Source organism: Mycobacterium dioxanotrophicus, assembly GCF_002157835.1.
GTDB classification, from domain to species: domain Bacteria; phylum Actinomycetota; class Actinomycetes; order Mycobacteriales; family Mycobacteriaceae; genus Mycobacterium; species Mycobacterium dioxanotrophicus.
Genome location: NZ_CP020809.1, coordinates 967,860 through 1,025,200, shown reverse-complemented (window position 1 = coordinate 1,025,200; position 57,341 = coordinate 967,860). Strand labels below are relative to the sequence as shown.

The window sequence follows — 57,341 nt, the reverse complement described above, 5'->3', positions numbered from 1 at the left end:
GGATGCACCCGACGTTGAGGCACACCCCACCCCAATACTTGGGTTCGATGATGGCGGTGTTCAGCCCCAGTTGAGCGGCACGAATAGCCGCGACGTATCCACCGGGACCAGCTCCGAGAACGACGACGTCAAAGTGGGTCACGCCCCCACCCTAGTAGGCGGACCCTGGTTTCCATCGACCGATCCACGGTCCGGTGCGAAGACGATCATTCAGCCGCCCGGCAGTGTATGAGTATGCGTACTCAACGCGCTGACGAGATCCGCATCATGGCTGACCAGCACGACGCTCGCGCCGCCGTCGGCGACGTCGCTCAACAGTTCGGCGACGTGATCGGTGGCGATGGGGTCGAGCATCGCCGTCGGTTCGTCACACAGCACGATCGTGGGCTGTTGCGCGACGATCCGGCCCAGGCACGCCCGCTGTAGTTGGCCGTCGCTGACCTGCCCGGGATGCCGCTGCAGCAGCGACTCGTCAAGCCCGACGCGGCGCGCGATGGCATCGACCGACACCGGCGTGCCACCGATGAGCGCCGGTTCGGCGATGATCCGGCCGAGCGTCCAGCGTGGATTGCAGACCAGCCGTGGGTGCTGGGCGAGCAGCGCGAGCGACGCCGGAGGCGGCTGCGCAGCTCCGTGGTAGCGGACCTGACCGGCGTCCGGCCGGTGCAGCCCGGCCAACACCCGCAGCAAGGTCGTCTTGCCGCAGCCTGACGGGCCGGTAACCCCGACGATCTCGCCACCGCGTGCGGTCAGCCCGACAGCGTCGAGGACAAGCCGGCCGTCGAATGACACACAGATGCTGTCGGCCTCCAGCTGAGAGACGCTCACGACGTCACCGCCCCGAAGAACCTGCGCACGTAGGCGTCCGGGTCGGCGAGCATATCCGTGGTGGCGGCCCGCCGCAGGATGCTGCCCGCGCTCATCAGCGCGATGTCGTCGCACACGGCGGCACGCAGCAACGACGGGAGATCGTGGGTGATGACGAGCACAGCCGCGCCGTCGGAAGCGGCCTCGGCCAGCAACTGCCACACCACAGCGGCGTTGGCGGGGTCGAGCGCCGAGGTCGGTTCGTCAGCGATGAGCAATGCCGGGCGGCCGGCCAGCGCCGCGGCGATCGCGGCGCGCTGTGCCATGCCTCCGGACAGTTCGTGGGGATAGCGGTGGACGACGTCGGCCGGCAACCGGACTGCCGCGCACAGTTGCGCCGGGGCGCGGTCGGCGTCCAGACGTTGGCACACCTCGGCCAGCTGGGATCCGATCGTGCGGACCGGAGTGAAGGAGGTCGCCGCGGACTGCGGCACCACCCCGATGTGATGTCCGCGTAACGGACGCCAGCCGCGCTCGCCCGCCGCGACCAGGTCCTCGCCCCTGACCAGGATGCGTCCGGCGACCTGTGCCGCCGGCGGCAGAAGGCCGCACAATGCGGCGGCGACCATCGACTTCCCACAACCCGATTCGCCGATCAGTGCCGTGACGCGGCCCGCCTGCACATCCAGGCTGACGGAATCGAGCACCCGCACCACCGGCGCGTTGCGACCGCTGCGGGTGGCGATGTCGACGGTGAGGTCGCACAGCTGTGCCGTCGGGGATGCCATCACCACACCTGCCCGGCCGGCGGCGCGTTGCGCCGTCGCACGGCCGCGCCCGCCACGGCGAAAGCCAGCGCGGTCGCGACGAGCGCCGCGGCAGGCACCGCCAGCGTCCACCAGGCGCCCATCAGCACGTCGCCGCGCGCCTGCCCGAGCAGGGTGCCCAGGCTGGCTCGATCCGGCGAGAGGCCGATCCCGAGGAAAGACAGCGTCGACTCGTGCCACACGGCGTGCGGCAGCAGCATCACCATGGCCACGAGTGCTTGCCCCGTCACGGCCGGCACCAGGTGATTGCGGGCGACGAACCAGCGCGACGCGCCGGCCAGTTTCGCGGCCTGCACCCATCCGGCGTCAGCGACCGACAGCAATTCGGCGCGCACCACACGTGCGACGGCCGGCCAGTGGGTCAGCGCGATCGACGCGATGATGGCCAGCGGAGCACCGCGCCACATCGCTGCGATGACGATCCCGACGACGAGATGCGGCAGCGCGTTGAAACCGTCGACCACCCGCATCACGATCGCGTCGACCCAGCCGCCGGCCAGTGCCGATCCGACGCCTATCACGAGACCGAGCACCGTCGCGGCAAGCGCACACACCGCGGCGATCACCAGCGAGATCCGCAACCCTTCTGCGGTACGCACCAGCAGGTCATAACCCGAATGGTCGGTGCCTGCCGGGTTTTCGATCGCGGGCGGCCGCAGTGCCGCACCGAAATCGGCGACCTGTTCACCGGCGAGCGCCGGAATCGCCACGGCCGCCACCACGATCAGGCCGATCACCAGCCACGGCCAGCCGACCCGCGCCTGCCCACCCTGCCTCACTGTCATGCCTTCATCTCGATCCGCGGATCGATCGCCACGGCTGCCGCATCGGAGAGTGCCGACCCGGCCAACACCGCGAAGGCCGATCCGACCGTCAACGCCGCGAGTAATGAAAAGTCCAGCGCTGCGGCGGATTCCACGAGTGTGGCCGCCATTCCCGGCCAGCTGAACACGGTCTCCACGATCGCTGCGCCGGCAATCAGCTCGGGCAGTCGGGTTCCCAGCAGCGCCAGCGTCGGCAGTACCGACACCGGGGCGATGTGGCCGCGCAGCAGGGCCCAGCCGTCGACACCACGCGCTCGCGCCGCGCGCACCGCATCGGATTCGCATGCCTGCGCGACCGCCGTCCGCATGGTCAACATCAGCCACGGGATCTGCGACACCGTCAGCGCGATCAGCGGCAGCACGGCGTGCCGGACCAGGCCGCCGGCGGTGTAATCGTCCCCGGGAGCGCTCGCCCCCGACGCAGGCAACAAGCGCAACCCGACTGCCACCACCGCCACCAATGTCAGCGATACGACGAACGGCGGCATCGCGGCGACCGTCACCGCCACCCCGGTGCACAGCCGGTCCAGCGCACCACCTCTGCGCATTCCGGTGATGCCGCCCACCAGGATCGCCACGGCCGCAGCGGTCACCAACGCCGCGCCGGACAAGGCCAGCGTGAACGGTATCCGTTCGGCCAGCACCGTCGTCACGGACTGCGATTTCGTCGAAGACCAGCCCAGGTCACCGCGGACCGCGCCGAAAAACCAGTTCCACCAGGCCTGCCACCAGGATTGATCGATGTCGTATGCGGCGCGTACCGCCGCGCGTTGAGACTGGGTGGCGGCCTGGTAGTTGTCACCCAGATAGGCCACCAGTGGATCGAACGGTGACAGGGACGCGATGCCGAACATCACCACCGAGACCGCGACGGTCACCGGCACGGCGACGGCGGTACGGATGCCGAGAAGACGTGCGGCAGCACACATTCGGCGATCACGGTCGACGTCCGGGCGGGTCAGCGCGCCCATGCCGCGACATTCCACCACGGGCCCCACGACACACCGTGGGAATGCGGTTCGAGGATCGGCGCCACCTGCTGCCAGCCGTGGTCCCGATATCCGTACGTGTGATCGAGGAATGCGAGGTAGACGTAGGACGGCTCGGCGACGTAGACGGCTTGAATCTGGCGGTACAGCGCGTCTTTCTTTGCGCCTGGGCCGGTTTCGCGCGCCTGTTCGAGCAGGCCGTCCAGTCCTGGCGCGGTGAAGTTGCCTGGGTTGGCGTATGGCGACGAGTCGGGCACCCGGGTGTGCAGCGTGTCGTACACCTGTGAGTCGATGCTGTAGGGCGTCTCTCCACCACCGAGCAGTACCGCCGAGTCACCGAATCGCGTGTCGATCTCGTCCCAACTGGTGCCACGGGTGCGCACGTCGACCCCCAACGGCTTCATCGCCGCCGCGAACGCCACCGCGAGGTCGCGACGCAACGTGTCCTGGGCGTTGTAGAGCAGGTCGAATGACGCTTGTACGCCGGCTTTTTCGCGCCATCCGTCGGCCCCGATCCGCCAGCCTGCGTCGTCCAGCATCTGTGCCGCACCGTGCAAGTCGAACGCGAACCGCGCGTCGGGATTGAAGGCATCGCCGTAGACCGCGGCGATCGGCGTGATCGCCGCACGACCGTGTCCGGCCACCACGTCGCGGATCACCGCTTCGCGGTCCACGGCGAGGTTCATCGCCAGCCGCGCACGCGGGTCGGCGGTGAACGGATTCCCGGACGGGAACGCCACGCCCCGCCAATCCGCGGACTGCACCGCCACGGTGCGCACGGTGTCGCGGCCGATGGAATCGATCAGCTTGGGCGGCAAGTTCACTCCGTCGACCTCGCCGGCGATGATGCGCTGCGCGCGCACGTTGTCGTCGGGAGTGTAGGTATAGATCAGGCGGCGGACCTGCGCGGGCGGACCCCAGTAGTCGTCACGCGCAACCATGACGGCCTGATCCGGCCGCAGACTTTCCAGCCGGTACGGGCCGGTCCCGACCGGCGCGGTGTTCACCGCCCAGTCGGCCGCCGGGGCCGCCTCGACCTTTTCCGACGGCAGGATGCCCAGCAGGAGAAAAGGAGTCGGGTCGGCGGCCATGCTGGTCTCGACGATGACGGCGTGCGGGCCGTCGGCGGTCATCGCGGTGATGGGTTCGACGTGGGTCGAGATCTCCGACGCCACTTCGGGATTCTTCACCGCGGTGTAGGTCGCCACCACATCGGCAGCGTCGAAGCCTGTGCCGTCGGAGAACGTCACGCCCTCGCGCAACGGCACCCGCCACCGCTTCGGCCCCACCGGATCCGGCGCTGCGGTGGCGAGCCACGGGACAAGGGTGGGCACCGCCGAGTCCGACGCACCCTGAGGGCGGTACAGGCCTTCGTAGATCGGCGATACGCCGAGCTCGCCGTAGCCGGATACGGGGTTGTAGCCGCCGAGTTCCTGACCGTCTGCCAGCACGACCTGATTACGTTCTGCCGAACCGGAATTGGACGCGCAACCAGCCAGCGTCGTCGCCACTATCGCGCCGAATACGACGAGGAGACGCAGCTGCGACGAGCGCGTGAACCAAAACAACATGTGTCCATCTGAACACATGAACTGGTTTCTTGCGGCGAAGTCGCGAGATCAGCTATCCCCTCGGCAGAACGCGGCTCCTACCTCTGAGGCACCGGGCAGGCGTCTGACGCCTCGGCGACGATGTGGCTGCCCGTGTCCGGCGGCCGCTTCCCCGCCGCGTACTCGGCCCCCGTCAGGGGTGGGCACGCAGCGAGTTCGTCGAGCTCGGCGTCGGTGAACGCTCGTCCGCGCGACAGGAAACGCTTGCCCTCGGGCGCCTCCAAGCTGAACCCGCCGCCACGGCCGGGCACCACATCGATCACCAGTTGGGTGTGTTTCCACGCGTCGAACTGCGGCCCGGAGATCCACACCGGCACACCGAAGATTCCCTTGCTCCTCGCGTCCGCGGCCTCCCCCACGTCGAGGACACCCAACAGGATGTCGCGGTCCCCGACGATGAAATCGCCGTCGGGGTAACACATCGGCGACGACCCGTCACAGCATCCGCCGGACTGGTGAAACATCAACGCCCCGTGCCGCTCCTGCAGTGTCACCAGCAGATCGGCGGCGGCCTGGGTGATGAGAGCTCTGCTCGTCATGTTCAGAAGAATCCCTGTGCCTTGTTGCTGTAGGACACCAGCAGATTCTTGGTCTGCTGATAGTGGTCCAGCATCATCTTGTGGTTCTCGCGGCCGATACCGGACTGCTTGTACCCGCCGAATGCGGCGTGCGCCGGGTAGGCGTGATAGCAGTTGGTCCACACCCGGCCCGCCTTGATGTCGCGGCCGGCGCGGTAGGCGGTGTTGCCGTCCCGCGACCACACGCCCGCGCCCAACCCGTAGAGGGTGTTGTTGGCGATCGCGATGGCGTCGTCGTAGTCCTTGAACGACGTCACCGCGACGACCGGGCCGAAGATCTCCTCCTGGAAGATCCGCATGTTGTTGGTGCCCTCGAACACCGTCGGCTGGATGTAGAACCCACCCGCCAGGTCACCACCGAGGTCGGCGCGTTCCCCGCCGGTGACCACCCGGGCCCCTTCGGATTTCCCGATCTCGATGTAGGACAGGATCTTCTCGAACTGGTCGTTGGAGGCCTGCGACCCGATCATGGTCTCGGTGTCCAACGGATCGCCCTGGCGGACCGCCTTGGTGCGGATGGCGGCCAGCTCCAGGAACTCGTCGTAGATGTCGGCCTGAATCAGGCTGCGCGACGGGCAGGTACACACCTCACCCTGGTTCAGGGCGAACATAGTGAAGCCTTCCAGGGCCTTGTCCTGGAAGTCGTCGCCGGCCGCCATCACGTCGTTGAAGAAGATATTCGGCGACTTGCCGCCGAGTTCCAGGGTGACCGGGATGAGGTTCTGCGACGCGTACTGCATGATCAGCCGGCCGGTCGTGGTCTCACCGGTGAAGGCAATCTTCGCGATCCGGTTGGACGAGGCCAGCGGCTTGCCGGCTTCCGCGCCGAACCCGTTGACGATGTTCACCACACCCGGCGGCAGCAGATCGCCGATGAGCGAGAAGAGATACAGCACCGACGCCGGGGTCTGTTCGGCCGGTTTGAGGACGACGGCGTTGCCCGCGGCCAGCGCGGGGGCCAGCTTCCAGGTGGCCATCAGGATCGGGAAGTTCCACGGGATGATCTGGCCGACCACGCCCAGCGGCTCGTGGAAGTGGTAGGCGACGGTGTCCTCGTCGATCTGGCTCAACGAGCCTTCCTGTGCCCGGATGGCGCCGGCGAAGTAGCGGAAGTGATCGACTGCCAACGGGATGTCGGCGTTGAGCGTCTCGCGGATCGGCTTGCCGTTGTCCCACGACTCGGCCAGCGCGATGGACTCGAGGTTGGCCTCGATGCGGTCGGCGATCTTGTTCAGGATGTTGGCGCGTTCTGCGGGGGCGGTCTTACCCCACGCCGGCGCGGCCGCGTGAGCGGCGTCCAACGCCTTTTCGACGTCGGCCTCGGTGGAGCGCGGGATCTCGCAGAACACCTGCCCGGTGACCGGGGTCGGGTTCTCGAAGTAGGCGCCACCGACCGGGGCAACCCACTCCCCGCCGATGTAATTGCCGTACCGAGATTCGAAGGACATCAGGGCGTCGGCGGCCCCCGGGCGCGAAAACACTGTCATGATGGACTCCTCGTGAGCGGTGTAACACAGCTCACACTACGCGCGCGGGCACAATGTTGAGGTGGCAGATGACCCGTACTTGTGGCTCGAGGACATCACCGGCGACGACGCCCTGGATTGGGTCCGCAAGCACAACGATGCGACCGTGGCGGCGCTGGGCGGCGACCGGTTCGACGAACTGCGCGACCAGGTCCTCGAGGTGCTCGACACCGACGCGCGCATTCCGTATGTGGGCCGCCGGGGCGAGTACCTCTACAACTTCTGGCGCGACGAGGCCAACCCGCGGGGGATCTGGCGCCGCACCACGCTGGAGAGCTACCGCACCGATGAGCCCGACTGGGAAGTGATCATCGATCTCGACGAGCTCGCGCGAGCCGAGGACGAGAACTGGGTGTGGGCCGGCCCCGAAGTCATCGAGCCCGAGCACACGCTGGCATTGATCAGCCTGTCCCGAGGCGGCGCGGACGCCACGGTGGTGCGTGAATTCGACATGCGCACCAAGGAATTCGTCGCGGGCGGCTTCGAGTTGCCCGAGGCCAAGTCCTCGGTGACCTGGGAAGACGAGAACACCGTGCTGGTGTGCACCGACTTCGGCGACGGGTCGATGACCGAATCCGGTTACCCGCGCATCGCCAAACGCTGGCGCCGCGGCGAACCGCTGGAAAACGCCGAGACCGTATTCGAGGCCGAACCGACCGATATCCGCGTGATCGCCAGCGTGGACCGGACACCCGGGTTCGAGCACACCCGCGTCGGCCGCTACACCGACTTCTACAACAAGCTGCGCTACGAGGTCCGCGACGGCGAGCTGACCCTCATCGACGTTCCCACCGACGCCACGACATCGACTCACCGCGAGTGGATGCTCATCTCACTGCGCGACGACTGGCAGGTCGGCGACGTCACCTACCCGGCGGGCAGCTTGCTGGCCACCCAGTTCGAGGACTTCCTTTCCGGCACAGGCGAACTGGCCACCATCTACGAACCCGATGAGCACAGTTGCCTGTCCGAGGCCAGCTGGACCAAGGACAAACTCGTGTTGGTCACGCGCCGTGACGTCGCCAGCCACATCGAGATCGTCACGCCCGGAACGTGGGACCGCGTCGACGCGCCCGGCATCCCGGTGGGCGACGAGACCGTCGTGGTCGACACCGACCCGCTGGGCGACGAGATCTTCTACGATTCAAGCGGTTTCACCACACCGTCGCGGCTGCTGCACGGAACCGCAGGTGGTTCGCTACAGAAACTCAAGTCCGCACCGGCGTTCTTCGACGCCGACGGCATCGACACCGCACAGTATTTCGCGACCTCGGCCGATGGCACGGCGATCCCCTATTACGTGGTCGGTCAGCGATCGACACCGAGCCCGACGTACCTCTACGGCTACGGCGGCTTCCAGAACTCGTTGACCCCCGGCTATTCCGGTGGCGTCGGCCGGGCCTGGCTGGCCCGCGGCGGCACGTTCGTCTCCGCCAACATCCGCGGCGGCGGCGAGTACGGGCCGCGCTGGCACACCCAGGCGATGCGGGAGAACCGCCACCTCGTCTATGAGGACTTCGCCGCCGTGGCAGCCGATCTGGTGCGGCGCGGCATCACCACCGTCGAACAGCTCGGCGCGGCGGGCGGCAGCAACGGCGGCCTGCTGATGGGCGTCATGCTGACGCAGTATCCGGAGTTGTTCGGCGCCCTGGTGTGCAGCGTGCCGTTGCTCGACATGAAGCGTTACCACCTGCTGCTGGCCGGGGCGTCCTGGGTGGCTGAATACGGCGATCCCGACGACCCGGCCGACTGGGAATTCATCTCGAAATACTCTCCATACCAGAATATTTCGGATGATCGCCGCTACCCGCCGATCCTCATCACCACCTCGACGCGCGACGACCGGGTGCATCCCGGGCATGCCCGCAAGATGACCGCGGCCCTGGAGGCCGCGGGGCACGACGTGACGTATTACGAGAACATCGAGGGTGGCCACGGCGGCGCCGCGGACAACAAGCAGGCCGCGTTCAAGGCGGCGCTGACCTACGAGTTCCTGTGGCGGAAGCTGGGCGGCTGAGGTGGAAACGTTCCGGCGCTACCTCGTCATCCAAGGGATGACGTTCGTCTGCGGCATCGTCGGACCGATCTTTCTCGTCATCTTCTTCGCCTCCCAGCCGGACCCCACCCTCAAATGGATGTACTGGGCGGGCCTGTTCATCACGACGGCCGACGTCCTCATCGCGTTGGCCATCACCGAGTCGAGCACCAGAGACTCTTGACTTGAGCGCCGAAGCTGACTCGACTGCTGGGATGGCCCACGAGTTCGAAACCCTCCTGTACCGGACAGCCGCACCCGTCGCGACCATCACGCTGAACCGGCCCGAGCAGCTCAACACCATCGTCCCTCCCATGCCCGACGAGATCGAGAAGGCCATCGGACTGGCCGAACGCGACCCGGACATCAAGGTGATCGTGCTGCGCGGCGCGGGCCGGGCGTTCTCCGGCGGCTACGACTTCGGTGGCGGTTTCCAGCACTGGGGCGCGGCGATGAACACCGACGGCCGGTGGGATCCCGGCAAGGATTTCGCGATGGTCAGCAGCCGCGAAACCGGGCCGACCCAGAAATTCATGGCCATCTGGCGGGCGTCCAAGCCGGTGATCGCGCAGGTCCACGGCTGGTGTGTGGGTGGGGCCAGCGACTATGCGTTGTGCGCCGACATCGTGATCGCCAGCGACGACGCCGTCATCGGCACGCCCTACGCGCGGATGTGGGGCGCCTACCTGACCGGGATGTGGCTCTACCGGCTGAGCCTGGCGAAGGTGAAGTGGCATTCGCTGACCGGAGAACCGTTGACCGGCAAGGAAGCCGCCGCGGTCGAGCTGATCAACGAATCGGTGCCCTTCGAGCGGCTGGAGGCCAGGGTGGCCGACGTCGCCGCGAAGCTGGCCCGAATTCCCTTGTCACAGTTGCAGGCTCAGAAGCTCATCGTCAACCAGGCCTACGAGAACATGGGGTTGTCCTCCACCCAGACCCTCGGCGGCATCCTCGATGGGTTGATGCGCAACACTCCCGATGCGCTGCGGTTCATCGACACAGCAGCCCAGCAGGGTGTGCGCAGCGCAATCGAGCACCGCGACGGGCCCTGGGGCGACTACAGCCAGGCCCCGCCCGAGCGCCGGCCGGACCCGTCGCACGTCATCGAGCCGTAACTTTGCGTGTCAACGCCCTCAGTCTCGCTGCTGCCGGGGCAGACTCCATCCATGCCATCGTCATCCATGCCTGCCCTGGATTTGCTGGGCCGGGTCGGCTTCGCGATACTGCTGGGCATCCTGATCGGGATGGAACGCCAGTGGCGGTCCCGGCTGGCCGGCCTGCAGACCATGGCTCTGGTCAGCATGGGCTCTGCGCTGTTCCTGATCCTCGGCGCGTACGCGTTCGAGGGCAGCGACCCGACCCGGGTGGCAGCCCAAATCGTCTCCGGGATCGGCTTTCTCGGTGCCGGTGTGATCATGAAGCAGGGCCTGTCGGTGACCGGTTTGAACACCGCGGCGACACTGTGGGCCACAGCCGCTGTGGGTGCGCTGGCCGGGGCCTGGCTGTGGCGGGAAGCGTTTGCCGCCGCGGCGATCATCGTCACCGCGAACTTCCTGCTGTTCTTTGTCGGCCAACGCATGGACCGCGCGAAGTCTCTCACCGGCCGGGAAACGTCACCGGCCGAGTATGTGCTCGACGTGACGTGCCGGCTCGACGCGGAAGCCGACAGCCGGGCGCTCTTGCTGCGGGCAGCCACGAGGCCTGAGCTGAGGCTGCGGTCACTGGTGTCGACCGTCGGCACGTCACCCGACGAGGTTCGGCTGCGTGCCGAGATGTCGGCCGACGTCCGAGATGACGGTGCGCTGCAGGAAGCTGTCGCCAGCGTGAGCCTGGAACCTGCGATCAGCTCGGCGCGGTGGTACATCCGCGACGAGGCTGCTGCCGACTGGGTCGGGAAAGGCCGCTGAGGTGCACGTACAGGAGTTCTTCGAACAGGCCACGACTGCGTTCGAAGTGCTGGGTGTCTTGTCGATGGTGCTGGGATTCCTGTTCGCGTTCGTCCTGGCCATCCGGTCGTGGCGGCGGACCGGTGACGGCAGCCGCGCATTCAAGACGCTGCGAGATTCCCTGGGCGGGGCGATCCTGCTCGGACTGGAACTGCTCGTCGCGGCCGACATCGTCAAAACCGTCACGGCCACACCGTCACTCACCGACGCCGCGGTGCTCGGCATGATCGTGCTCATCCGCACCGTGCTGAGCATTTCGATCGAGATCGAGGTCGACGGCGTCGCGCCGTGGCGTAAGGCGTTGACCACCGGGCCGCAGGTGCTGGCCCGCACGGCCCGCGAATCCGGGCGGGTCGATCCCACGGTTTGAGGCCGGCGGCCTACCGGTCGCTGGGGCGGCGACGCAGTCCGCCCAGCATCGCGACGATCACCCCGAACACCACCAGGCCGCCACCGACGGCCAAGGTCAGGTTGAGCCATTGGTGCAGGTTCGCGATGGCGTGGTTGACCATCGCATCGGCGGCCTGCCGGATGTCACCGCTGGTGTGGTTGAGCGCGTTGTTGAGATAGCGCCGCGCCGCCTCAAGCCCGGCCCACCCGGCCGCACCGACCAGAAGCGCTGAGACACCCAGCGCGGCAAGTGTTTTACCCCGCGACTTGGCGGCAACCAACGTCAGCAGGGCGAACACACCGGCCAATACCGTCGCCCCCACGCTGACCCACGGCCCCCACACCGCCAGCGGCCGGAGCTTGCCGGGCTGCAGCGCCTCGGGAGCCGACGCCGCGATCGGCACCGTAAGCGTCTGCGGCACCTTGACGTTGAACTGCGACAGGGTCTCCTGGAATGACGCATCCGCCAGCATCGGAGCCAGGTCGACGACCCAAGAGCCGTTCTCGTCGCGCGCCAACTGGTTGGTGAACATCCAGGTGTGGGCGATCTCGTTGGCCTTCGCGAACTGGCCCGGGAACATCGGGCCCGCGGTGTAAGCGTTGGCCACGCCGCGGATGAGTGACGCGTTGACCTCGGCGCCGTTCTTGGCCGCCAACGTACGCACCTGCGTGGTGAGCTCACCGGCCACGGCCTGCTGCAGCTGCGGATCCTTCGCCGCGGCCGCCGCGAACGCCGAGTAGCCCGCCTGATCGACGATGTTCTTCTGGGCCCACGCCGTCGGCACCGCCACGGCGAGCAACACCGTCGTCAGCACCCACAGCAGCAGCGCCATCACGAACCGCACGCCGTCCTCCTCAACTCGGGACGGCCCAGAAGCGGATCTGGGTCAATCCGAAAGCGCGCGCCCCACGATCAGCGGATCGGCCTGGCCGACCACCTCACGGTCCTTGTTGTCGTAGTCGAACTTACCGAGCACGTGGCGCATCGCGTTGATGCGGGCACGCTTCTTGTCGTTGCTCTTGACGACGGTCCACGGCGCGATCTCGGTGTCTGTCCACGCGAACATGTCCTCTTTGGCCGCGGTGTAGTCGTCCCACTTGTCCAGCGATGCGAGGTCCGTCGGCGAGAGCTTCCACTGCCGCACGGGGTCCACCTGACGGATGGTGAATCGGGTGCGCTGCTCGTTCTGGGTGACCGAGAACCACAGCTTGGTCAGGCTGATGCCGTCGTTGACCAGCATCTGCTCGAACAACGGGGCCTGCCGGATGAACTCGGCATGCTGCTTGGGGCTGCAGTAGCCCATCACGCGCTCGACCCCGGCCCGGTTGTACCAGGACCGGTCGAACAGCACGATCTCGCCGGCGGCCGGCAGGTGATTGACGTAACGCTGGAAGTACCACTGGGTACGTTCCTTCTCGGTGGGCTTCTCCAGCGCGACGACCCGGGCGCCGCGGGGGTTGAGGTGCTCCATGAACCGCTTGATGGTGCCGCCCTTGCCTGCGGCGTCGCGGCCCTCGAACACGATGACGTGCCGCAAGCCGTTGCCCTGACTCCACTTCTGCAGCTTGAGCAACTCGATCTGCAGCAGCCGCTTCTGCTCCTCGTACTCGGTGCGCTTCATCCGCTCGTCGTACGGGTAGCCCTCGCGCCACGTGTCGACCACCTCGCCACTCGGCATGAGCAGCAGCTCGGGGTCGTCGTCATCGTCGTCGCGGACGGAGTAGCCGGTGGGATCCAGGGTGGTCACCCGCCGAAAATAGCCAGCTCGTCGTACCGGCGGGTGACACCGGAGTGAACGCCAGGTGGCGCCCCGTCCTGCCTATTTGGCGACCCGCCGTGGCCGGGCCAGCGCCAGCCTGGTCATCAGCTTGTTCATCCGCGCCAACGCCTTGTGCGAGTTGTTGTAGTAGTTGCCGCCTGCCCCCACACTCGTGCGCGGCGCCACCACGGTTTCCTGTTTGCAGAACTTGCGCACACCATCCACCCCGCCGAACCGGGCGCCGATGCCCGAGGTCTTCCAACCGCCCATCGGGGCCGTGGTGCACATCAGGTTCGAGATCACGTCGTTGATGTTGACTGCGCCGCAATCCAATTGCAGGGCAACGGCTTTCGCCCGGTCGACATCCTTGGAGAACACCGAGGCGCTCAACCCGTACTGGCTGTCGTTGGCCAGCCGGACGGCCTCCTCGACCGAGCTCACCTTCATGATCGGCAGCGTCGGGCCGAAAGTCTCCTCGGTCATGCATGACATCGAGTGGTCGACGTCGACCAGCACCGTCGGCGGGTAGAAGCTGCCCTCACCCTCGGGTCGCTTACCGCCGGTGAGCGCCTTGGCGCCTGCGGCCACGGCCTGGCTGACGTGCCGGTCGGTGATGGCGACCTGGCTGCCGTCGATCTGGGAGCCGAAGTCGTAGCCCTCGCCGGAGCCCATCTTGAGGTTCTCCACCGCCTTGACGGTCGCCGCGACGAACTGGTCATAGACCGGTTCGAGCACGTAGACGCGTTCCACCGACACACACGTCTGCCCGGCGTTGAACATCGCGCCCCACACCGCGGCGTTGGCGGCGAGTTCGACGTCGGCGTCCTCCAGCACGATCATCGGGTCCTTGCCGCCGAGCTCGAGGCTCACCGGGGTGAGCCGGCGGGCGGCGCGCTCCATCACCTTGGCGCCGGTCGCGCTGGAGCCCGTGAACTGGATGTAGTCGGAGTTGTCGATGACGGCCTCGGACACCTCGCGGGCACCCTGGGCCAGCGCCAACACCTCGGGAGCACCGGAATCCAGCCAGCCGCGAAGGAGCACCTCGGCGGTCAGCGGGGTGCGCTCGGACGGTTTGAGCAGCACCGCGCAACCGGCCGCGAGGGCTCCGATGGCGTCCATCATGGCGTTGGCGACGGGGTAGTTCCACGGCGCGATGATGCCCACGACCGGACGGGGCCGGTAGTACACGGCGATCTTCTTCACGGACAGGAACGGCAAAGATGGCGGGCGGCTCTCAGGTTTCAGCGCCTTCTCCACGGTCTTGATGTAGTACGACAAGGATCATGATCAGCAGCGGCACCTCTTGGGCCGCGTCGACCGCCGACTTGCCCGTCTCGGCGATCAGCAGCTTCTCGATCTCGTCGCGGTGGTCCCCCAGCCACACGGCGTAGCGGGCCAGCACCTTGGCGCGCCCCTTCGCACCCCTGGCCTCCCACTCGCGCTGCGCCTCGCGCAGGCCTGCGGCGATCCGCGGCACGTCGGCCGCGTCGGTCCAGCGCACCTGACCGGCGACGGCGCCGGTCGCGGGGCTGTGGATGGTGCCGGATCCCGTGAACGGAGCCGGCCGATCAACATCTGGCGTCGCTGTCATGGGGCCATGTTAACCACCGTTTGTGACGCAGGTCGCACCGGGGTTGACACCTGTCAAGTGAGACGGGCGGCCGATGCGCAAAAGTAGCGGGCGACGACCCCCCGGTCGCCGCCCGCTGCTCTGTGCTCAGTCGGGATCAGTCGTCCGACTTGCTGGATTCGGGCTTCTTGGCCACGTTCTTGACCGCGTCGCTCACCTTGCTCAGCGCCTTGTTGACGTTGGTCTGGACGTTCTTGACCTGCTTCTGCACATTCTGGCCGGCCTGCTTGACCTGCGAATTCAGCTTGGGGTTCTGAGTGCCGAGCTTGGGCAGCTGGGTGCCCACCGACTTGGTCGTGGTCTTCGACAGCGTCGACGTGGTCAGCGGCGTGACCGGGTTGTCCTGGGCATTCAACGGAACATTGAGCACCTTGGCCACCGCGACGCGCGCCTCATGCGTCGCGCCCCAGAGCTGCTGATCGCGGAAATCCTTCAAGCCACCGTCCGTCGGCTGCTGATTGTCACCGAATTCCGTTGCCCCGCCGAGCGATTCCGGAAGGGCCTTTTCCAGCGCGGTGATGGTCGGGTCCGCGGCCCACAGCGGGGCATCGATGTACTGCCGGATCGCCGTGTAGAGCTCGGCGGCGTCACCGTCCGCCATGGCCTGGGCAATCGTGACGAGGCCGACGGGCGCGAGCACTGCCCCCTCGACCGTGCGCTCGACCGAAGCGGTCACCCCGTTTGCGAGGCCGTTGGCGGTGTTGGCGTCGGTGCTGGCGGGAACTCCCAGAGCATCGGCGAAGAATCCGTCGGCGGCGTCCCTGGCACCGATCAGCGTGTTCAGCCGGAACTGCATGATCGCGCCCTCGGTCGGCAGCGTCGTATTGGTGATGTGATCCGTTCCGCCACCAAGGGACGGCGGCAACGTGTCGGCAGCCGCTTCGAGGACGGGGTCTGCGACGTAGAGCGGCGAATCGATCACCGAGCGCAGGACCGTGTAGAGCCGGGCCTGGTCACCGCCCGCGAGGTCCGCGGCCGCTGCCAGCGGAACAAACGGCACCTGCGCGAACTGCTCGGCGAGCCGCTGCCCGGACAGGGCAAGCAACTCCGCTTGCGACATCCCGGAGAAGTTCGCCATCAGCGAGGCCGCCGCGTCGACCACACGTGACGCGGCGGTCGTCGTCGGTGCGATCGGCGTGATCGCGATGACGCTCGCGCCGACGATGGCCAGCCCCGCTGTGAGGCCGCACTGAACCCGTTGCTCCATAGTCGAAATCCCTTCATCCCCTCGACGAATCCCCTACCCGGGCAGCAAAATTACGCGAGCGACAGGCAAAACTCAGGTTATTCTCAGGTTGTTGTTGCATCTGCAATTACTTGTCCGCCGGGGGCACTCACCGCAAACCAGACCGCTTAACCAACGGTGCAGCTAGGGATCGTGCCGAGATTAGCTATCTATTGATAGATTCATTCGAAACTGTTGCAGAATGCAATGTTGTAGCAAGCATTGTTCGACCGAACTACTGTGCTGGACATGATGGTTCGACCATCAACCGGGCCGGCGTCGCCACCGCCGCCCACACCCGACCATCGAAGGTTCGGGCACAACCAACGGTCCGCGCCGTCACGTCATTCGTTCGGCTGACACGATATTGCGCATGCAGCGAACGAGTCGGGCAGCCGGCGCAACGTCGGCCACACAGGTCCGAATCGGCGGCGACGTGCTCGACACGCAGCGCTGGGACCGGTATCAGCTAACCGTGGCCGCAGCCTGAACCTCACGTCGGGCGACGATGGCCACCACGCACACCACCGAGGTCGCCAGCAGCACTGCGCCGACGGTGTCGGTGAAGTAGTGATAGGTGATGGCCTGGCCGAACATGGCCAGCAGCCCGAGGGTGACCGCGACGATCAACGACCACACGGCGATGCCCGCCGCGACCACCAGCAGGCCGAGCACCACGACCGCGAAGGTGGTGTGGCCGCTGGGATAGCACAGCGCGCCGCCCTTCTCCCTGCCGAAGATGCGTTTACAGACCTGCACGGCAAGCGTGGCCAGCGGCGCGCTCAGCAGCATCGCGACCGCAAGCCACCACTGTCTTCGGCGCAGCGTCACGACGATCACGGCGACCAGGACCAGCGTCACCGCCGGTGGGTAGGTGAACACCAGGAACGCTGTGCGCGATCGCCCCATATCGGAACCGACCTGCTGGAACCAGGTGTCGGCAGCGGTCGGTCCCCGACCGACGGACCAGCCGAGCAACAACATGGCCACCAGCCCGATCGGCGGCCACCACCGCGTGATCACCCGATGATGCCGCGTAGATACGCGGCCTGCCCCAGGTGCTGTGCGCAGTCATCGATGATGCTGACCAGCCGCACGCTCGCGGTCACCGGCGGATTCCACCGCGTGTCGACGATACGGCTCAGCTCCTCGGGCGTGACGGTGGCTATGTACTCGAGCGTCACCTTGTGCACGGCCCGGTAGTAGCCGGCCAGCAGGTCTGCCGAGGCCCGCACCTTGGCCACGTCAGCGGCACTGTGGCCGTAGCCCATGTCGTCGCGCGGCAAGTCGAGTCCGAAACGGTCCACCCATCCGTCGCGCAACCACACCTGCTCGAGCCCCGCGATGTCGCACAACTGCAGATCCTGGCCGCGCGCACTGTGCCAGATGAGCCACGCGATGCTGTTCGCCTGCGGCGTCGGGCGATAGGTCGCGGCTTCGTCACTGAGCCCGTCGGTGAGATCGTCGACGTGCTCGATCAGCCGGGAGAAGGAATCGCGCAGCAGTTCGCGGACAGCGTCGGATTCGTCGGAGGTCATGAGAGCGACGCTACCCGCAGGTCCCGACCTGTCCGCGACGTCGAGCGCCGTTACTATCACGCCCATGGGCGGTCAACCGGATCCGTGGCATCAGCCTCCGCCGATTCACAACGCGCCGCCGACCTACCCGCAGTTCACGCCTGGGTACCCGCCGCCGCCCGGCCCGCCCCGGAAGTCGCAGGCACTGCTGGTCGCCGCCATCGCGATTCCCGCGGTGCTGGCCCTGGTGTTGTTGGGCGCCACCGGTTTTGCCGTCAGCCAGTTCGTCCGCAGTGCGCCCGCCGCGTCCACCACAGACCCACAGTGGCAACCGTATGTCGACGCTGCTCGAGACTTCGCCGCGACAGTCTCGTCGGTGAGCGCAGAGAGTGTCGATGCCGATATCCAGCGGGTGCTCGACGGGTCGACCGGCGCCTTCCACGACGACTTCCAGAAGCAGGCCGACGCATTCAAGCAGGTGGTGGTGACCAGTGGGTCGACGTCCCGCGGCACCGTCAGCGCTTCGGGCCTCGAGTCGTTCACGGCGGGACAAGCCGTCGTTTTGGTCAGTGTCTCTACCAGTACCAGCACCCACGCCACCGGCCCGCAGAATCGGGCACAGCGGTTGGTACTGACCGTCGTCGAAACCGCCGGTTCCTACAAGGTCTCGAAAGTGGAGTTCGTGCCATGACCGCGCGACGGGTCGCATGGGGACTGCTGGTCGCACTGCTCTGCTTGGGCATCGCGGTGGCAACCGGGCTGGGCGGCTGGCAGCTGATCATCAAGAGCAGACCGGCGCCCGAGCCGGTGGCGGACCGAGCCGCGGTCCGACAGCAGGTGATCAACGTGGTGCGCACGAACCTGCCGACGGTCATGAGCTACACACCGGACATCAGCGAAGCCGACCTCGGCCCCCGCACCGCGCTGCTGACCGGAAAATTCCTGACCGAGTACCAGAAAGCCATGCGCGACTCGGTCATCCCTCAGGCCCGTCAGACCCGCATCACCTCGATTGCCACCGTCGTGCGCGCCGGTGTCGACAGCGTGTCCGAAGATAAGGCGCGCGTGCTGGCATTCGTCAACACCACCGCGACGAAGGGCGATCAGTCCCCGTCGCAGTCACAGAACGCCGTGTTGGTCGGTTTGACCAATGTCCACGGCTCCTGGCTGATGGAATCGTTCGAGCCGAAGGGCGCCCCCTAGCCCGCAGCTCCGTGAAAGACGGCCTCGACGTTGTTGCCGTCGGGATCCCGCACGAATGCCCCGAAGTAACCCGGGTGGTACTCCGGCCACAGCCGCGGCTCGTGCAGCGATTCGGCGCCCAAACCCACTGCGGCGTCGTAGAACGCCTTCACCGCGTCGACGTCAGCAGCCTGGAACGCCACGTGGATCTCCCGATTGGGGCCGCCCGCATCACCGGCACTGGCGTCGGCGATCCAGAAGTCCGGCTTACCGTCCCGGCCATAGCCGATCGCGACATCGAAGTCGAGCTGGCGGCCGTACCCGAGCACGCCGAGCACGGTGTCGTAGAACTCCTTGGACTTGGCCCAGTCGGTGCAGTTGATTCCGAAGTGGTCGATCACGAGGTCGATCTTGGCATGAGCCACCGACACATTCCCCTACGGCGCGGGACGTCGTACGTTGGTTAGGTGGGCTATGACTCTGACGCCGCAACATTCGATCTGTGCATCCGCGGCGGCCTGATCGTCGACGGGTCGGGCGGCGAACCCTATGTCGGGGATGTCGCGGTGCGCGACGGCGTGATCGTCGCGGTCGGATCCGTGGACGGTTCCGGTGCGCGCGAGATCGACGCCACGGGCCTGGTGGTCACACCCGGATTCGTCGACCTGCACACCCATTACGACGGGCAGGCCATCTGGAGTGACCGGCTCACGCCGTCCTCGGCGCATGGCGTCACCACTGCGGTCATGGGCAACTGCGGTGTGGGGTTCGCGCCGTGCCGGGCCGAGGACCACGACGTGCTGGTCGACGTGATGGCCGGGGTCGAGGACATTCCCGGCGTGGTGATGGTCGACGGGTTGCCATGGACGTGGGAGACGTTCCCCGAGTTTCTCGACACTCTCGACGCCGGCCGACGCGACATCGATGTCGCCGCCCTGCTGCCCCACTCGCCGCTGCGCGTGTACGTGATGGGCCAACGGGGTGTGGATCGGGACCCTGCCACGCCGGAGGATCTGGCACAGATGCGCAAACTCGCCGCCGAGGCCGTCGAGGTCGGCGCGCTGGGTTTCGCGTCGTCGCGGCTGACGATCCACAAAACCCAAAGCGGACAACCGATTCCGAGTTACGATGCCGGCCACGACGAGATCGAGGCGATCGCCCGGGGCGTCGACGACGCCGGTGGCGGCCTGATCCAGTTCGTGCCCGATCTCGTCGCGGGTGACTACGAACCCGCGCTACAGACCGTTTTCGACGTAGCCTCCGAGGTCGGCCTCCCGGTGACCTTCACGCTGGCGATCGGCAATGCCGGTCCGGCGTTCTTCGAGGACGCGCTGCGGATGGTTCAGAAATCGAACGCGAACGGTGGAGATGTCACGGCGCAGATCTTTCCCCGCCCCATCGGCCTGGTGCTCGGGCTCGAGCTCTCGGGCAACCCGTTCGTGATGTACCCGTCGTACCGGCAGATCGCCGACCTGCCGTTGCCCGAGCGTGTCGCAGAGATGCGTAAACCCGAAGTGCGACAACGCATTCTGACCGACCAGCCGAGCAGCGACGGGCATCCGTTGATGTTCGCCGCGCAGGCCTGGGATTACATGTATCCGTTGGGCGACCCACCGAATTACGAACCGTCGCCGGTGGATTCGATCGGAGCGCGAGCCCGCGCCCGCGGTGTCGACCCGTTGGAAGAGGCCTACGACCGCCTGCTCGACGATGACGGCCGCGCCATGCTCTTGGTGACCTTGGCCAACTTCCGCGACGGTTCACTGGACACCGTTGCGGAGTTGATCCGCCGCGAGGACGTGGTGCTGGGCCTCGGCGACGGCGGCGCCCACTACGGGATGATCTGCGACGCAAGCTTCCCGACCTACCTGCTGACGCACTGGGTGCGCGACCGCGCCTCGGGGCGGCTGTCGATGGCCGAGGCGATCCGTCAGCTCACGTCGGTTCCCGCACGCGTCGCACATCTGCTGGATCGCGGGCGAATTGCCGTGGGCTACAAGGCTGATCTCAATGTGCTCGATGCCGGCGCGCTACGCCTGCACAAGCCCGTGGTGGCCAAGGACCTTCCGGCAGGTGGACGCCGGCTGGACCAGAGTGCCGACGGGTATGTCGCCACGGTGGTGTCCGGTCAGATCATCGCCGAGCACGGCGTACCCACCGACGCCCGGCCGGGCAAGCTGGTGCGCGGCAGGCAACCCGTCCCGGCGGTCGCGTCATGAGCGTGAAGGTGGACCTGGACCAGCTGGCCGACGCGCTGGCAGACTTCGCCTTCGCCTACCTGATCACCGTCGGCGACGACTTCCGCGCACACACCGTGGCCGTCGACCCGGTGCTGACCGACGGCGTCATCGGCGTCGGCACTGCCGGTCGGCACACCCGCGCCAATCTCGCCGAACACCCTGCCGTCACCGTGATCTGGCCGCCCCGCGAACCGGGTGGTTACTCGCTGATCGTGGACGGGACAGGCGAACTGGCGGCCGATGAGGTGCGGGTCATCCCCAGCCGCGCGGTGCTGCACCGCAAAGCAGCACCCGAGTCGCAGGCGGCGACCAGTGGCTGCCTGCACGACTGCGTGCCCATCGAAGAACGCTGAGCGTTTCCGTTCGCAAAGACTGCGGAAAGTTCCCTGGGCAAGTTTGCCCAAATCGGATTCCACCAAGCAACTCGGTCGCTAGTGTCTGACCACCAACGCGTCACGATTTGCCTGCGACGCGGCTGGCGCTTGCGGGGAGGGTCCGGATGTCTGGTTGTCATGCGCGTAACAAGCGGTCGGCTCGTCGTTCTGTCGCCGGTACCGCGGCAGTTGCCGCCAGTTGTGTTCTGATCACGCCGGTCGCGCTGAACAGCCCGACCATCGCCGCCACCCTGACCAACTACGTGATCGGCGTCGGCGGCAACAACGACCCGACGAGCGGCAACATCAACCACAAGCTCGACGGCCAGTACAGCGACGCGCACGGTGTGCACTACCTGGCCGCGATCTGGCCGGTCAGCGGACTGACCGCACCGACGTTCGCGCAGTCGGTGAACGACGGCAACGGCAAACTCGGACAGGCGATTACGGGCGCGAACTCCCCGGATACGCCCACCGATCACGTCGTCGTCGTCGGCTACTCCCTCGGCGCCGTCGTGACCAACAAACAGCGAAAGCAGCTCGAGACGGATCCGAACGCACCGAAGAACATCGAGTTCGTCCTGATCGCCAACGCCAACAAGCCCAACGGCGGCATCTTCGCTCGATTCCCGTGGCTCTACGTGCCTTTCGCCGACATCCAGTCCACCGGGGCCATGGGGCCCGACCAGTTCACGACCACCGACATCACCCGGGAGTACGACACCTACGGGGACTTCCCGGCGTACTTCAACCCGTTGTCACTCGCAAACGCCGCTGCTGCCGTCGTCTATGTGCACCCCGACGCGAATTACGACAACATCGACATGAGCCAGTACTCCGACGCCAATGCCGTCAGCCATGAAATCAACGGCGACACAACGACTTACCACTACGCGGATGGCACCACCAAGACCGTCGTCAATCAGCCGGGTAAGGCCACCACCACCTACTACGTGGTGCACACCGATCATCTGCCCCTGCTGATGCCTGCGCGCCAGGCGGCCGACGCGCTGGGCCTGCCGCAGGGCGGCATCGATGCGGTCGAGCCGGTGCTGCGCGTGCTCGTCGACATGGGTTATGACCGCACCACCAACCCCGCCACCCCCACTCAGTTCAGCTTGTTCACGCCGCCGCAGAAGTTCGTCGAGGCCGCGGCAGCCATGCCGGGGGCCGTCCAGCAGGGCGTCAACAACTTCCAGAACCCGCCGCCACCGGTGCACAGCGGGATCGCGACCGAACCCACCCCGGATCTGACGTCCACCACTGAATCGTCGACTGAATCGTCGACGCAATCGACGACGACGCAGTCAACGGATTCGGTTGACACCCCGACCAGTACCAAGTTGCCCGAGAAACCGATCACGCTGAACCTGCCGAAGTTGCCGTCGCTCCCCGATCTGCCGAAGCAGACCACCACCCCGAAGGTGCCGAAACTTGCGACGGCACAACCCGATACCAAGAAGCTGAAACTGCCGTCGCTGCGGGATGCCGCCAAATCGCTGACCAACCTCGTCAAGCCCAAGACCACCAAGCCCGACGACAAACCGAAGACCGAGCAACCCGCGAAGGACAAGGACGCGGCGTAACGCAGCCTCCTGGCACTCAGTGGCCAGTTGTGTACGCGAAACCGCTGAAATCCGTGCACAGCTGGCCACTGGGCGCGCGCACGAAAAAGCCCGGCCCCGCGAACGGGACCGGGCCTTCTCAGGCGACTTCTTAGAAGTCCATACCGCCCATGCCACCGGTCGGGTCGCCCGCAGGTGCGGCGGCCTTCTCCGGCTTGTCGGCGACGACGGCCTCGGTGGTGAGGAACAGCGCCGCGATGGACGCCGCGTTCTGCAGCGCCGAGCGGGTGACCTTCACCGGGTCGGCAACGCCGGCGGCCAGCAGGTCCTCGTACTCACCGGTGGCGGCGTTGAGGCCGGTGCCGGCGGGCGAGTTGGTGACCTTCTCCGCGACGACACCCGGCTCCAGTCCGCCGTTGAAGGCGATCTGCTTGAGCGGGGCCGACAGGGCGACGCGCACGATGTTGGCGCCAGTGGCCTCGTCACCGGTGAGCTTGAGCTCCTCCAGCGCCGGAGCCGACTGCAGCAGGGCCACGCCACCACCGGCGACGATGCCCTCTTCGACGGCAGCCTTCGCGTTGCGGACGGCGTCCTCGATGCGGTGCTTGCGCTCCTTGAGCTCCACCTCGGTGGCAGCGCCGGCCTTGATGACGGCAACACCGCCGGCCAGCTTGGCCAGGCGCTCCTGCAGCTTCTCGCGGTCGTAGTCGGAGTCGCTGTTCTCGATCTCGGCACGGATCTGGGCCACGCGGCCGGCGATGGCGTCGCTGTCTCCGGCGCCCTCGACGATGGTGGTCTCATCCTTGGTCACGACGACCTTGCGGGCCTGGCCCAGCAGCGCGACATCGGCGGTCTCCAGCGAGAGGCCGACCTCTTCGCTGATGACCTGGCCACCGGTGAGGATGGCGATGTCCTGCAGCATGGCCTTGCGGCGGTCACCGAAGCCCGGGGCCTTGACGGCGACGGACTTGAAGGTGCCACGGATCTTGTTCACGACCAGGGTCGACAGGGCTTCGCCCTCGACGTCCTCGGCGATGATCAGCAGCGGCTTGCCGGACTGGATGACCTTCTCCAGCAGCGGCAGCAGGTCCTTGACGGTCGAGACCTTGGAGCTGACCAGCAGGATGTAGGGATCCTCCAGGACGGCTTCCTGACGCTCGGCGTCGGTCACGAAGTAGCCCGAGATGTAGCCCTTGTCGAAGCGCATGCCCTCGGTGAGCTCCAGCTGCAGGCCGAAGGTGTTGCTCTCCTCGACGGTGATGACACCCTCGTTGCCGACCTTGTCCATGGCCTCGGCGATCAGGTCACCGATGGACTGGTCACCGGCGGAGATACCGGCGGTGGCAGCGATCTGCTCCTTGGTCTCCACCTCCTTGGCGCTCTTGAGCAGCGTCTCGGTGACCTTCTCGACGGCCTTCTCGATGCCGCGCTTCAGGCCGAGCGGGTTGGCGCCGGCAGCGACGTTGCGCAGACCTTCGCGAACCAGGGCCTGGGCCAGGACGGTGGCGGTGGTGGTGCCGTCGCCCGCGACGTCGTCGGTCTTCTTGGCGACCTCTTTGACCAGCTCAGCGCCGATCTTCTCGTACGGGTCCTCCAGCTCGATCTCCTTGGCGATGGACACACCATCGTTGGTGATCGTGGGGGCGCCCCACTTCTTCTCCAGGACAACGTTGCGACCCTTGGGGCCCAGCGTGACCTTTACCGCGTCGGCGAGGCTGTTCAGGCCCCGCTCGAGGCCGCGACGGGCCTCTTCGTCATACGCAATTGTCTTAGCCATTGCGAAGTGATTCCTCCGGTTAGGGGATCGCACGTTCTGTAGTCGGGTTCAGTGCCCGCGACGGACGACTGGGGTGTGCTCCCGCAGGTGCGGCCCCGGTCTCACCGTCCCGACCTAGCACTCACTGATCGAGAGTGCCAACTGCATTCTTAGCACTCGCCCTGGGTGAGTGCAAGAGCGTTCGCGTTCAGCGGAGTGGCCGTCGGGTGTGCGCGCGTCAATGCCCACGCGAGAGCACGAAGAGCTCGACGTGATCGCCGTTGCGCGTCAGCAGGATGGTCTCGGCGTCGGGTGGGGTCCCGGAGTAGTTGTCGGTCAGGACATCCCCGCCGTCCAGCGACCGGGTGCTGACCACCAGCTCGGTGCCGGCGTCGCAGTGAAATCCGTCGAATTCCGCGAAGTCGTGATGCACGATCTCGTCGGCGCAGGTCGCGCGTCGCAGCGCCGGAAAATCGGGATTGGCTTGAGCAAGAGCATTTTTCGCGTCGTCGAAGCGTCCGGGTGGCGCGTAGCGGCCCGTGTATCCGTCGGCTCCGGAGAAGACGCGCATCGCCGTCATGGCCTCGAAGGCGAATCCGTCGGGTATGCCGATCCGACGCTCTTGCATGGCCTTGGCCGCCGCGTTGGCGTCGAGCTCATGCGGGCCGACGTTGTCGTCGTCGGAGAAGAACACGAAGAAGCCGATAAATCCGACCACGAGCGCCAGGCCCACACAGCTCAACACCACCGCGGAGGTGATCAGTGCGACCAGCCACCAGTTGGTCTTGCGCTTCACCCGTGGAGGCTAACCGGACTGGTACTGCTGTACCTGTGCCGCGTAGTCGTCGAGCAGGCGCAGGGTCTCGTCTTTACCCACCGACGGCAGAAACAGGCCGAGCTGCCCGTACCCGAGATCGTCGGCCGCGCGCCAATAGTCCGGCTCGACCGGCGTACCGAACATCGCCAGCGGAACGTCGTGGCCGGCGCCGTCGCGCATCTGCTCGATCCGGTTGGCCAGCACGTCGCGCGGCAGGGCGTTGGAGATCCAGCCGGCGCCGTGCCGGATCACCCGTTTGACGGTGGCGTCGGAGTTGCCGCCGACATAGATCGGCGGGTGCGGCTGCTGAACCGGCTTGGGGCGGCAGTACGACAGGTCGAAGTTGACGTACTTGCCGTGATACTCGGCGGGTTCATCGGTCCACAGCACCTTGATGGCCTCGATGCTCTCGTCGAGGCGGGCGCCACGGGTCTTCGGATCGGTGCCGTGGTCGCGCATCTCCTCGAGATTCCAACCGGCTCCGACGCCGAAGACGAAGCGGCCGTCGGAGATGAGGTCGATGCTCGCGGCCTCCTTGGCGGTATGGATCGGATCGCGCTGGATGAGCAGGGCGACGCCGGTGAAGAGTTCGATCGTGGAGGTCACCGCCGCGGCGGCGGCGAGCGTGACGAACGGGTCGAGCGTGTTGTAGTAGTACGCCGGCAGGTCGCCGCCGCTGGGGTAGGCCGATTCCCGGCTGGCGGGGATGTGACTGTGCTCGGCGACGATGAGCGATGCGAAGCCCCGCTCTTCGATCGCGCGCGCCAGAGATACCGAATCGATGGTGTCGTCGTCGACGAAGGTCGCGATGCCGAACTTCATGTGGCCGACGCTACTCCGGGCGGGCCCGCAAACCGTCGAAGACGACGTCGGTGACCCGCTCGGCCACATCGGCGTTGTAGCTCTGCATGGCCTGGCAGCCGACCAGCAGCGCCTTGACTTCGGGAACGGTGACGTCGGTGCGGACGGCCCCGGCGCGCTGGGCCGCCGCGAGCAGTTCGCCGATCGCGGCGAGGAACTCGCCCTCGGCTTCGGGTACCACGCCGTTCACATCGATACCCAGCCCTGCCAGCGCGTCGACCAGGCCTTTGTCGGTCGCACCCCACTGCAGCACCATGGCCCGCAGGAACAGGAACAGCGCCTCGGCGGGGTCGGCATCGGCCAGCAGGGTGCGCGCCTTCTCGACGATGAGACGGATCCGTTCGGCGACCACCGCGCGGAACAGGTCCTCCTTGGCCGGGAAGTGCCGGTAGACGGTCCCCGCTCCGACCCCGGCCCGGCGGGCGATCTCGTCGATCGGCACCGACAGGCCCTCGGCTGCGAACGTCTCATACGCGACGTCCAGCACCCGGGCACGGTTGCGGGCAGCATCCGCGCGCATCGTGAATCACCTCACCACTCACCAGCGTTGACAAAACGGGGCGTGCGTTCCGTATAGTGGTACGCAACCGGAGCGCTCACTCCGTTTTACCCGACAAGGAGTCTCTCATGTCCCACTGGACCACCGCCAACATTCCCGACCAAACGGGCCGCACGGCCATCGTGACCGGCGCCAACACGGGTCTCGGGCTGGAAACCGCCAAGGCGCTGGCAGCCAAGGGCGCGCACGTCGTCCTGGCCGTCCGCAATGTCGAGAAGGGCAAAGCCGCCGCGCGGGAGATCGAGCAGTCAACGCCAGGCGCCGGCGTAGCCCTGCAGCAGCTCGACCTGACCTCGCTGGAATCGATCCGCGCGGCCGCCGATGCGCTCAAGTCCGACCATCCGACCATCGATCTGCTGATCAACAACGCCGGAGTGATGTTCACCCCGAAGTCGACCACCCAGGACGGCTTCGAGCTGCAGTTCGGCACCAACCACCTGGGACATTTCGCGCTGACCGGTCTACTCCTGGACCGCCTGCTCGCCGCTGCGGGCTCGCGGGTGGTGACGGTCAGCAGCATCGGTCACCGCTTCGCGCGCGGCATCCGGTTCGACGATCTGCAGTGGGACCTCGGCTACCGCCGCGTCGGCGCCTACGGCCAGGCCAAGCTGGCCAACCTGATGTTCACCTACGAATTGCAGCGCAGGCTCACCGGCACCCGCACGATCGCCGCCGCCGCGCATCCGGGCGGATCGCGCACCGAGCTCACCCGCAACCTGCCGCCGCTGGTCGGCGCCGTGACCAGGCTGGCCGAACCGCTCTTCCAGAGCGCTGCGATGGGCGCCCTGCCGACGCTGCGTGCCGCCACCGACCCGGGCGTGCTCGGCGGGCAGTACTTCGGCCCGGACGGCCTGGGTGAGCAGCGCGGTTACCCGAAGGTCGTCGCCTCCAGCACCGCATCACACGACACCGCCGCCCAGCGCCGGTTGTGGGCGGTGTCCGAGGAGCTGACCGGGGTGAGCTACCCGAGCCTGCAGGACGTCACGACGGCGTGACGAACTGCCAGCCGGCGGCCTGCATCTGCGGGATCGCGTCGGCGATGCCGACGTGCGTGCCCGAGTTCGGGTGGTTCATGTGTGCGACCACGATGGACCCGGGCGCCGCCGACATGACATTGGAACGCACCGCCGCCGCCGACGCCTTCGCACCGACGTCGCCGTTGACCGAGAAGCCGAGCGGTTGCTCGCCGAGTTGACCGACGATGTCGACGGCAACGTCGTCGTAGTACGCGGTACCCGGCCGGAACCAGACGGGCGGCCTGCCGGTCAGCGCGGTGAGCCGCTGGTGGTTGCGCCACACCTCGTCCACGACCTCGTCGACCGACCGCGTGCCCGCGATGCCGTAGGCGGACCGCCCGGTGACCGACAGCGGAAGATGGCGCGTGCCGTGATTGCCGATCTCGAACAACGGATTGGCCGCCAGTTGCGCGGCCCGGTCGGGGTTGCGGTCGATCCAGCGTGAATTGAGCATCAACACCGCGGGCACACCGTAGTTCTGCAGCGTGGTGAGCAACGCGTCGTCACAGGCGCCGTCGCAGGCGTCGAAGGTGAGCGCTATCTGGCGGCCACTGGGCGCGAACGATGTCTGCACGCCGGGCAGCGCGGTCCCCCACCGCGTCGGGGCCCGGCCGCGATTGGTCGCCGCGACACTGCCCGGGTCAGGTGCCACCGGGTTGGCGAGGGCGCGCGGCACACCGGCTGCTGCGGCCAACGAACCGACAGCGGCGGCGGCCAGAAAAGCCCGCCGGGTGATCACATCGCGGATGGTAGGCGCACAGGTTGAACCTCACGTGTCCGCGAACTGTGGATTAGCTGCCGGGCCTCGAGCCCGCACGCGGCTACGCTCGAAGGCGTGTCGCTTGTCGTGCCGCCCTATCCCCCGGCCCGCTACACCAAGGACGAACCGGAAGTCAGCGCCTGGATCCGGCGCGCCGACGACCCACCGGACTACGATTCCTTCGGCCTGGTCAAGTATCACTATCTGGCCAATCAGCAACAGACCAACGGCGATTACGGCCTGTACCGGGTGGACATCAGCCCCAATGGCGGCGGCCCCGGCCCGCATTTCCACCGCGCCATGTCCGAATCCTTCTTCGTGCTGTCGGGCAACGTGCGGCTCTATGACGGCACCGAGTGGATGGACGGCAACACCGGCGATTTCCTCTATGTGCCGCCGGGCGGGATCCACGGCTTCCGCAACGAGTCCGACGCGCCGACATCGTTGCTGATGCTGTTTGCTCCGGGCGCGCCGCGCGAGGTTTACTTCGAGGGGTTCGCCCAGCTGGCGGACATGAGCGACGACGAACGCACCGAGTGGTTCATCAAGAACGACAACTTCTTCATCTGACGACACATCCTGCGGATATGCGCTGACGTAAGGCACTGGCCTAGACTGCTTTCCGACTGAGAGGAGTCCTCGGGTGCGGGCTGATGCAGCGCCCAGCACCCAGGCATTGCGGGGCTGGCAGCGCAAGGCGCTGGTGAAGTACTTGACCGCCAAGCCACGGGATTACCTGGCGGTCGCCACCCCCGGCGCGGGTAAGACCACGTTTGCGCTGCGGATCGCGGCGGAGCTGCTGAACGACCGCACGGTCGACGCGGTCACCGTGGTGGTGCCCACCGAGCACCTCAAGATCCAGTGGGCGCAGTCGGCAGCGCGCAACGGCATCGCGCTGGACCCTAAGTTCAGCAACTCCAATTCGCAGACCTCGGCCGAGTATCACGGCGTCGTCGTCACCTACGCCCAGGTGGCCAGCCACCCCACCCGGCATCGCGTGCGTACCGAGAATCGGAAGACGCTGGTGATCTTCGACGAGATCCACCACGGCGGCGACGCGAAGAGCTGGGGCGACGCGATGCGTGAGGCCTTCGACGACGCGACGCGGCGCCTGTCTCTGACCGGTACCCCATTCCGCAGCGACGACAGTCCGATCCCCTTCGTCAAGTACGAAGCGGATAGCGCCGGTTTCCAACAATCCGTGGCCGACCACGTGTACGGCTACTCCGATGCGCTGGCCGACGGCGTGGTCCGGCCCGTGGTGTTCCTGGCGTACTCAGGTGAGGCCCGCTGGCGCGACAGTGCCGGCGAGGAGCACGCCGCGCGTCTGGGCGAGCCGTTGACGGCCGAGCAGACCGCGCGGGCCTGGCGCACCGCGCTGAACCCGGCCGGCGAATGGATGCCCGCGGTGATCGCCGCGGCCGACAAACGATTGCAGCAGAAGCGTCAGCACGTGCCCGACGCCGGCGGCATGATCATCGCGACCAACCAGACCACCGCCCGCGCCTACGCCGACCTGCTGACCAAGATCACCGGCGAGGCCCCCACCGTGGTGCTCTCCGACGATCCGGCCGCCTCGAACCGGATCAGCCAGTTCTCGGAAGGCACCAGCCGGTGGCTGGTCGCGGTGCGCATGGTGTCCGAAGGCGTCGACGTGCCACGGCTGTCCGTCGGCGTGTACGCCACGAGCGCGTCGACGCCACTGTTCTTCGCCCAGGCCATCGGCCGGTTCGTGCGTTCGCGCCGGGCCGGTGAGACCGCAAGCATCTTCCTGCCGTCGGTGCCCAATCTGCTGATGCTGGCCAGTGAGATGGAAGCGCAGCGCAACCATGTACTGGGCAAGCCGCACCGCGAATCCGACGGGCTGGACGACGAGGCGCTCGAGGCCGCCGAGAAGCGCAAGGACGAGAAGAGCGAGCTGGAGAACGGCTTCGAGTCCCTCGGCGCGGACGCCGAGCTGGACCAGGTCATCTTCGACGGCTCATCGTTCGGCACCGCGACCCCGGCGGGCAGTGACGAGGAAGCCGACTATCTCGGTATCCCCGGTCTGCTCGATGCCGAGCAGATGCGAGACCTGTTGCGCCGCAGGCAGGATGAACAGCTCAACAAGCGCACGGCCGAGGCTGCGGTCGCGGGCGGCCCGCCGCCGTCGCGCACCACGCACGGCCAGATCAGGGAATTGCGTCGTGAACTCAACGCGTTGGTGACCATCGCGCATCACCGCACCGGCAAGCCACACGGCTGGATCCACAACGAGTTGCGTCGCATCTGCGGCGGGCCGCCGGTCGCCGCGGCCACCACCGATCAGCTCAAGGCCCGCATCGAAGCGGTGCGTGACCTCAAGGCCTGATTGCAGCCCGCGAACTCGACGCAAATGCAGTGATTTCGCTCGGGCAACGTCATTTTCGTCAAACTGGCCGCGCCCGGCTACAGGCCCAACAGCTCGGGCACGTCGGCGACCGAGTCGATGACATGATTGGGCTGCATCGCGAATTCGTCTGCGGCCCAACGGTCCAACGTGGCCTGCCGGAATTTTCCGGTGCGTACCAGCACGCCGGTCATGCCGACCACCTGGGCGGCCAGCACGTCGTTGTTGAGGTCGTCGCCCACCATGTACATCTCGTCGGCGTTAACTCCGAGCCGGTTGGCCGCGGCCAGGAATCCCTCGGGCGCGGGCTTGCCGACGGCGGTGGCCTTGCGCCCCGAGGCCTCCTCCATGCCGAGGAGATACATGCCGGTGTCCACGCGCACCCCGTCGGTGGTGGTCCACGAGGTGCTGCGGTGCATGGCCACGACGGGGACCCCCTGGACCATCCAGTCGTAGACCCAGCTCAGCGTCAGATGGCTGAATTCCGGCCCGGCACCGCCGAGCAACACCACGTCGGGTGTCTCGGGGGCCCGCGGCCCGGTGAACTCGGTGGAGTACACCAGGTCGATGCCGCGCATGTCCTCGCCGATCTGCCCGCTGTTGACCAGGAAACATCGGGCGTCGGGATATGTGTGGCGCACGTAGTCCGCCGTGAGCGCCGCGGCGGTGATCACCTCGTCGGCCGCGACGTCCATGCCTGCGGCGGTCAGCAACTCGGCGATCTGCGCGCGGGTGCGGGTGGTGGTGCTGGTCAGATAGGACCGGGCGATCTGATGATCCTCGAGCACCTGCAACGCTTCGGCCGCCCCGGCAATGGGCTGCCACGACGTGACGAGCACGCCGTCGATGTCGAAGAGCACACCACCGATTGCCATGCAGCGACAGTAAACGCCCGCCGGGTCAGCGCAAGTCAGGACGCGCCAAGCCCTCCGACCAGGCACTGCCTGCCAGCCACGGGGTCGCCGACGCCGCAATCGACCAGGCCTGATCGGCGGGGACGTCGATGACCCGGTAGTGCTTCTGCCCCGCCGCGGTGGCCGCGATCAGCGTCGCCACCCCGGCGCGACGCTGCAGCAGGGTCTGCCGCACGGTCCAGCCGATGATGCCGGCCGTATCCAGGCAGTCGCGACGGCGTTCCAGGCTGCCGGCCCGCGCCACCAGCCAGCCCTCGTCCACGCGGTGCCCCAGCGCCCGGGCTCTGTCGGCGGCCACGGCGATCGCACCCGCGGTGGCTACAGCCCACCCGATCCACACCCAGGCCGGCACCCCGACGACGAGCAGCACCGGCACGGCCAACACCGGTACCGCCAGCGCCCTGGTCCAGCGTCGGCGCACGGCCGCCGGGCCGTGGGAGCGCAGCGGCCCGGCCACCGCGTCGGGCTGTTCGATGAGGTCGGTCAGCACGTCGCGGGCGGTATCGGCCGGGCAGGGTGGCAGCAGCAGCGACGCCTGACCTTCACCGCCGACGCCGGTCATCACCGCGTCCAGCCGGGCCCCGCCGAACATCCGGACCAGCAGCGGTTCACGCAGCGTGCCGCCCCGCAGCCGGCGCATGTCGTAGGTGTGTTCGCGCACCCGCAGCAGCCCGTGCCGTAGATGCAGCACGTCCGCGTCGCGGCGCAGCACCAGATTCGCGTAGGCGATCAAGGATTGCAGCACCGAGAGCACCACCGACAGGGTCACCAGCGCCACCACCACGACGGCGACCGTGACAGCCACACCCAACCGTTGGGCGACGTCCAGCCCGGATCGGGCCAACTGCGAATTATCCAGCGCGACACCGATTCCCGCCTGATACAGGACTCCGACGGCGGTGATGATCATGGCCAGCCCGGTCCAGCTCAGCGGGCTGTACCGCAGCCACGACGGCTGCCAGCGAGCCAGCTCCTGGCCGGGCGGGGCGTCGTCGGCCACGGGCACGGCATCGGCGAGCAGGATCGCCCGCAGCCGCGGCACCTCTCCGGCTTCCACCGCGTCGAGGGCAAACTTGGTGTCTCCCTTGGCTTCCTGGCCCGTGCTGATCTGCAGCACGGTCAGGCCCAGCAGCCGGTGCAGCAGCCGGGCGTCGGTGGACACCGACCGAATTCGGTTGCGCGGCACCGAGAGTGTCTTGCGCTGCAACACACCGGTGCGCAGCTGCACCTCCCCTGGTTCGATCCGGTAGCTGGTGGTGAACCAGCGGGCCAGGCCGAACGCCACCATGAGCGCCACCGCCGCGACGGTCCACAGCGGGTTTCCGGTCGCCGAGCCCAGCACCACCGATCCGACCAGCAGCGGAATCTGTTGCAGCACTTCATGAACCGGATGAACCAGCAGCATGCGCGGACTCAGCCTGCTCCACTGCGGCCGGCCGTCGGGCAGGTGTTCGGTCACGTCGCGTCCTGTTCGCCGATCGCCGCGATGTCGGTGAGCCGGGCGACCACGCGGTCGGCGACGTCGGCGTCGAGCGCCACGATTCGCACCGCGCCGGCCGACGATGCCGTCGTCACCGTCACGTTGGCCAGGCCGAACAGCCGGTCCAAAGGCCCGCGATGGGTGTCGACGGTCTGCACGCGAGAAATGGGTGCGATGCGGCGTTCCTGCACGAGCCAACCCGACCGCGTGTAGACCGCCGGCGTCGGGGAATCGATCTGCACATCCCAGCGGTGCACCCGGTACCGCCACAGCGGCACCACCACGACGAACAGCACGATCGCCACCACACTGGCGGCCGCCACCACGCCGTGCAGCCACAGCATCCGCCGGTCCACCAGCAGCCAGATCAGTTGGGCCGGAACCAGCATGGCCCACGGGATGGCGGCACCCAGCGCCCACACCAGCGGCGCCTTGCGACTCGGCGGGTACGCCGGATCGACAAGTGTCATGGTTCGAGCATGCCCGATGCTCCGTAGAGTCGACGCATGAGCGCCAACGCAAAGTGGACCGAGGCCGACGTGCCGGACCAGTCCGGCCGGGTCGCGATCGTCACCGGCTCCAACACCGGCCTGGGCTACGAAACCGCACGCGTGCTGGCCGCCAGGGGCGCGCACGTCGTCGTCGCGGTGCGCAACCTGGACAAGGGCCGCGAAGCCGTCGACAGGATCACCGCCGCCGTACCGAAGGCCGATCTCAAACTGCAGGCGCTCGACGTGGGCTCGTTGGACTCGGTGCGCAGCGCCGCGGACGAACTACGTGCCGCCTATCCCCGCATCGATCTGCTGATCAACAACGCGGGCGTGATGTACCCGCCGAAGCAGACCACGGTCGACGGCTTCGAACTGCAGTTCGGCACCAACCATCTGGGCGCGTTCGCGCTCACCGGGCTGCTGCTGGATCATCTGCTGCCCGTTGAAGGCTCACGCGTCGTCGCGGTCGCCAGCGTCGCGCACCGCATCCAGGCGGCCATCCACTTCGACGACCTGCAGTGGGACCGCAGCTACAACCGGGTGGCCGCGTACGGGCAGTCGAAGTTGTCCAACCTGCTGTTCACCTACGAACTGCAGCGCCGGCTGGCCGCAAAGAACGAGCTGACCATCGCCGTTGCGGCGCACCCGGGCTTGTCGAACACCGAGCTCATGCGCCACATCCCCGGCACCGGACTGCCCGGCTACAACCAACTGGCGAGCCTGTTCACCAACAGCCCCGCGGTCGGCGCGCTCGCCACGCTGCGGGCGGCCACCGACCCGGACGTGCGCGGCGGGCAGTACTACGGCCCGTCGGGTTTCCGCGAGATGGTCGGCCATCCCAAGCTGGTCGAGTCCAGCAAGCAGTCGCATGATGCGGAGCTGCAACGCCGGTTGTGGACGGTGTCCGAGGAGCTCACGGGCGTCAGTTATCCGGTGTAGCCGCGACACGCCGATCGCGTGTACCGGCTGTGCCGATGTGATCGAATATCAGGTACACACAACCGATCTAAGGAGTGCTGTGCCGTTGACCCGCGATCCGGCGGGCCAGCCTCCGCGGCGGGCCCGGCAACGCAGAATCTTGAGCCGGATGGTCCGGGAGACCGAGGCGCCGACGGACAGCTTCCCGCTGATCAAACCGGACCGCAAAGCGCCGGACGACTTCTACGATGCGCGGGTCGGCGCGGTGCTCGATCTCGCGGGCACCATCGGATCGCTGCTGATGGCGTCGGGCACCCCGGCGATCGCCACTGCGCACCAGGTCATCAAGGTCGTGTCGGCGTACGGCATCGAGCATTGTGAAGTCGACGTCGTCAACACCGCGATCCACATCGCGGTGTACCGCGGGCCCGCGCTGCCGCCGGCGAGCTCGATGCACATCGTCCATTCCAGGTCCATGGACTTCACTCGGCTGGCTGCGCTCGGCAGGCTGATCCGGCAGATCACCGCGCAGAAGTTGAGCCCGGCCGATGCGCACACCGAGCTGGACGCCATCATCACGGCCCCGCATCCCTACAAGCGCTGGGTCGCGACACTCGCCTGGGGCGCACTGGCGTTCGCGACCGCCGGCACCTTGGGCGGCAGCCTGCTGGTCTGTCTGGTCAGTGCGTTGAGCACCATGTTGATCGACCGCGTGAACCGCCGCCTCAACAAGCAGGGGCTGCCGTTCTTCTTCCAGTACGCCATCGGCGGCGTGATCGCGACGGCGCCACCACTGCTCGTCTTCTGGCTGTGTCTCAAGAAGGGCATACCGTTCGAGCCGCCGATCGCCATCGCGGCCGGGCTGGTGGTGATCCTCGCCGGCCTGTCGCTGGTGGGTTCGGTCGGCGACGTCATCGCGGGTGCGCCCGTCACCGCAGCGGGCCGTTTCTTCGAACTGCTCATGCTGACCGCCGCGACGATCGCCGGGGTGGCCCTGGTGCTGCACCTGGCCAACCGGTTCGGCGCCCCGGCCATCGACATCGGCGCGACGGCGCCGCCCGCGCTGGCCGAATGGCCCGTTCGGGTGGCGTTCGGCGCGGCGAGCGCGGCAGCCTTCGCCCTGGCCTGCTATGCCGAACGCACCGCGGCCGTCGCCGCGGCCTTCGGCGGGGCGACCGCCATCGCCGGTTACCTGTTGGGGCTGAGCCTCGGCCTGGGTCCGGTGATGTCGTCGTTCATCGCGGCGGTTCCCGTCGGCCTGGTCGGGCGGCTCATGGAGCGGCGCCACCTGGCCCCACCCCTGCTCGTGTCGATCGCGGGTATCACCCCGCTGTTGCCGGGCCTGTCGCTGCTGCACGGCATCTACGCGATCCTGAACGACCAGAGCTACGTGGGGTTCTCCTCGGTCCTGGGTGCGCTGGCCATCAGCACGGCGCTGGCCGCCGGCGTCTCGCTCGGTGAATGGAGCTCATTTCGGGTGCGTTCCCGGCGATTCCATCACCGCCAGACTCGGGGCCGCACGTAGCCGGTGGACGAAAAGTATCGTGATAGCCGTGCGCACCGTTGAAGAGCATCAGAGCGTCGTCGCCGGGCTGTTCAAAACCCGTGCGCCACAACAATTGCCGCTGGTGCGCACGTTGGGCCTGGCACTGGCCGCCGACGTCGTCGCCCCGCTGTCGCTGCCGGGCTTCGACAACTCGGCCATGGACGGCTACGCCGTCGTCGCCTCCGACCTCACCGACGCCACCGATCGGCACCCGGTCCGGCTTCCGGTCGACGAGGACATCCCGGCCGGCCGTACCGACCCGCTGACACTCAAACCCGGTACCGCACATCGGATCATGACGGGCGCACCGCTGCCGACGGGCGCCACCGCCGTGGTCCCGGTGGAATCCACCGACGGCGCCACCGACACCGTGACCATCCGGGCGTCGGTGCGGCCCGGGCAGCACATCCGCACCGCCGGGGAAGACGTCACGGCGGGCAGCACGGTGCTGCAGGCCGGCCAGCTGGTCACCCCGGCCGCGCTGGGGCTGGCGGCCGCGCTGGGCCTGCCCGACCTGCTGGTGGTGCCGCCGCAGCGCGTGCTGGTGATGTCGACGGGCACCGAGCTGGTGGCGCCCGGCATCCCGCTTCTCCCCGGCCAGATCTACGAGTCGAACGCAGTGATGCTGGCCGCGGCGGTCCGCGATGCCGGAGCCGAGGTGACCGTGGCACCGATGTCCGCCGACGATGTCGACACCTTCCGCGCCACCCTGGCCGGGCATGCCGCGGACGTCGATCTGATCATCACCACGGGAGGAGTCAGCGCAGGCGCGTACGAGGTGGTCAAAGATGCCCTGGCCGGCCAGGTCGAGTTCGTCAAGGTCGCCATGCAGCCGGGCATGCCGCAGGGCTCGGGCCTGGTCGACGGCACCCCGATCGTCACCCTGCCGGGCAACCCGGTCAGCGCCCTGGTGTCCTTCGAGGTGTTCATCAGGGGCCCGCTGCGCGCCGCGATGGGCCATCCCCAGCCGGACCGCCCGCGCCGCGCCGCGTTCCTCACCGAGGATCTGACCTCGCCGCGCGGGAAACGACAGTTCCGCCGCGGTGTGCTGACCGGTGACAGCGTGAGCAGCTACGGCCCTCCGGCATCGCATCACCTGCGCTGGCTGGCCTCGGCGAACTGCCTGCTCGAGATCGACGAGGACGTCACCGAACTGGCCGCCGGTGCACCGGTTCCGGTCTGGGACCTCAGATAACCCGGCGCACGTAGAATCCTCCCGATGGCCAGACGCCCCGACCTCCAATCCGGTCCAGAACGCCTTGCGGCGCTGGTGCGCTCCAGCGTTCCACCCATGCATTCCGCGGGCCTGCCGTTCGTCGGCGCCAGCCTTGCTATCGCCGCGCTGGGACGCAATCACCGCTGGATACGGCGCACCGGGCTGCTCGCGGCCGGTGCGAACGCGGCCTTCTTCCGGCATCCGCCACGGGTACCCCCGACGCGACCGGGCGTGGTCGTCTCGCCCGCCGACGGCCTGGTGTGCCTGATCCAGGACGCCGTGCCGCCCGCCGAGCTGGGTTTGCCAGACACTCCGTTGCCGCGGGTCAGCATCTTCCTGTCGGTGCTCGACGCCCATGTGCAGCGCGCCCCGATCGGCGGTGAGGTGGTGGCCGTGGCGCACCGGCCCGGGCGGTTCCACTCAGCGGAACTGGAAGCGGCCAGCGAAGACAACGAGCGCAACAGCGTGGTCATCCGCACCCCCGAAGGCGTCCAGGTGATCGCGGTGCAGATCGCGGGCCTGGTGGCGCGCCGGATCGTGTGTGACGCGCGGGTCGGCGACAAACTGGCCATCGGCGAAACCTACGGATTGATCCGGTTCGGCTCACGCCTGGACACCTACCTGCCCGCCGGGTCCAAACTGCTTGTCAGCCGGGGCCAACGGGCGCTGGCCGGCGAAACCGTATTGGCGGAGCTGCCATGATCAAGGCCCGCATCAAACCTCCTGCGATGCCGGTCCGGATGTTGCCGAGCGCGTTGACGGTCGCCGCCATCTGCTTGGGCATGACCTCGGTGAAGATGGCCCTGGACGGGCTGCCGACCCAGGCCATGGCGTTCCTTGCGGTCGCGGCGATCCTCGACGCCCTCGACGGCCGGGTGGCCCGCATGCTCAAGGCCACCTCCAAGATGGGCGAGGAGATCGACTCGCTGGCCGATGCGGTGAATTTCGGTGTGGCACCGGCGTTCATCGTGTACGCGACGCTGCTGTCCCACTCGCAGTTGGGCTGGATCGTCGTCCTGCTCTACGCGGTGTGCATAGTGCTGCGGCTCGCGCGGTTCAATGCGCTGCTCGACGTGGATCAGCCCGCGTACGAGAAGGAGTACTTCGTCGGGATGCCTGCTCCGGCCGGCGCGATCGGGACGATCGTGCCGCTGGCGGCCAAGATGCAGTTCCCGGGGCCCTGGTGGGACGGTGTGGCCGCCGAATGGGTGGTGATCGTTTGGATGATCGGTGTCTCGCTACTGGTGGTCAGCCGCATTCCCATGCGCAAGATCCATACCTTCACGGTGTCGCCGAACATGGTGGCGCCCCTGCTGGCCCTCGTGGCCATCGGCGTGGCGGCCTCGGTGTTCTACGGCTACATCGTGATCATGGTGATCGCCGTGGCCTACGTGATCCACATCCCGTTCGCGGTGCGCACCAAACACTGGGTGGCCGCGCATCCGGAATCGTGGGATGACAAGCCGCGGCAGCGCCGCGCCCAACGCCGTGCCATCCGTCGCGCCCAGCCGCACCGGCGCTCGATGGCGCGCCTGGGGCTGCGGAAGCCCCCGCTGAGGTGACCACGGTCGACGTCGGCGAGGATTCGGCGCCCAGCCATCTTCGGCTGACCGCCCGGTTGAACACCTCCGCGCTCGACGCGCGCCGCGGCGTGGTGCGGTTGCACCCCGAGGTTCTTGCCGCACTCGGTCTGCGCGAGTGGGATGCGGTGGCGCTGACCGGGTCGCGCACCACCGCCGCGGTGGCAGGTATCGCCCCGCCGGGGACACCGACGGGCACGGCGCTGCTCGACGACGTCACGCTCTCCAACGCCGGGCTGCGCGAGGACGCGACGGTGATCGTGGCGCCGGTGACGGTGTACGGCGCCAGGTCGGTGACGGTTTCGGGGTCCAAGCTGGCCACCCAGTCGATCTCGTCGGCCACGCTGCGGCTGGCGCTGCTGGGCAAGGTGATGACGGTCGGTGACACGGTGTCGCTGCTGCCGCGTGACCTCGGCCCCGGCACCTCGACCTCGGCGGCCACCAATGCGCTGGCCTCTTCGGTGGGCATCACCTGGACCTCCGAGCTGCTGACCGTGACGGGGGTTGACCCGGCCGGTCCGGTGAGCGTGCAGCCGAATTCGGTGGTGTCGTGGGGCGAGGGTGTCGCCGTCGCTCCGGTTGCCGCCGCGGCCCCGGACGCCGCGGGCCGGCACACCATCAGCCCCGCCCGGGCCGACGCGGCGGTCAGCTTCGACGATCTCAAAGGCAAGCACCTGCAGGCGGCCAAGCTGGCCGAGTGGCTCAAGCTGTCCCTCGATGAGCCCAGACTGCTCGAAACCCTGGGCGCCACAGCCAACCTCGGGGTTCTGGTGTCGGGTCCGGCCGGCGTCGGCAAGGCCACCATGGTACGGGTGGTGTGCGCTTCGCGGCGGCTCGTCGAGTTGGACGGCCCTGAGGTGGGCGCGCTGCACCCGGAGGAGCGGCTGAAACGCGTGGCTGCCGCGGTGCAGGCCGTGCGTGACGGGGGCGGGGTGCTGCTGATCACCGACGTCGACGCGCTGCTGCCGGCGGGCACCGACCGGCCGGCCGATCCGGTGGCCACCCTGATCCTCGCGGAGCTGCGCAGCGCCGTGGCCACCCGCGGGGTGGCGTTCATCGCGACCTCGGCCCGACCCGAGTCTGTCGATCCCCGGCTGCGCGAACCCGATCTGTGCGACCGCGAGCTCGGGTTGAGCCTGCCGGATGCGGCGACCCGCAAGGCTCTGCTGGAGGTGCTGCTGCGCGGGGTGCCGTCCGTGGACTTGAATCTGGGCGACATCGCCGACCGCACACCCGGTTTCGTGATCGCCGACCTGGCTGCCGTGGTGCGCGAGGGTGCGCTGCGGGCCGCCGCGCGGGCCAGCTCCGACGGCGCCGAACCCGTTCTGCGACAAGAAGATCTGGCCGGGGCGCTGACGGTGATCCGGCCGTTGTCCCGATCGGCGTCAGAAGAGGTCTCGGTCGGTGCGGTCACCCTCGACGATGTCGGCGACATGGTCGAAACCAAACAGGCGCTGACCGAGGCCGTGCTGTGGCCGTTGCAGCACCCCGACACGTTCACCAGGCTGGGCGTGCAGCCGCCGCGCGGTGTGCTGCTGTACGGGCCGCCCGGATGCGGCAAGACATTCTTGGTGCGCGCTCTGGCGAGCTCCGGGCGGCTGTCCGTGCACGCCGTCAAAGGTGCTGAGCTGATGGACAAGTGGGTCGGCTCGTCGGAGAAGGCAGTCCGGGAACTGTTCGCCAGGGCCCGCGATTCGGCGCCGTCGCTGGTGTTCCTCGACGAGATCGACGCGTTGGCACCCCGGCGTGGGCAGAGTGTGGACTCCGGGGTGACCGATCGCGTGGTGGCCGCGCTGCTGACCGAACTCGACGGCATAGATCCGCTGCGCGACGTCGTCGTGCTCGGCGCCACCAACCGGCCCGACCTCATCGACCCGGCGTTGCTGCGGCCCGGGCGCCTCGAGCGGCTGGTGTTCGTAGAGCCGCCCGATGCCGAGGCCCGCCGTGAAATCCTGCGTACCGCAGGCAAATCCATACCGCTGGCGGCCGATGTCGAGTTGGACGCGCTGGCCTCTGAGTTGGACGGCTACAGCGCCGCCGACTGTGTGGCGCTGCTGCGGGAGGCGGCGCTGACGGCGATGCGCCGCTCGATCGACGCAGCCGACGTCACCGCGGCCGACGTCGCGAAGGCCCGCGAAACCGTCCGTCCCTCATTGGATCCCGCCCAGGTGGCGGCGTTGCGCGCGTTCGCCGCCGGGCGCTAACCCTCGGCCAGCGCAGCCAACCGGTCGATGGAGCTCAGCAGCTTGTCCGCCGTGGTGGCCCGGGCGCGCACCAGACGCTTCTCGTCGGTCAGCGCTGTCCAGTTGTAGGTGTGCGTGACGGCGGTGCGCCCGTCGTCGAGCGGCGTGAGCTCCCAGCGCCACAGGTGGCCCGGCGGCTCGTGGCCGACCTCCGAGGGGCGCCACGCGATCCGCCGGCCCTCCTCGAATTCCACGATGTGGTTCTCACGCACAGCACCGACCGTGAGGGTCATGGTGAACACGTCGCCGACGGCGTGCACTCGCTGCCCCGCGTCTGCCTGCACCAGGTTGTCGTTGCCGTCCCAGCGTGGTTGTTGGGCGGGGTCAGCGATCAGCTCGAATATGGTTGCCGCCGGAGCGGCGATCTCCCGGCTGGCGCTGACGATCTGAGGATTGGTTTCGGCCACGCCCCAATTCAACCCGACTCAGCGGTACCAGTCAGGCAGCTCGTCGGGCAGCAGGTCGGCGGTGTCGCCCGGCCGGGTCAGCGTCAGCACCGCCCGCACGATCTGTGGACGGGCCTGAAGCGCGTCGACGATGCCGCCGAGCCGAGCCGCGACATTGGATTCGGCTGCGTCGCCGACCAGGTCGACCGCGGCGACGAGGTAGATGCGGTCAGCGCCGACCCACTCCATGTGCAGATAACTGACCCGCTCGACGTCGGGGTGTTCGCGCAGCGCGAGCAGGGCGTTGTTGCGGGCCAGCGGCGTGACCGCTTCCCCGGTGAGGAAATCCATGTTGCGCCCGATGAGGAACAGCGCGACGCCGCCGAGCAGCAGACCCACCAGGATGGAACCGATCGCGTCCCAGACCACGTTCCCGGTGAGCTCATGCGCGAGGATGCCCGACGCCGCGATCACGATACCGATCAGGGCCGACAGATCCTCGGCGAAGACGGCGCGCAGCATCGGGTTCGACGTCACGCGCACGTAGCGCAACGGATGGATCCGCCGCTGCACCGCACCTGAGCGGGTCTGCGAAAAGGCCTGCAGGAACGAGGTTCCCTCCAACACGAAGGACACCGCGAGCACCGCGTACGCCCAGCCGTACGACGTGGCTTCGGCTTCCCCGCCCAGCGATTGGATCCCGTGCCAGATCGACACCACCGCGCCGACGGTGAACAGGCCGACAGCTGCGAACATCGACCAGATGTAGCCGGCCCTGCCGTAGCCGAGGCGGTGCTCGGCATCGGCGGGCTTGTTCGACTTGCGGGTGCCGATGAGCAGGAACACCTCGTTGCCGGTGTCGGCCCAGGAATGGGCGGCCTCGGCCAGCATCGAGGCGCTGCCGGTCACCACGGCGGCCACGGTCTTGGCGACCGCGATCAGCGCGTTGGCGCCGAGCGCGACGACGACGGTGAGAAAACTTTCGTCGCCGGAGTCACTCATATCGTGAACACTAGTGCCGGAACAGCTGCGGCTTCGCCTGCACGCAGCCGTCTCCACGATTACCGTCGATGAGTGGACCTGAACACCGTCGAAGCGGTGAGCGTGCCGACTCACCGCGATGACGTGTGGCCGCTGGGTCCGTCAGACGCGATCCTGGCGGGCGGCACCTGGTTGTTCTCCGAACCGCAGACGGGTGTGCGCCGACTGGTCGACATCACGCATCTGGGTTGGCAGCCAATCGATATGAGCGCCGACGGCATCGAATTGGCCGCCACGTGCACGCTGGCGGAGCTCTCGCGATTTTCCACCACCAGCGACTGGCCCGCCGCCCGCCTGCTGCACCAGTGCTGCACGGCGCTGCTCGCCTCGGCCAAGATCTGGGCCACCGCGACCGTTGGCGGCAACATCTGCCTGTCGTTTCCCGCGGGCGCGATGATCTCGATGGCCACGGCCCTCGACGGAACCGCGACCGTGTGGCGCGCCGACGGCACCGAATACACGGTGCCGGTCGCGCAGTTCGTCACGGGTGAGGGAACCAACGTCATGGCATCCGGTGATGTGCTCCGGTCGATACACCTGCCTGCAGCGGCCATGCAGTCCCGCACGGCATTCCGCAAGCTGGCACCCTCGGCGCTGGGCCGTTCCGGGGCTGTCGTGATCGGCCGCCGCGACAGCGGCACGGTCGTGATGTCGGTGACCGCGGCGACAGTACGGCCCTATGTGTTCCGGTTCCCGGGCAGCCCCTCGCCCGACGATGTCCGGGCGGCCCTGGGCGGCATTCCCGACCAGGCGTGGACCCGCGACGCGCACGGCGACCCCGATTGGCGACAGGCTGTCACGCACGTGCTGGCCGAACAGATCAGAGCCGAGTTGGCATGAGTTTCACCGTCAACGGCCGGGTCTGGCACGACAGTCCCAGACCCGGGCAGTGTCTGCGCACGTTCCTGCGCGAGCTGGGCTGTTTCGAGGTCAAGAAGGGTTGCGACGCGGGCGACTGCGGTGCGTGCACGGTGTTGGTCGACGGCACTGCCGTGCACTCCTGCGTGTATCCGGCGTTCCGCGCCGACGGGCATACGGTGACCACCGTCGCAGGCCTGGGCAGCCCCGGCGATCTGCATCCGGTGCAGCGCCGGTTCGTCGACGCCGCGGGATTTCAGTGCGGCTTCTGCACCGCCGGTATGGTCACCACCGCGTCCACTTTCACCGACGAGCAGCTTGCTGATCTGCCCCAGCAGCTGAAGGGCAACCTGTGCCGCTGCACCGGCTACCGCGCCATCGCCGACGCGCTGTCCGGGACCACCAACATCGAGAAGCCCGGCGGGCACGACGCCGGCCGTTCGATCGGTGCGCCGGCCGCCGTGCGGGTGGTGACGGGGTCCGAGGAATACACCATGGACGACGCGCCCGCGGGCCTGCTGCACCTCGCGGTCCTGCCGAGCCCGGTGCCGCATGCCCGTATCCGATCGATCGATACCTCTGCTGCACAGGCAATTCCGGGCGTGCGCCTGGTCCTGACTCACCGTGACAGCCCGGCCGTGGCGTTCTCGACAGCCCGGCACGAGATGCGTACAGATGATCCCGACGACACCGTCATCCTCGACGACACAGTGCGGTTCGTCGGTCAACGGGTCGCCGCGGTCGTCGCCGACAGCCTTGCCGTGGCCGAACAGGCGTGCCGGGCAATCGTTGTCGAGTTCGACCCGCTGCCTGCGGTGTTCGACCCGGAGCTCGCGTCGCGTCCGGATTCGCCGTTGCTGCACGCCGGCAAGGGACCGGACTCCCGGATCGCCGACCCGGCCCGCAACCTGGTCGCCGAATTGCACGGCGAGGTCGGCGACGTGGCGGCCGGTATCGATGCGGCCGAGAACGTGGTGCGAGGCCGTTGGCAGACCCAGCGCATCCAGCACGTGCACCTGGAGACACACGGGTGTACCGGATGGCGAGATGAGTTGGGAAGATTGGTTATTCGTACCAGTTCTCAGGTTCCGTTCCTGGTCCGTGACGAGCTGTGCCACATCTTCGGCCTGGCCCGCGACGATGTCCGGGTGTTCACCAGGCGCGTCGGCGGTGGCTTCGGCGGCAAGCAGGAGATGCTGGTCGAGGATCTCGTGGCGCTGGCGGTGCTGCGCCTCGGCGCTCCGGTGCGCTATGAGTTCAGCCGCAGCGATCAGTTCACGGTGGCGCCGTGCCGTCACCCGTTCCGCGTGGATGTGACCGTGGCCGCCAATGCCTCCGGTGAGCTGACCGCGCTGGCGGTCGACGCTCTGGTCGATGCCGGGGCGTACGGCAATCACAGCCCGGGCGTGATGTTTCACGGCTGCAGTGAATCGGTCGCGGTGTACCGCTGTCCGAACAAGCGGGTCAATGCTCAAGCCGTCTACACCAACAATCTGCCGTCGGGTGCATTTCGCGGATACGGGCTGGGACAGGTGATGTTCGCGATCGAATCAGCGATGGACGAGCTGGCCCAGCGACTCGGCATCGATCCATTCGAATTCCGCAGGCGCAATGTCATCACGCCCGGAGATCCCTTCGTGGATTCGCATGTGCTCGACGACGATCTGACGTTCGGCAGCTACGGCCTGGATCAATGCCTCGACCTCGCCGAGCAGGCGCTGCGTCGGGGCAACGCCGCCACCGCCCCCCAAGGGTGGCCTGTGGGCGAAGGCATGGCAGTTGCGATGATCGCGACGCTTCCGCCGCGCGGGCACGTCGCCGAGGCCGCGGTGTCGGTCGACGCCGACGGCGTGTACACATTGCGCGTCGGGACGGCCGAGTTCGGCAACGGCACCACCACGGTGCATGCACAGCTCGCCGCCAACGAGCTCAACACCGGCACAGAACGGGTGGTGATTCAGCAATCAGACACTGCGACAACAGATTACGATACCGGCGCGTTCGGGTCGGCCGGCACGGTGGTGGCCGGCCGCGCGACCGTGCAGGCATGCCGACAGCTGCGCGCGGCCTTAGAGAGGGCAGCTGCCGAGGTGACCGGGACGTCGCCATCGCAGTGCACTCTGGAGCGCAACGGCGTGCAGTGCGCCGACAGCCTGGTCGATTTCGGTGCTCTGCCATCGTCATTGACCGGCCGCGGGCGACACGACGGCACGCCGCGTTCGGTCGCCTTCAACGTGCAGGCGTTTCGCGTCGCGGTCAACCCCGAGACCGGCGAGGTGCGCATCCTCCAGTCCGTCCAGGCCGCCGACGCCGGCGTGGTGATCAATCCCGAGCAGTGCCGCGGTCAGGTGGAAGGCGGTGTGGCCCAGGCAATCGGGTCGGCGTTGTTCGAGGAGATCCGGATCGGACCGGACGGCACGGTACTGACCCAGACGCTGCGCAACTACCACATCCCGCAGTTGTCCGACCTTCCGGTGACCGAGGTCTACTTCGCAGATACCTACGACGAGCTCGGACCGCTCGGCGCGAAATCGATGAGCGAGTCGCCGTACAACCCGGTCGCACCCGCCTTGGCCAATGCCATCGGCCGTGCCTGCGGGGTGCGTCTGCGCCAGTTGCCGATGACACCGGCGCGAGTATGGCGGGCGGTCAGCAGATCTCGTCGGGTTGCGCAATCCTGATGCGGCCACGGCGCGGTTGCGCTGGCTGCGGCTCCTCGGCCCATTCGGCCCCGCTGGCCTCGAACAACCGGCCGATCTCGTCGATGTGCATGTCGACCAGATCCCACACGTCGGGCACGAGTTCGCGGTCGACGACGAAGCCGAAGTCCAGGCGGTCCAGATAGCTCACCACGGTGATGTTGAGTCCCTGCCCCTCGGTGACGATCGACACCGGGAACTGATGACGCAGCTGCGCCCCGGCGAAGTACAGCGGCTGACGAGGTCCAGGGACATTGGAAATCACCAGGTTGAACGGCAACGACGCAATGCGGTGCGCCAACCCGAACCGCGACGCCAGCCGCATCGCGGACGTCGACAACACCGGTGCCGAGAACTGGGCCAGGTCGCCGAGTTGGTCGGCAGGCATCAGATCGAGCAGTCGCTTCGCGTCGAGCATCGCCTCCCGGCAACGAGCCACGCGCTCAAGCGGATCCGCACAGTCGGTGGGCAGTTCGGCGAAGATGGCCGACACCCGGTTGGTCCATGGATCCTCTTCGTCGCCGGTCCGGATGGACACCGGAACCATGGCCCGCAGTGGCCGGTCCGGCAGCGCGTCATGGGCGAGCAGGTACTGCCGCAACCCGCCGGCGCAGATCGCCATGACGATGTCGTTGACGGTGCCCCCGGTCGCGTTCTTGAGCCTCTTGATGTTCTCCAGCGATGTGGTCCGCATCGCGAAGCGCCGGTGTCCGGTGATGGGCTTGTTCCACGGGGTGGGTGGCGCCGCCGATGTCGGCAGCGGAATCTTGGGTCCGTCCTCTTTACCCAGTCGCGCAAGGGATTTGATCGCCGAGCCGGTCTTGGCCGCAGCGCTGCTGATGCTGTCGATGCCTGCGGTGTCGGCGAGCTGGCGGACCAGCCGGGTCTGCACCCGCAGGGCCTTGACGGGGTGTCCGGCGAGGTTGACGGCCGTTTTGCGCAGCAGTTCCACGGTGCTCGGCAGCTCTTCGGGTTGCCAGGCCGGGCCCGGCCCGGGTGGCGTGGTGTCCGGTTCGGTGTCGGTGATGATGTTGAGCATCAGCTGCCCGGCGGCACCGTCGATGGTGGCGTGATGGTATTTGGTGAGCATGGCCCAGCGACCGCTGTGCAGGCCGTCGATGACGTAGACCTCCCACAGTGGCCGGTTGCGATCCATGGGGCGCCCGACGATGCGCGAGACCTGGTCGGCCAGTTGGTCGGCCATTCCCGGTCGGGCCAGATGGATTTCGCGGATGTGGAAGTCGAGGTCGAAGTTGGGATCGTCGACCCAGTACGGATGGTCGAGGCCCAGTGGCACCTCGACCAACCTCCGGCGCAGCGGTTCGAGCTCACCGATCAGCGACGCGTACTTGGCGTACACCGCGGCGTACGGGTCGAATTCCTCGTTGGGTCGTTCGAAGATCATCAGCCCGGTGACGTGCCCGAAGGTCGTCGGGGTCTCCAGGTAGAGGAATGTGGCGTCGAGGCCGCTGAGCTGCTTCACGGGTCCTTCTCTTCTCGATTCTCGTGGGGTTTTGCGCTCAGCTGGTGAGCAGTCCGCCTTCGACGCCGAGCACCACGTCGGCGCGGGTCACTTGTGCATCATATCCAGATATGTTGCATATACGAGACGTGCAGAGATATATATCACTTCAACGTCAATCGGTAGCATGGTGCGCAGGCATCGGCTCCCACAACGACATCTGGAGGTACGCCATCGCCGAGACACCGTTGGGACGCATGCTCGCGTCGACCGACCGCAAGCCAGATCCATTGGCTGCGTTCCGAATTGCGCGCGGTTGGTTCCTGGCCGGCCGCCGCATCGAGATGGGGGAATTGGCAACCGAACTCGGGGTCAACCGGGCCACGCTGTTCCGCTGGGTCGGTGGCCGCGACGAGCTGCTGGCCGAAATCCTGTGGTCGCTGGCCGAACCGACACTGACGGCGGCCATCGATGCCTCTCCCGGTCATGGCGCCGAACGCATCTCCCACGCCGTCGGCCGTTTCGCCACCCTGATCGACCAGGCCGGGTTCTTCCAGGAATTTCTGCGCCGGGAGCCGGAACGGGCACTGCGCATCCTGACCACGCGCGCGGGCACGGTGCAGTCCCGACTGGTTGCCGCCATCGAACAGATGCTGAACGACGAGATCAGCCAGGGACGCCTGGAACCGTCGCTGCCGCCGCGCGATCTGGCCTACCTCGTCGTGCGCATCGTGGAGTCATTCCTGTACGCCGACATCATCACCGGCGAACCATTGGAGATCACCCAGGCCGAACTGGCCATCGCCGCGCTACTGGGTCATCGGTCCTGACCACCACATTTCGCCGACGACAGCATCCAGCTTTTTCACAACATTAGATTCTGTTTCTTCCCGCGAAACAGGCGTACTGTGCTCCGAATCACACCGCTGAGGTGCGTTCGTCCGCTGCACGCTGCAGCGCCCGCGAAGGGACGCGACATGACGTCGAACCCCGTTGGCTCCGAACCCAAACTACACAAAGGCACCAACTGGTGGGGCGCCTTCGTGATCGGCTTGGCCGGCCCCATCCTGGTCACCGGCATCGATCCCCCAGCCGTGCAAGCCCTCGGCGCCGCCGCGATACCCATGCTGGCCATCGCCACCGGCATCGGAGTACTGCTCTGTCTGTTCGCCGCCGAACTGGCCGCCGTGATGCCGCACCGCACCGGCGGCCTGCCCTCCTACACCACCGAATCCTTCGAACTCGTCCACCCCGCCACCGCCACCCACCTCGGCGGCCTGTCGGCCTGGGCCTACTGGCTGGGCTGGTTTCCCGTCGCCCCCATCAACATGATCCTGGCCTCGGCCTACATCACCCAACTGTTCTCCATACCGCAAGGACCATCGTTCCTGCCGTTCGGCGGACTGGGCAGCCCCATCACGCTCTCGGTGCTGATCATCTCCGTCGTCGCCATCGCCATCATGTACGTCCCGGCCTACTTCGGCATCAAACTGGGCGCCGAATTCGCCACCATCCTGGGCATCGTGTCCATGGCACCCCTGACCATCCTGATCCTGCTGCCCCTGTTTCACCCCAGCTCGATCCACCTGAGCAACCTCGCCGGCTTCCACTTCGCCCCCGGCGTCCTGGGCAGCCCCACCCTCATCCTGGCCTGGATGTTCGTCATGACCTGGTCGGTGCTGGCCATGGAAGCCGCCGCCTGCTACCTCGGCGAATGCCGCAACCCCGCCCGCGACGCCAAAATCGCCATGACCATGGAAGGCGTCTACGGCTTCTTCATCTTCGTCTTCATGGCCGTCGCCCTGGTCGCAGTCCTGGGCGTGGCCAAAGACGCCGACCCCCTGACCATCTTCACCTCACTGATCACCGCCGTCACCGGATCCTCGGGCGGCTGGGTGCAATGGGCCCTGGGCCTACCGCTGATCGTGGCGCTGCTGCTCTCCGTACTCAACGCCATCATGGGCTGCGCCCGCTCCCTCTACCAAGCCTCCGAAGACGGCATGCTGCCCCGCTGGTTCGGCCACCTCAACACCCACGGCGTGCCCGCCCGCGCCATGGCCTTCAACGTGGCCTGCTCGGTCATCGTCCTACTGTTCGGCAGCCCGCTGCGCATCTACATCTTCTCCAACATGGGCTACCTCTTCTCCGCCGGACTGGTGTTCTTCGCCTACTTCGCCCACCGCCAAACACGACCCACCATCCACCGCCCCGTACGACTCCCGGGCTTCATGCGCTGGGTCGCCCTGGCCATCGGCATCTTCTGCGCCGTGCTGTGGCTCTTCGGCGGCTGGAACAGCCCTTCCATCGTCATCGGCACCTCCAGCCACACCCTGTTCTTCGTCGGGGTGCTGGTCCTCGCCGCTTACTTCCCCCTGCACATGTGGCGCCGCATGACGGACCGCCGCATGCAGACCGCAGCGGCCGCGATCAAGCCGGAGCCCGAACCGGTATGAGTGCGGGCCTACCCGGGGACGTTGGGCACCTGCGGTGACGTGACCGTGGTCGACGGCACGGTGACGGTAACCGTGCTGGTGCTCGGACTGGTGGTGCTGGTCGTCGGTGATGGGGTCGTCGTGGGTGTGGTCGTGACCGCCGGGGCTCCCGGCGCGATGACTGTCGTTGTCACCGTCGATGTCGACGTCGAAGGTGACGTCGTCGTGGAAGTGGCCGTGCCTGCCGCGATGACGCCGCAGGCTACGGGCTTGCCCGAAGGGGCCGCGGAGGCTGCGCCGCTGCGGTTGGTCGGTCCGGCGTCGAGGACGAGCGATGTGCCTTGGGAACTCTGCAGATCAGCCGCGGTGAAATCCGCCGAAGTGGTCACGAGCTTGGCCCCGCCGTCGGGACGTACCTGCAGATCGGCGAGGTCGCCGCTGGCCGAATAGGTGTTGTGCCCGCTGACCTGCAGTGGGCTTCCCGGCGCGGCGAAGTCACACGTGCCGGCCGCGTGGATTTGCAGGCCGTGGAAGCCCGGGCTGAGCAGCCCGGTTCCCACCGACTGCACGGTGACCGTGGCATAGCCATTGGCGAATTCGATCGACGCGTTCGCGACGGTGGTCCCGTCGGCGGTCTTCAAGTCCGTCTTCAGTGCACCGCCGGCGGCGCCGGTACTTTGCGGGGTGCCCGACTCACCGCCCCCGGTGGACGACTGGTTCGAGCACGCACCTGCACCGATGACCGAGACGGCGACTACCGCAGCAACAGCGATGGGCTTCATCATCGTCGCGGAATTCCCCGTAGCCCGCGCGTTAAACAAGCCCGCCGAGCGATGGAACTAGAGGCGCTCGATGATCGTCACGTTGGCGGTGCCGCCGCCCTCGCACATGGTCTGCAGACCGTAGCGGCCGCCGGTGCGCTCCAGCGTGTTGAGCATGGTGGCGAAAAGCTTGGCGCCGGTTGCGCCGAGCGGATGGCCCAACGCAATGGCGCCGCCACTCGGATTCACCTTGTCCGGATCCGCCTTGGTCTCCTTGAGCCACGCCAGCACCACGGGCGCGAAGGCCTCGTTGATCTCGACGGTGTCGATGTCGTCGATCGACAGACCCGTCTTCTCCAGCGCGTACTGGGTGGCCGGGATGGGGCCGGTCAGCATCATCACCGGATCGTCGCCACGCGCGCTGATGTGGTGGATGCGGGCCCGCGGCTTGAGGTTGTACTTGTTGATGGCCTCCTCTGACGCCAGCAGCACGGCCGAGGCTCCGTCGGAGATCTGACTGGCCAGCGCGGCGGTCAGCCGGCCGCCCTCGACCAGCGGCTGCAGCGCCGCCATCTTCTCCAGCGTGGTCTCGCGCGGCCCCTCGTCGACGCCGAAGTCCCCGACCGGGACGATCTCGTTGTCGAAGTGGCCTGCCCGGATCGCGGCGAATGCGCGCTGATGGCTGTTGTAGGCGAACTGCTCCATCTCTTCACGGGAGATGTCCCACTTCTCGGCGATCATCTCCGAGCCGCGGAACTGCGAGATCTCCTGGTCGCCGTAGCGGTGCAGCCAATTCTTGGATTCGTTTGTGGGCGAGGTGAATCCGAATTCCTTGCCGACCACCATGGCCGAGGAGATCGGCACCCAGCTCATGTTCTGCATGCCGCCGGCCAGGATGACGTCGGCGGTGCCGGACATGATGGCTTGGGCGCCGAAGGAAATGGCCTGCTGCGACGATCCGCACTGCCGGTCCACCGTGACGCCGGGGACGGCTTCGGGGTACCCAGCGGCCAACCAGGCGAGTCGGCCGATGTTACCCGCCTGTCCCCCGATGGCGTCGACACAGCCGACAATGACGTCGTCGACAACCCCGGGATCTACGTCGTTGCGGTCGAAGATGGCACGGAAAGCGTGCACTCCCAGGTCAATTGGATGCACATCGGCCAACGCCCCCTTCTTCTTGCCGATAGGGGTGCGCACCGCGTCGACGACATAGGCCTCAGGCATTACTGGTCTCCTTTGACAGTGGCGCCGCCGGCGGTGATTCCGCCGAGGACAATGGCGAGGTATTGCCGGCCGACCTGCTCGGCCGAGAGTGGCCCGCCGGGTTGATACCAGCGGACGGAAACCCAAGTGGTGTCACGGATGAACCGGTACACGAGGTCGACATCGAGGTCGGGCCGGAACGATCCGTCGGCGACGCCCTGCTGCAGGATGTCGACCCACATCTTGCGCTGCTCTTTGTTGCGGGCCTCGACGAAGGCGAACTGCGGCTGCGCGGAGAGCCGCTTGGCCTCGTCCTGGTAGATCACCACCTGCGCGTGCCGGTGCTCGATGGCCTCGAAGGACGCCATGAAAAGACCTTTGAGCCGCTCCAGTGGAGCGGCTTCCCGGTCGACGATCTCTTGATAGCGCGCGAACAGCCAGTCCAGGAAGTCCCGCAGCACCTCTTCGACCATTTGTTCTTTGGACTTGAAGTGGTGGTACAGACTTCCCGAGAGGATTCCTGCGGAGTCGGCGATATCGCGGACCGTCGTTGCTTTCAGACCGCGTTCGGCGAACATCGTCGCAGCGAGTTCGAGGAGTTCGTCCCGCCTGCTTGCCGGCTGGCTCGACGTTTCCGGCGCCATGCCGACAGCATAGCAACCAAGCGCTTGCTAGGTCACGTCAGAGTGCGGCCTGCCGCATTTCCTCAAGTCCCAGCCCGGGTCGAGTGGCCAGTTGCGTACGTCAGACGCGCAAAATCCGTGCACAAGTGGCCACTCGGCGCCCCGGAGCCCCCCGCTGACTCCCCGGCCACATCTCGCCAAGGGTCAGACGGGTTGCGGCACGCCCTCGCTCACTCGCGCCTCGACGGGCGCAGCCGTGACCACATCTTCGTCGCGAGGTGCGCTGCGCCGCGCCAGCGTCACGGAGAGCACGGTCGCCACGAACAGAATTGCCACCGCCACCGAACCGGCCGCCACCGAAGTGGGCCACAGCCCGTTGAGCAGCAGGATCGCCGACACGCTGCAGGTCGGAACGCCCAGAAGAATCAGGAACCATCCGGTGAAGTGACCCAGATCAATCCGGCCAACCTTGGCGACCCCGAGTCCCAGGAGCACGAAGAACAACGACCACATGATCGCCCACGTCGCCCAGATGACCGCGAACACCGGATCGGTGCCGACACTCTTGATCGCGTAGTACACCGCGACGGCCGCGACGAACGAGCTGTACCAGCCGAACCCGCGCGGGTCGATGTCGAAGATCTGGATGAACCCGAACCACAGGTAGGTGAACCCGAACAGATAACTCGGCCAGGTCGCATTCACGATGCCCGGATCCCCTTCGGACTGGAAGAGCACCAGCGTCGGCAGTACGACCTGAGCGGCCCCGACGAACAGGTTCAGCGGCGCCGCCCCGCGGGCCTCGACCACCCCGACCGACACCAGCCCATTGACGAACAGCACCACGCCGACGAGAAGCAGCCCGACGTTTCCCATCAGCGCGCAACCCATTCCACGAATTGCTCAGAAGTGATGACGGGCGCGAAGAAGTTGTTGATCCGCTCGAACGCCGCACGCTCCTGATCCGGGTGGGCAGTGCCCGTCGCGTCGCCGATGACGATGGGCAGCAGGCCGTGATCGCGGGCCGCGCGGGCGTTGCCCTCGACGCACCAATCGAGGTGTATCCCGGTGAGCACCAAAACCTCTACCCGCTGCCGGCTCAGCGCCAGCGGCAGGTCGGTGCCGACGAAGGCCGTCTGCAGCGCCTTCTCGTAAAGCTCGTTGTCGCCGGGCTGCACCAGCTCGTGCAGTTCGCCGACAAGTTCGTTGTCCCAGGCGATCTGCTCGGCGGTGGCGTCGATATGACCGGTCCACCCGTCGTACTGCGCCTTGTCGAAATCCGTCTGCGGGTAGTCACCACGGAACACCGAGAACCCGATCCAGTTGAACGACACGAAGTTCGACGCCGACCGTGCCGCCTTGGCCACCTTGACGGTCGCCTGCAGGCTGCCGCGGAACGCATGCCCTTCGGCGTACTGCACCCCGCCCGGTTTGTACAGCGAGTTGGACTGGCTGATCGACAGGAAAGCGGCCGGCCGGGAAAGGATCTCGCGAAAGTCGAGCTGCTCCCAGTGTTTGGCCAGCGGTGGGATGGCGGCTCGGTTGTCGGCGGGATATCCCAGTGCCTCGGGGTCCAGCGCAATCGGAGCGAGCGGGGTGGTTTGAGTTGAGCCGTTGACGGCGAGTGCGGTCACACGCAATACCTTCGGCGGCCGTCAGCCAGGTTCACAGGCTTTGAATCGACGCGATTCTGGCCGACCTACCGGTAGTCCTACGACCAGTACGGCGAGCAGTAGTCCGGCAGATCGGTCACCACCGGGCCGTCGGCAAGCGACCGCGACAGGTTGAACAGGTACCACGGGTCGGAATGCGGCCCGTGGAAGCGCACGCAGCCGCGAATGTCCTCGGGCAACCGGTGCAGGGCCGGATCGATGTCGGTCGACAACCTCGACAGGTACTCGGCATCGAGTTGGCCCGTCTGCTCGAAGCGGTCGATGTTGCGGTCGGCGACGAGCCGCTCGGGATTGAGCGCGGCCAATCCGAGCAGCGCCACGACACCGGCCACCAGCACCGCGTGCGGCAGCCAGCGCCCCGTCATGCGCACCCCGGCCGCGGCCACGAGCAGAAACACCACGCCCAGCCACAGTTCGATGGTGACGACCATGAGCCGATCGGTGCTGAAGCCGTAGGCCTGCTGGTAGAGCCACATGCGATGGACGGCCGAGATGACCACGACAACCGATGTGGCACAGAGGATCCCGACCAGCACGCGCAGCACCCGACGATCGGCGGTGCTGCCCCGTCCGGCCACCCGGATCACCACACTGAGCACCAGCAGGGTCAACGCCGAAACCCATAGCAGCTGCCAGAAACCCTGCCGGGCGTATTCGGCGTATGTCAGCCCTTCGGTCTCCAGCACATGGGTGTGGCCGCCGAACAGCACCGCGGCCTGCACCACGACGAACGCGATGAACAGTGCGTCGAGAACGCCCAGCGGCAGCGCCCATTCCCAGCGCGGCACCGGCCGCATCGGCGCAGGCGCCAGGGCGTCCAGCCGGGGCGGGAACCGCGTCAGGTAGGCCCCGCCGAGGACGAAGGACGCGACGATGCCGAACACCACGATGCGGGCGGCGATATCGACCCCGTCGACCGATGGCACGAGATTGCCGGCCATGTGCGCGAAAGCCGCGTCCGCCGAGGCGAACAACGCGCCGAACACCACGGCCAGCAGCACGGTGAGACCGATGACGACGGCGACGCGCGCCGGTTTGGTGACACCCACCCGGCTCGGGAGTCCGCGTCGCACCCAGCCACTCACGCGGGCAGGCAACGCCCACGGCAGAAACGGCCCGGTGAACACCGAGGTCCAGGTTCGCCCGCCGAACAGCGTGCACCAGCCGACGATCCAGGCCGCCATGATGCACAGCACGCCCAGCCAATCGGCGGCCAGCAGCGCGGGCACCGCGAGCAGCGCCAGGCTGAGCACGATGCCGCCCCACTGCGCTCGAGTGGGCCGACGTTCGGCGGTGCCGTGCACCACGCCGAACACCATGGCGCCGACGGCCAGGTAGCCGATGCTGAGCACCGACGGCCGCCATACCGCTGTTCCCACCAGGCCCGCGACCACGGCGAGCATGAGCAGCCGTCGCGGGATCGACGCCAGCGGGTCGATCGGCCACACCCGCCGCGACCAGACCGTCCATCCGGGCTCGCCGGAGCGCGGCAGCGCCGGCCCGATCAGCGGTGGCATGACCGGTTGCCCCTTGGCTCCTGTCAGCAACGTCGTCATGCCGATTCCTCCCTCGATTCCGGGATGCTCACCCTGATCCGGCAACCCACCCCGGTGTCCATCACTTCGATCACCCCGCCGTGCAACTCGACTGCCCACCGCGCGATCGCCAGACCCAGCCCGGTTCCCCCGTCGGTGGTGGCGCCGCGGGTGAACCGCTCGAAAACCCGTTCCCGCTCGCCGGGTGCAATGCCCGGCCCCTGGTCGGCCACCTCGAGCCGCAGGCCCGCCGGCCCTCGGCTCGCCCGTACCGTCACGCGACCACCGGCCGGACTGTGCCGAATCGCGTTGTCCACCAGGTTGATCACGACCTGACGCAGGCGGGCCGGGTCGGCCACAGCCTTCAGGTCCGGCGGTGTGACCCGGATGTCCACGGGCACCGTGCTCGCCGACACCGAGACGTGTTCGACGGCATCGCGCAGGAACTCGTCGACGTCGAACCGATTGACCTGCAACGGTATTGCTCCGCCCTCGATGCGGGAGAGGTCGAGCAGATCGGTCACCAATTCGCCGAGGCGCTCGGCCTGCGACAGCGCCATCCGCATGGTCTGGGCGTCGGGTTCGACCACCCCGTCCACCACGTTCTCCAACACCGCCCGCAATGCGGTGATGGGCGTACGCAATTCGTGCGACACGTTGCCGATCAGCCCGCGCCGGTACTCGTCAGCGGCCTCGAGGTCGGCCGCCATCTGATTGAATGCCGTTGCCAATTGCCCGATTTCGTCACGCGATGTGGCGCGAACCCGGATGCTGTAGTCACCGCGGGCCATGGCCAGCGCAGCCGCGGTCATCTGCCGCAGCGGCGAGGTCATGCCGTGGGCCAGGAACTGCGTCAATGCCAGCGACGCCGCCAGCGCGGCCAGCAGCGCATAGCGGAACTGCCAGCTCGCGCCGATCCAGAACGTGAACGACGCCAACAGGATCGCCCCGCCGACGAGCAGCCCGGTCTTGACCTTGAAGGAGGCGAAGGGATCCAGGGGACGGGGCACCCGGTCCCACAGTTCGCCGATCAGGCTCACCGGTGCCCTCGGCTCTTCGCGCAAGCGCTCATCTGGCCCCTCGGCTCTTCGCGCAAGCGCTCATCGCGGAACCTC

55 protein-coding genes and 2 pseudogenes (2 of these 57 cut by a window edge) are annotated in these 57,341 nt (G+C 67.5%); 23 read left to right on the top strand and 34 right to left on the bottom strand.

All coding sequences use genetic code 11. From position 1 onward, the window contains the following. From lpdA to adh, 8 genes and pseudogenes are all read right to left on the bottom strand, one after another. A protein-coding gene (gene lpdA, locus BTO20_RS04865; RefSeq protein ID WP_087073856.1) for a dihydrolipoyl dehydrogenase crosses the window boundary here: on the bottom strand, positions 1–142 show its 5' portion. Its footprint begins 1,253 nt before the window's first position; 142 of the gene's 1,395 nt are visible here — the first part of the coding sequence; its start codon is at positions 140–142; its stop codon lies beyond the left edge, outside the window. A gap of 68 nt (positions 143–210) precedes the next feature. Then, a pseudogene (locus BTO20_RS04860) lies at positions 211–780 on the bottom strand (ABC transporter ATP-binding protein); the annotation flags it as partial. A 44-nt stretch (positions 781–824) separates the two neighbouring features. Then, the gene (locus BTO20_RS04855) at positions 825–1,595 is read right to left on the bottom strand and encodes an ATP-binding cassette domain-containing protein (protein ID WP_198344258.1); all 771 of its coding nucleotides are present in this window, start codon (positions 1,593–1,595) and stop codon (positions 825–827) included. After that, positions 1,595–2,419 carry an ABC transporter permease gene (locus tag BTO20_RS04850; protein WP_087073850.1) on the bottom strand — a complete coding sequence of 275 codons (825 nt, stop codon included), beginning with the start codon at positions 2,417–2,419 and terminating at the stop codon, positions 1,595–1,597. Before BTO20_RS04850 ends, BTO20_RS04855 begins: the two co-directional genes overlap by 1 nt. Beyond that, positions 2,416–3,429 carry an ABC transporter permease gene (locus BTO20_RS04845; RefSeq protein WP_232491037.1) on the bottom strand — a complete coding sequence of 338 codons (1,014 nt, stop codon included), beginning with the start codon at positions 3,427–3,429 and terminating at the stop codon, positions 2,416–2,418. Before BTO20_RS04845 ends, BTO20_RS04850 begins: the two co-directional genes overlap by 4 nt. Continuing rightward, positions 3,417–5,018 carry an ABC transporter substrate-binding protein gene (locus tag BTO20_RS04840; RefSeq protein WP_087073848.1) on the bottom strand — a complete coding sequence of 534 codons (1,602 nt, stop codon included), beginning with the start codon at positions 5,016–5,018 and terminating at the stop codon, positions 3,417–3,419. Before BTO20_RS04840 ends, BTO20_RS04845 begins: the two co-directional genes overlap by 13 nt. A gap of 77 nt (positions 5,019–5,095) precedes the next feature. After that, positions 5,096–5,596, bottom strand: coding sequence for a DUF779 domain-containing protein (locus BTO20_RS04835; RefSeq protein ID WP_198344257.1), 501 nt, complete (start codon positions 5,594–5,596; stop codon positions 5,096–5,098). Between the two features lie 2 nt (positions 5,597–5,598). Continuing rightward, positions 5,599–7,122, bottom strand: coding sequence for an aldehyde dehydrogenase (gene adh, locus BTO20_RS04830; protein WP_087073846.1), 1,524 nt, complete (start codon positions 7,120–7,122; stop codon positions 5,599–5,601). Between the two features lie 61 nt (positions 7,123–7,183). Between adh and BTO20_RS04825 the strand changes: the two genes are divergently transcribed. The 5 genes from BTO20_RS04825 to BTO20_RS04805 all read left to right on the top strand — a co-directional run bounded on the left by BTO20_RS04825 (position 7,184) and on the right by BTO20_RS04805 (position 11,512). Continuing rightward, positions 7,184–9,178, top strand: a complete 1,995-nt coding sequence (locus BTO20_RS04825) for a prolyl oligopeptidase family serine peptidase (RefSeq protein WP_087073844.1) — start codon at positions 7,184–7,186, stop codon at positions 9,176–9,178. A gap of 1 nt (position 9,179) precedes the next feature. After that, positions 9,180–9,380, top strand: a complete 201-nt coding sequence (locus tag BTO20_RS04820; protein ID WP_087073842.1) for a hypothetical protein — start codon at positions 9,180–9,182, stop codon at positions 9,378–9,380. A gap of 31 nt (positions 9,381–9,411) precedes the next feature. Then, a complete protein-coding gene (locus BTO20_RS04815; RefSeq protein WP_087073840.1) occupies positions 9,412–10,311 on the top strand; it encodes a crotonase/enoyl-CoA hydratase family protein in 900 nt (299 codons plus the stop codon). A gap of 66 nt (positions 10,312–10,377) precedes the next feature. Beyond that, a complete protein-coding gene (locus BTO20_RS04810; protein ID WP_087073838.1) occupies positions 10,378–11,103 on the top strand; it encodes an MgtC/SapB family protein in 726 nt (241 codons plus the stop codon). 1 nt (position 11,104) lies between these two features. Further along, positions 11,105–11,512 carry a DUF1622 domain-containing protein gene (locus BTO20_RS04805; RefSeq protein WP_087073836.1) on the top strand — a complete coding sequence of 136 codons (408 nt, stop codon included), beginning with the start codon at positions 11,105–11,107 and terminating at the stop codon, positions 11,510–11,512. 10 nt (positions 11,513–11,522) lie between these two features. On the opposite strand, the gene BTO20_RS04800 is transcribed toward BTO20_RS04805, so the two are convergent. The 6 genes and pseudogenes from BTO20_RS04800 to BTO20_RS04775 all read right to left on the bottom strand — a co-directional run bounded on the left by BTO20_RS04800 (position 11,523) and on the right by BTO20_RS04775 (position 17,685). Further along, the gene (locus BTO20_RS04800) at positions 11,523–12,377 is read right to left on the bottom strand and encodes a hypothetical protein (protein ID WP_087073834.1); all 855 of its coding nucleotides are present in this window, start codon (positions 12,375–12,377) and stop codon (positions 11,523–11,525) included. 42 nt (positions 12,378–12,419) lie between these two features. Continuing rightward, positions 12,420–13,280 (bottom strand): polyphosphate kinase 2, encoded by an 861-nt coding sequence (ppk2, locus tag BTO20_RS04795; protein ID WP_064947765.1) that lies wholly within the window; start codon positions 13,278–13,280, stop codon positions 12,420–12,422. A 72-nt stretch (positions 13,281–13,352) separates the two neighbouring features. Further along, a pseudogene (locus tag BTO20_RS04790) lies at positions 13,353–14,883 on the bottom strand (aldehyde dehydrogenase family protein). A 136-nt stretch (positions 14,884–15,019) separates the two neighbouring features. Beyond that, entirely contained in the window at positions 15,020–16,129 is a 1,110-nt protein-coding gene (locus BTO20_RS04785) for a hypothetical protein (RefSeq protein ID WP_087073832.1), read from the bottom strand. 483 nt (positions 16,130–16,612) lie between these two features. After that, positions 16,613–17,170, bottom strand: coding sequence for a phosphatase PAP2 family protein (locus tag BTO20_RS04780; protein ID WP_087073830.1), 558 nt, complete (start codon positions 17,168–17,170; stop codon positions 16,613–16,615). Then, positions 17,167–17,685 (bottom strand): mycothiol transferase, encoded by a 519-nt coding sequence (locus BTO20_RS04775; RefSeq protein WP_087073828.1) that lies wholly within the window; start codon positions 17,683–17,685, stop codon positions 17,167–17,169. The genes BTO20_RS04780 and BTO20_RS04775 overlap by 4 nt, the downstream gene beginning before the upstream one ends. Before the next feature lie 64 nt (positions 17,686–17,749). On the opposite strand from BTO20_RS04775, the gene BTO20_RS04770 reads away from it, so the two are divergent. Beyond that, positions 17,750–18,355: a hypothetical protein gene (locus BTO20_RS04770; RefSeq protein WP_087073826.1), complete on the top strand. Its 606-nt coding sequence runs from the start codon at positions 17,750–17,752 to the stop codon at positions 18,353–18,355. After that, positions 18,352–18,867, top strand: coding sequence for a hypothetical protein (locus BTO20_RS04765; RefSeq protein WP_087073824.1), 516 nt, complete (start codon positions 18,352–18,354; stop codon positions 18,865–18,867). Before BTO20_RS04770 ends, BTO20_RS04765 begins: the two co-directional genes overlap by 4 nt. On the opposite strand, the gene BTO20_RS04760 is transcribed toward BTO20_RS04765, so the two are convergent. Next, entirely contained in the window at positions 18,864–19,247 is a 384-nt protein-coding gene (locus BTO20_RS04760) for a VOC family protein (RefSeq protein WP_087081612.1), read from the bottom strand. The two genes, BTO20_RS04765 and BTO20_RS04760, sit on opposite strands and share 4 nt — an antisense overlap. Before the next feature lie 66 nt (positions 19,248–19,313). Here BTO20_RS04760 and BTO20_RS04755 point away from each other — a divergent pair, with 66 nt between their 5' ends. From BTO20_RS04755 to BTO20_RS04745, 3 genes are all read left to right on the top strand, one after another. Further along, positions 19,314–21,065 carry an N-acyl-D-amino-acid deacylase family protein gene (locus BTO20_RS04755; protein ID WP_087073822.1) on the top strand — a complete coding sequence of 584 codons (1,752 nt, stop codon included), beginning with the start codon at positions 19,314–19,316 and terminating at the stop codon, positions 21,063–21,065. Next, a complete protein-coding gene (locus BTO20_RS04750; protein ID WP_087073820.1) occupies positions 21,062–21,439 on the top strand; it encodes a hypothetical protein in 378 nt (125 codons plus the stop codon). Before BTO20_RS04755 ends, BTO20_RS04750 begins: the two co-directional genes overlap by 4 nt. Positions 21,440–21,585: 146 nt before the next feature. Continuing rightward, the gene (locus tag BTO20_RS04745) at positions 21,586–23,046 is read left to right on the top strand and encodes a PE-PPE domain-containing protein (protein ID WP_087073818.1); all 1,461 of its coding nucleotides are present in this window, start codon (positions 21,586–21,588) and stop codon (positions 23,044–23,046) included. Between the two features lie 130 nt (positions 23,047–23,176). Here BTO20_RS04745 and groL read toward each other — a convergent pair whose 3' ends face one another. The 4 genes from groL to BTO20_RS04720 all read right to left on the bottom strand — a co-directional run bounded on the left by groL (position 23,177) and on the right by BTO20_RS04720 (position 26,979). Next, positions 23,177–24,802 (bottom strand): chaperonin GroEL, encoded by a 1,626-nt coding sequence (gene groL / locus BTO20_RS04740; RefSeq protein ID WP_083167571.1) that lies wholly within the window; start codon positions 24,800–24,802, stop codon positions 23,177–23,179. Positions 24,803–25,019: 217 nt separating this feature from the next. Then, the gene (locus BTO20_RS04730; RefSeq protein WP_087073816.1) at positions 25,020–25,577 is read right to left on the bottom strand and encodes a hypothetical protein; all 558 of its coding nucleotides are present in this window, start codon (positions 25,575–25,577) and stop codon (positions 25,020–25,022) included. Between the two features lie 9 nt (positions 25,578–25,586). Continuing rightward, a complete protein-coding gene (locus BTO20_RS04725) occupies positions 25,587–26,420 on the bottom strand; it encodes an LLM class F420-dependent oxidoreductase (RefSeq protein ID WP_087073814.1) in 834 nt (277 codons plus the stop codon). A 10-nt stretch (positions 26,421–26,430) separates the two neighbouring features. Further along, positions 26,431–26,979: a TetR/AcrR family transcriptional regulator gene (locus BTO20_RS04720; protein WP_087073812.1), complete on the bottom strand. Its 549-nt coding sequence runs from the start codon at positions 26,977–26,979 to the stop codon at positions 26,431–26,433. Positions 26,980–27,086: 107 nt separating this feature from the next. On the opposite strand from BTO20_RS04720, the gene BTO20_RS04715 reads away from it, so the two are divergent. Continuing rightward, positions 27,087–28,013, top strand: coding sequence for an SDR family NAD(P)-dependent oxidoreductase (locus BTO20_RS04715; protein WP_087073810.1), 927 nt, complete (start codon positions 27,087–27,089; stop codon positions 28,011–28,013). Here BTO20_RS04715 and BTO20_RS04710 read toward each other — a convergent pair. Continuing rightward, positions 28,000–28,773, bottom strand: coding sequence for a polysaccharide deacetylase family protein (locus tag BTO20_RS04710; RefSeq protein ID WP_087073808.1), 774 nt, complete (start codon positions 28,771–28,773; stop codon positions 28,000–28,002). The genes BTO20_RS04715 and BTO20_RS04710 overlap by 14 nt on opposite strands. Positions 28,774–28,869: 96 nt before the next feature. Here BTO20_RS04710 and BTO20_RS04705 point away from each other — a divergent pair, with 96 nt between their 5' ends. Next, positions 28,870–29,364: a cupin domain-containing protein gene (locus tag BTO20_RS04705; RefSeq protein WP_087073806.1), complete on the top strand. Its 495-nt coding sequence runs from the start codon at positions 28,870–28,872 to the stop codon at positions 29,362–29,364. A gap of 73 nt (positions 29,365–29,437) precedes the next feature. Continuing rightward, on the top strand, positions 29,438–31,144 hold the full coding sequence (locus BTO20_RS04700; protein WP_087073804.1) for a DEAD/DEAH box helicase: 1,707 nt from the start codon (positions 29,438–29,440) through the stop codon (positions 31,142–31,144). Between the two features lie 77 nt (positions 31,145–31,221). Here BTO20_RS04700 and BTO20_RS04695 read toward each other — a convergent pair whose 3' ends face one another. The 3 genes from BTO20_RS04695 to BTO20_RS04685 are packed head-to-tail and all read right to left on the bottom strand — an operon-like array spanning position 31,222 to position 34,026. Then, entirely contained in the window at positions 31,222–32,037 is an 816-nt protein-coding gene (locus BTO20_RS04695) for an HAD-IIA family hydrolase (RefSeq protein ID WP_087073802.1), read from the bottom strand. Positions 32,038–32,062: 25 nt separating this feature from the next. Further along, positions 32,063–33,481: a PH domain-containing protein gene (locus BTO20_RS04690; RefSeq protein ID WP_087081610.1), complete on the bottom strand. Its 1,419-nt coding sequence runs from the start codon at positions 33,479–33,481 to the stop codon at positions 32,063–32,065. A gap of 50 nt (positions 33,482–33,531) precedes the next feature. Further along, complete coding sequence (locus BTO20_RS04685; protein WP_087073800.1) at positions 33,532–34,026, bottom strand: PH domain-containing protein; 495 nt, start codon at positions 34,024–34,026, stop codon at positions 33,532–33,534. A gap of 36 nt (positions 34,027–34,062) precedes the next feature. On the opposite strand from BTO20_RS04685, the gene BTO20_RS04680 reads away from it, so the two are divergent. The 6 genes from BTO20_RS04680 (at position 34,063) to BTO20_RS04655 (ending at position 41,511) form a co-directional block, all read left to right on the top strand. Next, entirely contained in the window at positions 34,063–34,986 is a 924-nt protein-coding gene (locus BTO20_RS04680) for an SDR family NAD(P)-dependent oxidoreductase (RefSeq protein WP_087073799.1), read from the top strand. Between the two features lie 79 nt (positions 34,987–35,065). Beyond that, the gene (locus BTO20_RS04675) at positions 35,066–36,490 is read left to right on the top strand and encodes a threonine/serine exporter family protein (RefSeq protein WP_232491036.1); all 1,425 of its coding nucleotides are present in this window, start codon (positions 35,066–35,068) and stop codon (positions 36,488–36,490) included. 28 nt (positions 36,491–36,518) lie between these two features. Further along, entirely contained in the window at positions 36,519–37,706 is a 1,188-nt protein-coding gene (gene moeA / locus BTO20_RS04670) for a molybdopterin molybdotransferase MoeA (RefSeq protein ID WP_198344256.1), read from the top strand. A 24-nt stretch (positions 37,707–37,730) separates the two neighbouring features. Further along, the gene (locus tag BTO20_RS04665) at positions 37,731–38,429 is read left to right on the top strand and encodes a phosphatidylserine decarboxylase (RefSeq protein ID WP_087073795.1); all 699 of its coding nucleotides are present in this window, start codon (positions 37,731–37,733) and stop codon (positions 38,427–38,429) included. Then, the gene (pssA, locus tag BTO20_RS04660; protein ID WP_087073793.1) at positions 38,426–39,289 is read left to right on the top strand and encodes a CDP-diacylglycerol--serine O-phosphatidyltransferase; all 864 of its coding nucleotides are present in this window, start codon (positions 38,426–38,428) and stop codon (positions 39,287–39,289) included. Before BTO20_RS04665 ends, pssA begins: the two co-directional genes overlap by 4 nt. Then, a complete protein-coding gene (locus tag BTO20_RS04655; RefSeq protein WP_087073791.1) occupies positions 39,286–41,511 on the top strand; it encodes an AAA family ATPase in 2,226 nt (741 codons plus the stop codon). Before pssA ends, BTO20_RS04655 begins: the two co-directional genes overlap by 4 nt. Here the strand turns inward: BTO20_RS04655 and BTO20_RS04650 are convergent. Beyond that, positions 41,508–41,957 carry an SRPBCC family protein gene (locus BTO20_RS04650; protein WP_087073790.1) on the bottom strand — a complete coding sequence of 150 codons (450 nt, stop codon included), beginning with the start codon at positions 41,955–41,957 and terminating at the stop codon, positions 41,508–41,510. The genes BTO20_RS04655 and BTO20_RS04650 overlap by 4 nt on opposite strands. A gap of 18 nt (positions 41,958–41,975) precedes the next feature. Beyond that, complete coding sequence (locus BTO20_RS04645; protein WP_087073788.1) at positions 41,976–42,938, bottom strand: cation diffusion facilitator family transporter; 963 nt, start codon at positions 42,936–42,938, stop codon at positions 41,976–41,978. Between the two features lie 72 nt (positions 42,939–43,010). Here BTO20_RS04645 and BTO20_RS04640 point away from each other — a divergent pair, with 72 nt between their 5' ends. Further along, positions 43,011–43,817, top strand: coding sequence for an FAD binding domain-containing protein (locus BTO20_RS04640; protein WP_087073786.1), 807 nt, complete (start codon positions 43,011–43,013; stop codon positions 43,815–43,817). Then, positions 43,814–46,516, top strand: coding sequence for a molybdopterin-dependent oxidoreductase (locus BTO20_RS04635; protein ID WP_087073783.1), 2,703 nt, complete (start codon positions 43,814–43,816; stop codon positions 46,514–46,516). Before BTO20_RS04640 ends, BTO20_RS04635 begins: the two co-directional genes overlap by 4 nt. Here the strand turns inward: BTO20_RS04635 and BTO20_RS04630 are convergent. Beyond that, positions 46,485–48,017 (bottom strand): WS/DGAT/MGAT family O-acyltransferase, encoded by a 1,533-nt coding sequence (locus BTO20_RS04630; protein ID WP_087073781.1) that lies wholly within the window; start codon positions 48,015–48,017, stop codon positions 46,485–46,487. The two genes, BTO20_RS04635 and BTO20_RS04630, sit on opposite strands and share 32 nt — an antisense overlap. Positions 48,018–48,253: 236 nt before the next feature. Here BTO20_RS04630 and BTO20_RS04625 point away from each other — a divergent pair, with 236 nt between their 5' ends. Continuing rightward, the gene (locus BTO20_RS04625) at positions 48,254–48,826 is read left to right on the top strand and encodes a QsdR family transcriptional regulator (protein ID WP_087073779.1); all 573 of its coding nucleotides are present in this window, start codon (positions 48,254–48,256) and stop codon (positions 48,824–48,826) included. A gap of 147 nt (positions 48,827–48,973) precedes the next feature. Further along, positions 48,974–50,449 carry an APC family permease gene (locus tag BTO20_RS04620; RefSeq protein ID WP_087073777.1) on the top strand — a complete coding sequence of 492 codons (1,476 nt, stop codon included), beginning with the start codon at positions 48,974–48,976 and terminating at the stop codon, positions 50,447–50,449. Positions 50,450–50,457: 8 nt separating this feature from the next. Here the strand turns inward: BTO20_RS04620 and BTO20_RS04615 are convergent, their stop codons facing one another. From BTO20_RS04615 to BTO20_RS04580, 8 genes are all read right to left on the bottom strand, one after another. After that, a complete protein-coding gene (locus tag BTO20_RS04615) occupies positions 50,458–51,213 on the bottom strand; it encodes a superoxide dismutase family protein (protein ID WP_087073775.1) in 756 nt (251 codons plus the stop codon). A gap of 54 nt (positions 51,214–51,267) precedes the next feature. Continuing rightward, on the bottom strand, positions 51,268–52,416 hold the full coding sequence (fadA6, locus tag BTO20_RS04610; RefSeq protein ID WP_087073773.1) for a steroid 3-ketoacyl-CoA thiolase FadA6: 1,149 nt from the start codon (positions 52,414–52,416) through the stop codon (positions 51,268–51,270). Further along, entirely contained in the window at positions 52,416–53,039 is a 624-nt protein-coding gene (gene kstR2 / locus BTO20_RS04605; RefSeq protein WP_087073771.1) for a TetR family transcriptional regulator KstR2, read from the bottom strand. The genes fadA6 and kstR2 overlap by 1 nt, the downstream gene beginning before the upstream one ends. 183 nt (positions 53,040–53,222) lie before the next feature. After that, complete coding sequence (locus BTO20_RS04600; protein ID WP_087081606.1) at positions 53,223–53,894, bottom strand: AmiS/UreI family transporter; 672 nt, start codon at positions 53,892–53,894, stop codon at positions 53,223–53,225. Further along, positions 53,894–54,652 (bottom strand): cysteine hydrolase, encoded by a 759-nt coding sequence (locus tag BTO20_RS04595; protein ID WP_087073769.1) that lies wholly within the window; start codon positions 54,650–54,652, stop codon positions 53,894–53,896. The genes BTO20_RS04600 and BTO20_RS04595 overlap by 1 nt, the downstream gene beginning before the upstream one ends. Before the next feature lie 77 nt (positions 54,653–54,729). Then, positions 54,730–56,247, bottom strand: coding sequence for a DUF4153 domain-containing protein (locus BTO20_RS04590; protein ID WP_087073767.1), 1,518 nt, complete (start codon positions 56,245–56,247; stop codon positions 54,730–54,732). Then, on the bottom strand, positions 56,244–57,266 hold the full coding sequence (locus BTO20_RS04585; RefSeq protein ID WP_087073765.1) for a HAMP domain-containing sensor histidine kinase: 1,023 nt from the start codon (positions 57,264–57,266) through the stop codon (positions 56,244–56,246). Before BTO20_RS04585 ends, BTO20_RS04590 begins: the two co-directional genes overlap by 4 nt. A gap of 60 nt (positions 57,267–57,326) precedes the next feature. After that, positions 57,327–57,341, bottom strand: partial view of a response regulator transcription factor gene (locus tag BTO20_RS04580; RefSeq protein WP_087073763.1) — the 3' end only. 651 nt of this gene lie beyond the right edge of the window; the window shows 15 of its 666 coding nt (coding positions 652–666); its start codon lies off the right edge, out of view; its stop codon occupies positions 57,327–57,329.

Excerpts from the sequence above, each read along its gene's own strand:
- BTO20_RS04855 (WP_198344258.1), bottom strand. The coding sequence starts at position 1,595 with ATGGCATCCCCGACGGCACAGCTGTGCGACCTCACCGTCGACATCGCC.
- BTO20_RS04850 (WP_087073850.1), bottom strand. The coding sequence starts at position 2,419 with ATGACAGTGAGGCAGGGTGGGCAGGCGCGGGTCGGCTGGCCGTGGCTG.
- BTO20_RS04845 (WP_232491037.1), bottom strand. The coding sequence starts at position 3,429 with ATGGGCGCGCTGACCCGCCCGGACGTCGACCGTGATCGCCGAATGTGT.
- BTO20_RS04840 (WP_087073848.1), bottom strand. The coding sequence starts at position 5,018 with ATGTTGTTTTGGTTCACGCGCTCGTCGCAGCTGCGTCTCCTCGTCGTA.
- BTO20_RS04835 (WP_198344257.1), bottom strand. The coding sequence starts at position 5,596 with ATGACGAGCAGAGCTCTCATCACCCAGGCCGCCGCCGATCTGCTGGTG.
- adh (WP_087073846.1), bottom strand. The coding sequence starts at position 7,122 with ATGACAGTGTTTTCGCGCCCGGGGGCCGCCGACGCCCTGATGTCCTTC.
- BTO20_RS04815 (WP_087073840.1), top strand. The coding sequence starts at position 9,412 with ATGGCCCACGAGTTCGAAACCCTCCTGTACCGGACAGCCGCACCCGTC.
- BTO20_RS04810 (WP_087073838.1), top strand. The coding sequence starts at position 10,378 with ATGCCTGCCCTGGATTTGCTGGGCCGGGTCGGCTTCGCGATACTGCTG.
- BTO20_RS04785 (WP_087073832.1), bottom strand. The coding sequence starts at position 16,129 with ATGGAGCAACGGGTTCAGTGCGGCCTCACAGCGGGGCTGGCCATCGTC.
- BTO20_RS04775 (WP_087073828.1), bottom strand. The coding sequence starts at position 17,685 with ATGACCTCCGACGAATCCGACGCTGTCCGCGAACTGCTGCGCGATTCC.
- BTO20_RS04770 (WP_087073826.1), top strand. The coding sequence starts at position 17,750 with ATGGGCGGTCAACCGGATCCGTGGCATCAGCCTCCGCCGATTCACAAC.
- BTO20_RS04765 (WP_087073824.1), top strand. The coding sequence starts at position 18,352 with ATGACCGCGCGACGGGTCGCATGGGGACTGCTGGTCGCACTGCTCTGC.
- BTO20_RS04750 (WP_087073820.1), top strand. The coding sequence starts at position 21,062 with ATGAGCGTGAAGGTGGACCTGGACCAGCTGGCCGACGCGCTGGCAGAC.
- BTO20_RS04745 (WP_087073818.1), top strand. The coding sequence starts at position 21,586 with ATGTCTGGTTGTCATGCGCGTAACAAGCGGTCGGCTCGTCGTTCTGTC.
- groL (WP_083167571.1), bottom strand. The coding sequence starts at position 24,802 with ATGGCTAAGACAATTGCGTATGACGAAGAGGCCCGTCGCGGCCTCGAG.
- BTO20_RS04725 (WP_087073814.1), bottom strand. The coding sequence starts at position 26,420 with ATGAAGTTCGGCATCGCGACCTTCGTCGACGACGACACCATCGATTCG.
- BTO20_RS04720 (WP_087073812.1), bottom strand. The coding sequence starts at position 26,979 with ATGCGCGCGGATGCTGCCCGCAACCGTGCCCGGGTGCTGGACGTCGCG.
- BTO20_RS04715 (WP_087073810.1), top strand. The coding sequence starts at position 27,087 with ATGTCCCACTGGACCACCGCCAACATTCCCGACCAAACGGGCCGCACG.
- BTO20_RS04695 (WP_087073802.1), bottom strand. The coding sequence starts at position 32,037 with ATGGCAATCGGTGGTGTGCTCTTCGACATCGACGGCGTGCTCGTCACG.
- BTO20_RS04690 (WP_087081610.1), bottom strand. The coding sequence starts at position 33,481 with ATGCTGCTGGTTCATCCGGTTCATGAAGTGCTGCAACAGATTCCGCTG.
- BTO20_RS04685 (WP_087073800.1), bottom strand. The coding sequence starts at position 34,026 with ATGACACTTGTCGATCCGGCGTACCCGCCGAGTCGCAAGGCGCCGCTG.
- BTO20_RS04680 (WP_087073799.1), top strand. The coding sequence starts at position 34,063 with ATGAGCGCCAACGCAAAGTGGACCGAGGCCGACGTGCCGGACCAGTCC.
- BTO20_RS04665 (WP_087073795.1), top strand. The coding sequence starts at position 37,731 with ATGGCCAGACGCCCCGACCTCCAATCCGGTCCAGAACGCCTTGCGGCG.
- pssA (WP_087073793.1), top strand. The coding sequence starts at position 38,426 with ATGATCAAGGCCCGCATCAAACCTCCTGCGATGCCGGTCCGGATGTTG.
- BTO20_RS04645 (WP_087073788.1), bottom strand. The coding sequence starts at position 42,938 with ATGAGTGACTCCGGCGACGAAAGTTTTCTCACCGTCGTCGTCGCGCTC.
- BTO20_RS04635 (WP_087073783.1), top strand. The coding sequence starts at position 43,814 with ATGAGTTTCACCGTCAACGGCCGGGTCTGGCACGACAGTCCCAGACCC.
- BTO20_RS04625 (WP_087073779.1), top strand. The coding sequence starts at position 48,254 with ATGCTCGCGTCGACCGACCGCAAGCCAGATCCATTGGCTGCGTTCCGA.
- BTO20_RS04620 (WP_087073777.1), top strand. The coding sequence starts at position 48,974 with ATGACGTCGAACCCCGTTGGCTCCGAACCCAAACTACACAAAGGCACC.
- BTO20_RS04615 (WP_087073775.1), bottom strand. The coding sequence starts at position 51,213 with ATGATGAAGCCCATCGCTGTTGCTGCGGTAGTCGCCGTCTCGGTCATC.
- fadA6 (WP_087073773.1), bottom strand. The coding sequence starts at position 52,416 with ATGCCTGAGGCCTATGTCGTCGACGCGGTGCGCACCCCTATCGGCAAG.
- kstR2 (WP_087073771.1), bottom strand. The coding sequence starts at position 53,039 with ATGGCGCCGGAAACGTCGAGCCAGCCGGCAAGCAGGCGGGACGAACTC.
- BTO20_RS04600 (WP_087081606.1), bottom strand. The coding sequence starts at position 53,894 with ATGGGAAACGTCGGGCTGCTTCTCGTCGGCGTGGTGCTGTTCGTCAAT.
- BTO20_RS04590 (WP_087073767.1), bottom strand. The coding sequence starts at position 56,247 with ATGACGACGTTGCTGACAGGAGCCAAGGGGCAACCGGTCATGCCACCG.